Source organism: Nocardioides sp. Z13_37, from assembly GCF_058355585.1.
In genome coordinates this window covers 167,496-223,250 of record NZ_JBZGDV010000002.1, presented here as the reverse complement: position 1 = coordinate 223,250, position 55,755 = coordinate 167,496, and the positions used below count along the sequence as shown (strand labels likewise).

The window sequence follows — 55,755 nt, the reverse complement described above, 5'->3', positions numbered from 1 at the left end:
GCAGCGCCTCGTTCTCAGCGAGAAGAACGCCATGGGACAGCATCCCCGAGGACAGCCCCAGCTGGACCTGCTCGAACATCTGCCAGTCCTCGGACATGATCTGATGAATCTCCCCGATCGCATCCTCGACCTGCTGGTCGTCCCAGGTCTCAGGGAAGAAGAAGTCGTTGCGCTGGAGCGTTGTGCCGGCGTCCACCGGGATGTAGCTGTATGTGTAGAAGTAGTCATTGCCGCGGGCCGAGAGCATGAAGTTCGGCCACGCGTAGCTGAGATGGAAGTCGTCCCATCGGTTCTCGTCTGCGCCGGACTCAGCAGCCTTTGAAGGTGAGATGTGAGAGAACGCCTTGGGGAACGTGGTGATCTCGTAGTTCTCCGCGTCGACGTGGTACTTGCTCGCGAAGGTGGGGTGAACCGTGCTGCAGTGGTAGCACTCGGTGTTGTTGTCGAGGGTGACCTTCCAGTTCGTGGCGATCGTGTACTCCCGGCTGGCCCGGAGTGGGTGCCTGTCGATGTCGAAGCCACGCACCTCGGCGAGGTCCACCAGACCACCGATCGTCTCGCCCAGGGGCGCGGCATCCGGATCGAGGTTGACGAACATGAGCGGACCCCAAGTCTCCAGCCGTAGTGGGCGGAGACCGAGCCCGGTCTTGTCGAATCCGCACTCGCTCTCCGATCGCGGCGCGTGCCGCAGCGACCCGTCGAGGTCGAAGGTCCAGCCGTGGTAGTGGCACTGGAGCACCCGACGTGGTCCCTCGCCGTGCGCGACGATGTTCCCGCGGTGGGGGCAGACGTTGAGGTGGGCGCGCAGCTCCCCGCTCTTGGTCCGCGTGACCACCACCGGCACCCTGCCGATCTGGGTCGCGAAGTAGCTCCCAGGGCGCTGGACCTTCGCGGTCGGGCCGACGTACTGCCAGCTTCGCTCGAAGATACGCCGCTGTTCCAGCTCGAACACTTCAGCGTCCGTGTACCAGTCCGCGGGCAGGGTCCAGGCCTTGTCAAGCGCTTCGCCCGGCTCGACTCGGATGTACTGCGGATGCAACGTCGTCTCGGTCATGGGGAGCTCCAACTTCTTCGAGTGGGGTTTGGGGGCGATGCTTGAGCAGGCGGTGCGCCGAGGGCGTCCCGGCACGGGACAGGGAGTACGAGGTCAGAGATCGAGCACGACGTGGTCGCCACGCGCCCGGGAGACGCACGCCATCATGCAGCTGTTCTCAGCTCGCTCCTGCTCGTCGAGGACGCTGTCGCGGTGGTCTACCTCGCCTTCGAGCACACCGACCTCGCACGTGGCACAGGTGCCTTCCCGGCAGGAGAACTCGACAGGCACGTCGTTCTCGAGGAGAACCTCCAGCAACGACCTGCCGACCGGGACGTGCAGCACTTTCTGGCTCTGGGCCAGGGTGACGTCGAAGGGGCTGTCGGCACCCTCGCTCGACGCTGCCGCCGATGGCGCGAAACGCTCACAATGGAACGTCCATGGTTGACCCACGGCGAACTCCGTCAGGGCGTCGAGGAGCCCAGCCGGACCGCACGCCATGACGGCCGCGCCGACAGGGACGGGGCCGAGCAGCTCAGGGAGCGGGACCGGCTCGGCCGAGACGACACGCTCGACATCGGCACCGCGGAGTGCCGGCCAGAGCCCCAGGTCGACGATGCGGTCCTCCGACCGTGCCAGCTGGACCAGCCGGACCGGCCTCCCCACCCGAAGGGCTGCCGCGGCCAACGAGACGATCGGGGTGACCCCGATGCCCGCCGCCGCGAAGACGTATGCCGGAGCGTCAACGAGTGGGAAGTGATTCGCTACCCGGCGAACCTCGATCGTCTGACCCTCGTGCAGCTGCTCGTGAATGGCACGGGAGCCGCCGCGGCCAGCGTGCTCGAGCTGCACTGCGATCTTCCACGTCGGTGCGGCCGCCTCATCCACCAGCGAGTAGTGCCGCAGCAAGGTCTCACCCTCGGACTCGATCGCGACCTCGACGTGCGCACCAGGCTCCCAGGTCGGTAGCCGGCTACCGACTGGCGCGCCGAGCTCGAACAGTGCGATGTCCATCGCCAACTCCGTGCGCCGTAACACACGAGCGTGCAACGGGAGCTGGGCTTCGGCCTCAACGACCACCTCCTGACCGAGACGGCACAGGCCACGTCCCGGCCGGTCGACCAAGGTAGACATCGGCACGCTGGCCGGGTTCGACTGCCTAGTCACGGCGCCTCCTTGTGTGCGTTGACAACGCACGAAGTGTGCACTCTCACAGCACGTTAGTCAATGGACCCTCGCGCACGGAGTACAAGTTGGGTCACACCTGTGCAGCGTGGCTTGGCGTACTATCGCGCCGTGACTCCCTCAGAAGGTCTCGGAGCAGCCGAGACACCAGGCATCGGCCCACGGATGCGTGCAGCGAGACAGTCGCGCGGCATCAGCGTCCGGGAGCTGGCGAAGCGCGTGGGTTGCTCCCCCAGCAACATCTCAGCCATAGAACGCGGCATCACGCAGCCATCGATCAGCACCCTGACTGCTGTGGTGACCCAACTCGAGATTCCGATGGAGTCACTGTTCGGCGAAGGGCCGCTCACGACGCGAAGCGAGGCCGAGAGCGGCGGCGCTCCGACAGGTGCGCCCCGTGGCGCTGAAGTGACGCCTCGACGGTCTGAGCCGCCGCGCCGGCACGGTGTCATGCGGCGCGAACGCCGACCCCAGATCCGGATCGAGTCGGGAGTGGTCTCGGAGTCCCTGGTCCCGACGCACGAGGACGACGTGGACTTCTGCATCTACTCGTATGACCCCGGCGGGGCCTCCGTCGCCGATGCACAAGCCATCCGCCACCCCGGCCGGGAGTACGGCCTGGTCCTCGAAGGCACCTTGCGAGTGCAGATCGGCTTCGACGAGCTCACGCTCGAGGAGGGCGACTCGATCGCGTTCGCCTCCACCACGCCGCATCGATTCTGGAACGACACGGACCGGGTCACTCGGGTCGTCTGGTTCTCGGGCGCCTCTCTCTGAATGGCGCGGCGGTCGAGGGTCCTTTGACCATGGCGTGTCTTCGTACGACGACGAAGCGGTCGTCGTGCTGCTTGGTGTGCATCACGACGACCGCTCCTGCGGGAGCGTGCCGCTGACCGTGATCCGTCCGGGCTCAGCCCAGCGGCGGCGTTTCCACGTAGAAGAGCTCGGCCGGCTCCGTGCCGTCGTTTCGGATTCGGAAGCGACCCCCTGGGGGGAAGAAGATCGAGTCGCCGGCGCGGAATGAGAACCGCTCAGACTCGGTCTCTACCACGCACTCGCCGCGGGTGAGGTAGAAGATCTCATGGACTGGCCCGAGGTGGTGGTAGTCCCCCGACGGCGGAGGGGTGGTCTCGGTCGACCACCATGCGCTGATATCGCCAGGGTTCATCCAGCTGACCCCGGCCATCAGCTGCGAACCATGCTCGGCGTGAGTGATCGTTCGAGCCAAGGACATCCGCACTCGATTGGTCTCTCGGGTGGAGACCTGACAGTCGGCGATGGACACCACAGTGGGCTGGGCCAAGGCCGTGCGCTCAGCAGTCATCGTCTGGGCCGGCTCTCTTCAAGCGGGCTTGATGGCCTCGATCACGGCCTTCATCCAGGGACCCATGTCGGCCGGCACCCGCGAGGTGATGAGGTTTCCGTCGACAACAACGGGCTCGTCGACGAACGCGACGCCCGCGTTGACCATGTCGTCCTTGATGGCGGACACGGCAGTCGCCTTGCGGCCACTGACGATTCCCGCGGAGATCGCAACCCACCCCCCGTGGCAGACCGTCGCCACCGGCTTGCCGGCCTCGTTCATCACGCGGACGACATCGAGGGCTCGGGGGAATCGCCGGACCAGGTCGGGGGCGAACCCACCCGGGATGACGACGGCGTCGAACGCTGCTGCGTCGAGGTCGTCGTACGAAGCATCCACGGGGAACGGGCTCATGTGGTTCTTCCCGGTCATCGCTGCACCATCCGGCGAAGCAACGGTCACATGGGCGTCCTCCTCCTTCAGTCGGTAGACCGCGTAGATGAGCTCGGACTCCTCGAAGTAGTTCGCCGTGAGGATCAGGACCTTCTTACCAGTCAACGACATCGTCGACTCCCTTCGTGCAGTGATCGGAAGTTGTGCAGTGTCACCGTACACACGAGGTACGCCGTGTGCAATCGACGCGCACTGCACGCGGTTGGTTGCTCAAACAAGTGCATCAACGCTTGACACGGGTGTCACGTGGCGCTGAACATTGGCCGCCGACGGTGATCGCCGTCACACCGTGCTAGATCCAGCACGGCCGTACACCGAGGAGGTGCTCGTGTCCTTTGCTATCAAGGATCCCGTCCAGCCGGACAGCGCGGAGCTCGACATTGCGCCAGGCTTTCAACCGAGGGTCTTCATTCCGTCGGCTGCAATCATCGTCGCCGTCGTTGTCGCCACTGCCCTGGCTCCCGACCGCATGTCGGCGTTCTTCGGGCAAGCGCTGGAGGAGGTCGTCCACCTCTTCGGCTGGTGGTACATCCTGTTGGCCGCCGGGTGCATCGTGTTCACCGTCGCGTTCGGGGCATCCCGGTACGGCAAGCTCACCCTCGGTCCCGACGGGTCGAAGCCTGAGTTCTCGCGGCTTTCCTGGTACACCATGCTTTTCAGCGCCGGTATCGGCATCGGTGTGCTCTTCTACGGCACTGCGGAGGCCGTCACCCACTTCACCTCTCCTCCGCCGCGAGGCATCGAGGCCGGCTCGATGGACGCCGCTCGTTACGGCGTCCACATCAGCTGGATGGAGTGGGGCATCGGCGCGTTCGCGATCTATGTCGTGGCCGGCCTCGCGATCGCCATGGCCGTTCACCGCAGGGGCCGACCCCTGTCCATCCGATGGGCTCTGGAACCACTGCTGGGCGACCGCGTCCGGGGCTGGCTTGGCGACGTCGTTGACGTCATCGCGATCCTCGCCACGGTGTTCGGCCTCTCGACGTCCTTGGGGCTCGGCTCCCTCCAGCTCAACACCGGCCTCGACTTCCTTGGGTGGGCGAGCGTTTCAACGACCACCCAGCTGATCCTCATCGTCGTGATCGGCGCGGTCGCCGCCGCATCGGTGCTCTCAGGCGTCGACCGCGGGATCAAGTGGCTGTCCAACGTCAACGTCGGGTTGGCAATGGTGCTGCTGCTGTTCGTGCTGATCGCAGGACCCACCCTCTTCGTCCTCGAGGCCGCGGTGTCCCAGGTCGGGTACTACGCACAGAACATCGTCCAGACGACCTTCGAGACCGACTTCTCCGAGGGTGACGCGTGGCAGAGCTACTGGACCACGTTCTTCTGGGCTTGGTGGGTTTCGTGGGGTCCCTTTGTCGGCACCTTCCTTGCCCGCATCTCGCGCGGCCGTTCGGTCAAGGAGTTCTGCCTCGGCGTCATGCTGATCCCGGCTGGAGGAATCTTCCTTTGGTTCGGCATCATGGGCTGGTCAGCGCTCGAGCGAGAGATGTCCGACCCTGGCAGCCTCAGCTCGCTGGCGACCGAGCACATCCTCTTCGAGTTCCTTTCGGGCCTGCCCTTCGGCACGATCAGCTCGGTGCTGGCGATCGTCCTCATCGTGACGTTCTTCGTGACCTCGGCCGACTCTGGCGCTCTGGTCATGGCGACCCTCTCCTCGGGTGGCTCGATCACGCCGTCGCTGCTGACTCGCGCCGTGTGGATCGTCCTGCTGGTCGGCATGGCGAGCGTGCTCGTCATGGCCGGGGGCCTGAGCGCCCTGCAGACCGCGGCAGTCGTTGGTGGACTCCCATTCACCATTGTCATGGTCCTGATGGCCGCGTCCGCGGTCCGCGATGCTCGAGCAGCAAGCAACGACAGAGCATTGCCCTAACAGGCGGGCACTCGAGCGATTGCCGCTGGTCCCCCGTTCGGCCGCGCAGGCCCGACGGGGGACCAGCGTCGTTCTGGGCGGTGCCACTTCTTGCTGGCTCGGGTCTGTTGGGCCACGCCGGCGAGTCGATCGCGGCCGCTGTGTCGTGCCACGTGCCGCCCGTGCATGCGCACGAACGCGGGTCCCGCGCCTGCAGAGATCCGAGGTGCCCGAGTCAGCCGTCGTGGTGATTCGTGGCGGGCGGGGTATCCAACCCGGAGACTGGTCGCCAGCACGCCCGAGCGGTGCTTGGACCGCCAGGTCGACGCAGTGCGCTGGCGGCGTAAGCAGCTCGACGCCCTGGACCACGGGCGGTGGGTCGATCGCCGTCGACCCGACCGCTCCTCGGCGAGGACGCGGCCGTGATCGGCATGACCCGGCGCGTCGGACAGACGAAGTCGCGCCGGGGTCCGGTGCTCAGGCTCGGCTGGCGCCGCCGACCGGGCTTCCACCTGTCCGACGCCCCCGGTGAAGACCCCAGCCTGAGTCTGCGGGGCACATCAGCCGACCGACGACCCCGGCACAACGGCACTTCCTTCACCGCACGGGAGGCTTGAACACTGTGGGTGCCCCGACCCGGAGGAGGCCCCTTGTCCGCCATCACCGCCACACCGGCGCCCGCGCCGGTCACCACACGGGCGCTCACCGGCTGGCACCGGATCGCGGCGTTCGCGACCATCGGCATGGGCATGCTGCTGGCCGCGCTCGACGGGACGATCGTCTCCACGGCGCTGCCGACCATCGTCGGGGACCTCGGCGGCGGCACGCACGTGTCCTGGGTGGTCACGTCCTACCTGCTCGCCCAGACCACGGTCACCGTGCTGGCCGGAAAGCTCGGCGACCAGTTCGGCCGCAAGCTCGTCTTCCAGCTCAGCGTCATCGTCTTCATCCTGGGCTCGGCGCTGTGCGGCCTGGCCGACGACATGGTCTGGTTGATCGGCTCCCGGGCGCTGCAGGGGATCGGCGCCGGCGGCCTCACCGTCACGGCCACCGCCCTCATCGCCGACATCATCCCGCTGCGCGAGCGCGGGAAGTTCCAGGGCGCGCTCGGCGCCGTCTTCGGCCTCGCCACCGTGATCGGACCGCTGGTCGGCGGCCTGCTGACCGACAACGCCAGCTGGCGTTGGTGCTTCTACGTCAACGTCCCGCTCGCCGCCATCGTGGTCGTCGCCGCACGCTGGACCATCCCCCACGTGGCTCGCGGGGCCAAGCCGCGCATCGACTACCTCGGCATGGTCGCGGTCGCCGTGGGCGCCTCGATGCTGATCCTGGCGACCAGCTTCGGTGGCACGACGTACGCGTGGAGCTCGTGGCAGATCATCGGCCTCCTCGTCGGCGGCGTCGCGGTCCTCGGCGTCTTCGTGCTCATCGAGCGACGGGCGGCGGATCCGATCCTGCCGCCGCGCCTGTTCGCTGCCAAGGTCTTCACCGTCTGCTGCGCCCTGAGCTTCGTCGTCGGTTTCACGATGCTCGGCGCGATGACGTTCCTGCCCACGTTCTTCCAGTACGTCGAGGGCGTCTCGGCAACCGAGTCCGGGTTCCGCCTGCTGCCGTTGGTGGTGGGGCTGCTGATCACCTCGGTCACCGCTGGCAACATCGTCAGCAAGTCCGGTCGCTACAAGATCTTCCCGGTCGTGGGCAGCCTGGTGATGGCTCTCGGTCTCTTCCTGCTCTCCCGGATGGATCCGTCGACCCCTCTCGGGGTCTCCTCGCTGTACCTGTTCGTCCTGGGCCTCGGCATCGGCATGAGCATGCAGGTCCTCACGATCGTCGTGCAGGGCTCGGTCCAGTACAGCGACCTCGGAGTCGCCACCTCCGGCGTCACCTTCTTCCGCACCATGGGCAGCGCCTTCGGTGCGGCCATCTTCGGGACCCTCTATGCCAACTTCCTCCAGGACCGGCTGCCCGAGGCCATCGCCACGTCACCCACCGTCACAGCCGCGGACCGTGCGACGCCGGAAGCGCTGCACTCACTCCCCGAACGGGTGATCGCGCCGATCGTCGACGCCTACTCGGGGGCGCTGACCCAGGTGTTCCTCTGGGCGGTCCCGGTCGCCATGCTCGCCTTCGTCCTGGCGCTCGTGCTGCCGCAGGTCAAGCTCGCCGACAACGTGGCCGACGCCGCCCAGGACCTCGGCGCCGGGTTCGGTGCCCCACACTCGCCGGACAACGAGGACGTGCTGTCTCGCCGCATCACGAACCTGCTCTACGGTCGGCACCGCGACAAGGTGCTCGACCTCCTGCAGTCCTCCGAGGAGGATCTCGACGCGGCCGGTCTCTGGGCGGTCGTCCAGGTCTACGGGCTCACCGCCGCCGGTCATCGCGCCGACGTCGGTCAGATGGCGCGGGCCCGCGATCTGCCCACCGCGGTGCTCGAGCCGCCCTTCCGCCAGGTCCTCGCCGCCGGGTACGTCGAGGGCGACCTCGACAACCTGACCGTGACCGCCCGGGGCAGGGGCGCGGTCGACCGGCTGCGCGACGACCTCACGGCGTGGATCAAGGCCCATCTCGAGGGGACGAGCGACCAATCACCCGAGGTGATCAGCACCGCGATCTCCTCCGTCGTCCGGCGCGTCGTGGTCGAGCGGGCGGAGGCGGACGGCTCGCCGGCTGAGGAGCCTCTGGTCGCCGCGGGACGGTGACGCGGCCCCGAGAAGCCCCTGCCGCCTCTGACCCGCTCGAACATCGGTCTCGATCCTCGACTTCGTGATGCCTCGGTCAGACGCCTTCGCGGCAGGGCGCGATCGGGGTGGGCGGGGACGCGGCCGGAAGGTCGACCCGAAGCAGCGCGCCTCCGCGTGCGGAGCGGGCGACGGTGGTCCGGCCGCCGTGGGCGGCGACGACCCGCTGCACGATCGACAGCCCGAGGCCGGATCCGGGCAACGCCCGGGCGCTGTCGGCCCGGTAGAACCGGTCGAACACCCGTGGTACGTCCGCCGCGTCGATGCCGGGGCCGGCGTCGTCGACCTCGAGCACCGCCCACGCGCCCTCCGCACGGAGCCGGACCTGGACGGGCTGGTCCGCAGGGGACCACTTGCCGGCGTTGTCGATGAGGTTGAGCACCGCCCGCTGGAGCGCGGCGGGACGCCCGCTCACCCACACGGAGGTCACGTCGAGCGCGATCTCGATGTCGGGCACGCGGGAACGCGCCCGGGTCGCGGCGGCCACCACCACGTCGGCGAGGTCGAGCAGCTCGGCGCTCTCGTCGCTGACGTCACCACGCGCCAGGTCGGTGAGCTCCGCGGCAAGCGTGCTCAGCTCGGCCACCTGGGCGCCGACGTCGTTGAGCAGCCGGGTCCGGCTCTCCGGCGGCAGTGCGCTGTCCAGGGTCCCGCGCCGATCGAGCCGGATCAGCAGCTCGACGTTGAGGCGCAGGCTGGTCAGCGGGGTCTTGAGCTCGTGGGCGGCGTCCTCGGCGAGCAGCCGCTGGGCCCGACGGGAGTCGCGGAGCGCGGCGAGCATGTCGTTGATCGACCGGATCAGCCGCCGGATCTCCCCACCGCCCTCGTCCGGGATGTCTGCGTCGAGGTCGCGGGTGTCCGCGACACGGACGGCGGCGGCGGTCAGCCGGTCGATCGGTGCCAGACCTGCCCGCGCCACGGTCCGCCCGACCAGGGCGCCGCCGACCACGCAGAGCAGCCCGATCAGCAGCATGCCGAACCCGAAGCGGTTGATCGGGCTGTCGTCGGCGGCGCGGGCCACCTGGACCGCGCCGTCGCCCGCCCTCCGCGTGTGGACGAAGTGACCCTCCTCGCTGTCGTCCGACTCCATCAGGTCGGCCGACGCGCCCTGCGCCACGCGCTTGGCGCGCTCGCTGACCGGGGGCAGCGGGGGCTGGCCGGCCGGCGTCCGGGTCGAGCCGTCGGGCAGGATGACCCGCACCAGCCGACCGCCTCCGGGATACGGCGGCAGCTCCACCTCGGTCAGACCGGCGCGCTCCGCGTGCGTCGCCAGGACGCGGGCGTCAGCGCGGAGCTGGTCCTCGGCGCTGTCCTGCAGCTCCCGGTCCAGCAGCTCGCTGGCCAGCTGGAAGGCCACGAACACGCTGACCGCGATGGCCGTCGCCGCGATCACCGTCAGCCTGGTTCGCAGGGACCGCCCGCGCCACCACCGAGTCAGCGGACGCGGCTCCCGGCCCGTGGGCCCGCTCACGGAGGAGTCTCGCGCAACGCGTAGCCCAGGCCGCGCAGGGTGTAGATCAACCGCGGCTCGCCCTCGGCCTCCATCTTGCGGCGCAGGTAGCTCACGTAGACCTGGAGGTTGTTGGCGGTGGCGCTCATGTCGAAGCCCCAGATCGCCTCGAACAGCATGTCGCGGGTCACCACCCGGGTCGCGTTGTCCATGAGCACCTGCAAGAGGGAGAACTCGGTCCGGGTCAGGCGCAGCGGCCGCTCGCCGCGCCACGCCTCGAACCTGTCGGGATCGAGGCGGACGTCGGCGAACGACAACACCTGCGACTCCCCGTCGGACGCCGTGCGTCGGCGCAGCAGGGCCCGCACCCGGGCGAGCAGCTCCTCGGTGGCGAACGGCTTGGGCAGGTAGTCGTCGGCGCCCGCGTCCAGCCCCGCGACCCGGTCAGAGACCTGGTCACGAGCGGTCAGCATCAGCACCGGCAGGTCCCGATCCGCGGCCCGCAACCGCCGGCAGGTCTCCAACCCACCGAGGCGGGGCATCATCACGTCGAGGATCAGGAGATCCAGCGAGTCACCGCCGGCCCCACCGACCCCGTCGAGGACGGCGAGACCGTCGGCGACGGTGCTGGTGTCGTAGCCCTCGACCTGGAGCACCCGCTCCAGCGACTCGCGGATGGCCGGGTCATCGTCCGCGATCATGATGCGCATGCCGGCCCACCCCTTCTCGTCGGTGCTCTCGCCGCTCATCGTCCCCGATCGACCTGAGGCCAGGATCACGAGCGTCGCATGGGACCCGACCCATCAGGACGTGCGCGGGGAGACCGTCATGATGCCGATGCACATCTCGTCGCCGGTGCCGTCGCCCCAGACCACGTAGCGCGGCGGCAGCTTGCTCAGCTGCTGCACCTGTTGGCGCAGCCCCGCGTCGTGCGTGCACGTCACCCGCAGCGTGTCCCCCGCATCGACCTCCACAGGCGACGGCAGCTTCACCATGTGCTGGTTGTCGAAGTCGAACTGCGGCACGTCCAGCAGCACCTGGGCCTCCGGCGTGCCCGGGTTGAGCTCGACCTTCACGGACCGACCGAGCATGTGCATGTGACCGAAACCGGCGAACACCGTCACCGGCTCCTCCACCACGTGGTCGCAGACCTGGGTGTCACCGGGCAACGGCTCGCCGCCCTCGTTGCACTCCTCCACCTGCTCGTCCGCGAACTCGCCGACCTCCGGCCCGAACCGCTTCGTCACGTCCGCGATCGAGGCCGCCCGGTCACAGAGCGGACCCGACTCGCCTGGGGCACAGGGCAGGTCGGTCGGCGCGTCGAGCGACCACGTCTGGAGCTCCCGTGTCTGCGGCGTGCCGTCCGTCAGTCGCAGCCGCACCGCCGAGCGGTCCGACCCGGCCGGCTCGCCGTCGGTCGCGAGCAGGTTGTAGTGCATCTGGAAGACGATCAGGCTGCCCGGCTCCAGCTTGAAGCCGGCGTCCTGGTCGAGCAGCGTCTCCGCGGCGCCCGGCGCCCAGGTGTCCACCCACGCCGCGCCCGGGTCGGCGCCCTCGTCGTCGTCCTCCACGTCGGCGCCCTCGACGCCGGTCCCGCCGAAGCACTGCCAGCCGAGGCCGGGAGTCTTCGCATCCTGCTCGCGCACCGCGTCAGCGTCGCCCGGCGGCACGGCGTACACGATGCCGTGGTGCGCGATGGCGACGTTCTCCGGCATGACCTGGGTCCCGGTCAGGAACGCCTCCTCGGTCAGGCCCGGATCCAGCACCTGGCACCGGTACTCGTCCACGGCGCCCTCCGGCGGCGCGGGCGTGTAGGCCTCGGCCATCCTCAGCTCCACGAACCGCTCGCCGGCGCGCAGCGGCTGCGGTGGAGCCGACGACCCGTCCCCGTGCATGCTGTGCGCGCCGTCTTCGGCGGGCGCCGTGTCGTCGACGGCGTCCGAGCTGCAAGCCGTGACGGCGAACGCCGTCGCCAGCGTCGCTGCCGCGAGCTTCCACCATGAACCGGACGGTGCTGCCTTGACTGCCATGACTGGCCTCCTGATACGGGTTGCATCGCTTGTCTGAGGCCTCCGTCCTACCGAGCGAGACTTAGACCCCCGTTAGAGCGACGCTCGGGCCGGGTGGCCGAACCAGGTGCCCAGCCCACGCACGGCGAGGTGGCCAGCGGCGAGTCACATCGCTCGCCGAGCTCCGTGGGTCCACAACTGGTGTGCGACCCACGCCTCGACGTACGTCTCCCCACGGGTGGCTCGACGCCGGCCTCGAGGACGTTCCACCGCGCCAGAACACCGTCGGCTACCGCTGGCGCACCACGCTCCAGCGGGCTCTGGGGCACGCGAAGTCGACCACGACGGCCACCACGTACGCCCACCTGTGGCCAACAGCCGAAGACCGCGCGAGAGACGCCGCGGCGCGTCGGACAGGACGAAGTCGCGCTGGGGTCGGGTGCGTGCGCCCAGCGGGTGCCGACCACGGGACATCCACCTGTACGACGCGCCGGGCCGGCCGGGTCGGACGTTGAGGCGGAACGAAGGCGCGGGTTTCGGTCGCTCGTTGCAACTGCCTGGAAATGCGCTCTGACCTGCGGAAACGCTGTCTGACCACTTCGGGCGTTCGTCCTCACTTCGGATCGATTTGCGTTGTGGTGAGGGCAGATTGAGGGCAGAAGAACCGCTGAACCCTGCGTACGGATTCCGTACAGCCATCTGCGACTCGGCGCACAGCAGGGCCGCCCCTGCCCGGGACATCACTCTCGCGGGTCTCATCAGAGCAACCGCTGTCTCGCTGTGCGACCGGGGCGATCGGGTCAGACGACGCGACGCTGGGCGACGGTACGCATGGCCTCCACGCAGTCGACGCAGACCTTCGATCGTCCTTGGGCGAGGCGCAGGTGCCAGAAGATCGGCCAGCAGGCAGCTGATAGTCCGCACGCCGTGGACGGATCACCGGGCCTGCGGGCATGCCAGCTCCCGAACGGCTGCGCCGGCGTGATCGCGATCGACGAGCGGTGGCTGGCTGACACCATCCAACCGCTCGGTGCGCTCGACACCGGTTGCATACGAGTAGTGGTGTTGTTCATGGGTACTCCCGAGGAGGGCTGGGCGGTCAGCGGGCGCGCGTCAGCCCATGCGGTGCGGGAGCAATGTGCTCACCGCGACTGCGGACGCGCCTCCCGTGACGATGTCGGCGGTGTCAGTAGGCGGCATGCCTGTCTCGGACGCCGGGCAACTTGCGCTCACTGTTCAACGAACCGGCGAATCAGGGCCTGTGCCTCGTCGCCCCGCACCATCTCGCTGATGGTCCGGGCCTCCTCGGCACCAGTGGCGGCGCGGTCGGCCTCCCAGCCGGTGCGCAGCAACCGACGTGCCTGACCGTGTGCTCGTGCGGCTCCGGCGGCGAGCGAGCCGGCCAGCTCCGTGGCCCGCGCCCGGACGGGGTCGGCCAGCTCGGTGACCAAACCCCACGCCAGCGCCTCGTCCGACGGCACAGCTCGCCCGCCCAGGGCGAACGAGAGCGCGCGCTGCTGGCCGATGGCGCGCGGGAGCAGCCAAGACACGCCGCAGTCGGGTGTCAGCCCGACGCCGGGATAGGCGAACACGAACTTCGTGGCCGGGTCTGCGACCACCATGTCGCAGCTGAGCATGAGGGCGAGCCCGGCCCCCGCCACGGCTCCGTGCACCGCGGCGACAACTGGCATGTTGAGGTCCGCCAGTGCCCGGACGGCGGCGTCGGCCTCGGTCGCCAGCTCGTGGAGGTACGACGCGGGGTCGGGCGCCGCGACGAAGGAGCTCACGTCCCCGCCCGCGCAGAACCGCGCGCCGGCGCCGGTCACGAGCACGGCGCGCACGCCGTCCTGCGCCCCGGCGCGGTCGACCGCAGCATGCAACGCCCGGGCGAGAGGGAGGTCGAGGGCGTTGGCCGCATCCGGCCGGTGCAGCTGCAGGTGCGCGACGCCGTCGCTGACGTCGTACGTCACGAGGTCGGACATCAGATCCGCCTGAACAGCGCCGCCAGGGCCTGCCCGCCCCCGATGCACATGGTGACGATGCCGAGCTCGAGGTCGCGGCGCACCATGTCCGTGGCGACCCGCAGGGTGAGGTTGGCGCCGGTGGCCCCGACCGGGTGGCCGAGGGCGATCGCGCCGCCGTAGGGGTTGACCCGGGCCGGGTCGAGCCCGGCGTCGCGGATGACGGCGACCGCCTGCGAGGCGAAGGCCTCGTTGAGCTCGATAATGCCGATGTCGCTCGGCCTGGTGCCGGTCTTGTCGAAGAGGGCGTCGAGCGCCAGCGTCGGGGCATAGCCCATCAGCTCCGGCTCCATCGCGGCCGTGGTGACCGCCTCCAGGGAGACCAGGCCGGTCAGGCCCCGCTCCGCCGCGGCCGCCTCCCTCGCCAGCACGAGCGCCGCCGCTCCGTCGTTGATGCCTGATGCGTTGCCGGCCGTCACCGTGCCGCCCTGCTGGAACGCCTGCCGCAGAGCAGCGAGGGTCTCCACCGTGGTCTCCGGCTTCGGGTGCTCGTCCTCGGTCGCAGTGAACGGCCTGCGGCCTCCCACCTCCACTGCCACGACCTCCTCGGCGAACGCCGCTCGTGCCTCGGGGGTCGCCGCCCGGCGCTGGGACTCGGCGGCGAACTCGTCCTGCTCCTCGCGGGAGACGCCGTACTTCTCGGCCACGTTCTCGGCGGTCACACCCATGTGGATGCCGTGGAACGGGTCGGTCAGCATCATCACGGTCCCGTCGACCAGCTCACGGTTGCCGAGCTTGTAGCCGCTGCGGGCGCCGAAGTCGTAGAACGGCATCCGTGTCATCGACTCGTCGCCCCCGGCGAGGGTGAAGTCGAGGTCGTTCCAGCGCATCTCCATCGCGGCCGACCAGACCGCCTGCAGGCCCGAGCCGCACAGCCGGTTCACGGTGTACGCCGGCACGTTGGCCGGCAGGCCGGCGGCGATCGCCACCCGGCGGGCGTTGTAGGCGTCGGGGCCGACCTGGCCGATGCAGCCCATCACCACCTCGGCGACGTCGGTCGCCTCGACCCCGGCCCGGGACAGCGCCTCGCCCGCGGCCGTGGCCCCGAGCTCGTAGCCGGGAACGTCCTTGAACATGCCGCCGAAGCTGCCGATCGGCGTGCGCGCACCGTCCAGGACGACGATCCTGTCGTTGTTCATCTCGAGCCTCTCCAGATCGACCGGTGCGCCGGCACCAAGTCCTGACTTGAATTCACTTCATGTGAAGGCTAGCCTGCTGCTGCCCCTCAGGCAATGCGCTCCCGGCCGACCGTCGCCGCGACAGCTGCCCGCGGGCGCCCGGTGCACCTGGACCGCCGAACCGAGGAGAGCGATGTCGACCCCGAGCCTCAACGAGCTGGTCCACCCGGATCGGCTCGGACCCGCGCTGGCCGCGGCGACCGACGACGACGCGTGGCTCCGCCTCGAGGCCGAGCTCATCGGCGGGGGGAAGTCGAACCTGACGTTTGCGCTGCGCAGCGACGCCGGCGAGCTGATCCTCCGTCGGCCACCGACCGGCGAGCTGCTGCCCAGCGCGCACGACATGGCGCGGGAGGCACGCGTCCAGTCCGCGCTGGCGGGCACCGACGTCCCCGTCGCCCGGATCGTGCTGTCGGACCCCGGCGACCTCATCGGCATCCAGTGCTACGTGATGGAGAAGGTGCCGGGCCACGTCGTCCGTGGCGAGCTGCCCACCGGGTACGCCACCGCCGAGGACGAGCGGCGCGCCGTCTCCTTCGCCTTCGCCGACACCCTGGCCGCCCTGCACGCAGTGGACCAGGACGCCGTCGGCCTCGGTGACTACGGCCGGCCCGAGGGGTTCATGGCCCGCCAGGTCCGGCGCTGGACCGGCCAGTGGGAGGCGAGCGCCACCCATGAGGTCCCCGAGATCGACGGGCTCGCCCGGCGCCTCGCCGACACCGTGCCCGACCAGCAGCGGGCCACCCTCGTGCACGGCGACTACCGCTTGGACAACGTCGTGCTCGACGCGGACGTGGCCGGTCGGATCAACGCCGTGCTCGACTGGGAGCTCTCCACCCTCGGCGACCCGCTCACCGACCTGGCGCTGCTGTCGCTCTTCTGGATCGGTCCCGGCGAGCGGCAGCTGACCCTGATCCCGGGCGTCACGCACCTGCCCGGCTTTCCGACCCGTGACGAGATGCTCGAGCGCTACGCCGGCACGTCGGGCGCGGACCTCGCCGACATGGGGTGGTACGAGGGGTTCGCCCACTTGAAGTTCGCCGTGATCGCCCAGGGCGTGCAGGTGCGCGCCAAGGCCGGCGCCATGGGTGGGCAGGACTTCGGCGACCTCGACGACGAGATCCTCCACCTCGGCCGCTCCGGCCTCGCGCTCCTCTGACCCCGACCCGCCCTGCGAAAGGCACATCGATGGACTTCTCCCTCTCCCCCCGGGCCGCCGAGATCTCCGAGAGCATGTGGGACTTCATGCGTTCTCACGTCTTCCCCGCCGAGCCGGTGTGGGCGGCGTACCTCCGTGAGCACGGCGACCACGCCCACCCGCCGGTGATGGAGGAGCTCAAGGCCGAGGCGAGGCGACGCGGCCTGTGGAACCTCTTCCTCCCCCGGCTTTCGGGCCTCTCCAACGTGGAGTACGCCGCGGTCGCCGAGATCTCCGGGTGGTCCCCCGTGATCGCCCCCGAGGCGATCAACTGCCAGGCACCGGACACGGGCAACATGGAGACCCTCGAGCTCTTCGCCACACAGGAGCAGCGCGAGCGGTGGCTGGAGCCGCTGCTGGCCGGGGAGATCCGGTCCGCCTTCGCGATGACCGAGCCCGACGTCGCCTCGTCGGACGCCACGAACATCACCACCGTCATCACCCGTGACGGCGACGACTACGTCATCAACGGACGCAAGTGGTGGATCACGGGCGTCGCCGACGAGCGTTGTGAGGTCTTCATCGTCATGGGCAAGACCGACCTCGAGGCCGAGACCCACCGCCAGCAGTCGATGATCCTGGTCCCCCGCCACACCCCCGGGGTCACGATCGAGCGCAACCTGCCGATCTTCGGCTACCAGGACCAGCACGGCCACTGCGAGATCCTCTTCGAGGACGTCCGGGTGCCGGCGAGCAACCTGCTGGGCAATGAGGGCGACGGCTTCCTCATCTCCCAGGCGCGACTCGGCCCCGGCCGCATCCACCACGCGATGCGGGCCATCGGGATGGCCGAGCGGGCCCTGGCGCTGATGGTGGACCGTGCGAAGTCACGGAAGGCGTTCGGCCGCCACCTGTCGGACTACGCCAACGTGCAGGACCTCATCGCGCAGTCCCGCATCGACATCGACATGGTCCGGCTGCACGTGTACGACGTCGCGTGGAAGATCGACCAGCACGGCGCGAAGGGTGCGCGCTCGGAGATCTCGGCGATCAAGGTGTCGGCGCCGGCGATGGCCACGAAGGTCATCGACCGCGCGATCGAGGTATTCGGCGGCATGGGGGTCTCCGACGACACGGTGCTGGCGTACTTCTACGCCTGGGCCCGGGTGCTGCGCATCGTGGACGGACCCGACGCCGTGCACCGCCGTACCGTCGCCCGCGTGGAGATGAAGAAGACCCCACCGTACGTCGGCTGAGACCTCGCCAGCCTGGTCAGCCATTGGCGACGATCAGGCTCGCCAGCTCCTCGGGCCGTGAGTACATCGCGAGGTGGCCCGCATGGATGTCGACGACCGTGCAGTCCCCCACCGCGGCGATCGCGGCGTCCTGCTGCTCGACCGGCAGCGTCTGGTCGAGGGTGGTGCGGACGTAGGTGACGCGTCCCAGCCCCCTCAGGCCGGTGAGGTCCGCGACCTCCGCGAGCAGCGCCGTGGTGTCGGCCTGCATCTCGGCCAGGGCCGCAGCGGTCTTCTCCTCGTCGAGGTCGTTGCAGAGAGCAGCGCGCGCGGTCTCCTCGTCGAGCTGGTAGGTCCCGTCGCCTGATCCCGCCAGTACGGCGTCGCGGATGCCGGGGTCGATGTTGTCGACGATCGCCTGACCGTGGGGTGGGATGGTGCAGGCCACCAGCACGCACGAGCGGAACCGCTCGGGCATGCGGTTAAGGAGGTGGGCCGCGGTCAGGCCGCCGGCGGAGTGGGCCACCAGTACGGCGTCCGTCACGTCGGCCGCCTCGACGTCCTCGGCGGCGGCGTCGACGAACTGCTCGAAGGTCACCGTGCTCAGCTCCGCCGGGCGCGAGCCGCGGCCGGGGAGGTCCACGACGATGGCCCGGCCGTCGAGATGCGGGGTGACGAAGCGCCAGCTGGACCCGCCGTAGTTGGCACCGTGGATGAGGACGTACGTCGGCATGTCGATCTCCTGCGTCAGGGGGACTGGAAACCCGAGATCCCTCACCATAGCCCTACTGAAACGAATTCGTTTAGGGTAGTTTCGACGGGCTTACCACTCACTAACCCGAGGAGCTGCCCTGATGGTGTCCGACCCGCTGGCCGTCGTGAACGACTACTTCCATGACCTCGAGGAGGGCGACTTCGAGAGCGCCGCCTCCCGCTTCACCCACGACGCCTTCTACTCGCACCCGCCCTTTCCGGAGGAGGGGCAGGACGCCGCTCGGCACGAGACCCGCGGACGTGACGCCCTCCTTGCGGTCTTCAACCGTCGCGGCGTCCGCACACTGCGCCACACCATCGAGAACGCCGCCACGAGCGACGGCGAGTTCTTCGTGCGCGGCGTCGTCCGCGACGGCGACGAGGTCATCATGAGCTTCGTGTCGGTCGGGAAGGTCGACCCCGAGTCGGGGCTCATCAGCGACTACGCGGCCTACGCCAGCGCACCGGCCGTGGGCCACGCGCTCGCACACGCAGCACGGTGACGACCGGAGCCATCCGCGCCGGAGGCGTCGCCGTCGTCACCGGCGCGGGGTCCGGAATCGGCCGGGCCCTCGCCGTACAGCTCTCGGGGCGCGGCATGAAGGTCGCCGTCCTCGACCGGGACGGCGACGCGGCGAGGGCAACCGTCGACCTCCTGCCGGACTCGGACGCCGCGATGGCGCTCGCGGTCGACGTGGCCGACGCGAAGGCGATGCGCGATGCCGCGTCCCGCGTGGCCGACGCGTGGGGCGCCGCAACAGTCCTGTGCAACAACGCCGGCGTGCTGCGCGGCGGGTCGGCGTGGACGACGTCGACCGAGGACTGGGAGCTCAGTCTCGGCGTCAACGTGATGGGCGTCGCCAACGGCCTGTCCGCCTTCCTCCCGCCGATGATCGCGGAGGGACGTCAGGCCCATGTCGTCAACATCGCCTCGATCGGGGGCATCGTGGCGGCGCCGGGTGTGGCGAGCTACGTCGCCTCCAAGCACGCGGTGGTCGGGCTCTCCGACAACCTGCGCATGGAGCTGGCGGCAGCCGGGCACGACCACCTGTCCGTCAGCGTCGTCTGTCCCGGGGGCGTCTCGACCGGCATCTGGGCGGCGGCCAACAACGCTCCGGCGCCGGCCGACGAGCTCGCCAAGAGCGTCCTGCGAGCGATGAGCGAGCCCAGGCCTGAGCAGGCGTCGCCCGAGCAGGTCGCGGCCCTCGTGGTGCGCGCCATCGACGAACGACGGTTCTGGACCGTCGCCGCCCAGCCCTCGCTGCACGAGCGGGTCGCCGAGCGGCACCGCGACGTCGCGTCGGCGCTGAGCCAAGACAGCGCGGGCCTCTACACGTCGAAGCTCAGAGCCTGACCAGGGTCTTGCCCGTCGTCCGGCCGGCCAGCATGTCGGCCAGGGCGACGGGCGCTTGGGCCAGGCCGTCGTACACGGTCTCGGGGTAGCTGATCGATCCGTCCAGGAGCCACGGGCCGATGCGCTCCTGCATCTCGCCGAGCAGCTCGTGGTGCATGGCGGCCCGGAAACCCGTGAGCGTCAGGCACTTGGACGTGGCCATGAACAGGTTGCTCGGACCCAACGGCGTCGACTCGTAGTCGGAGACGGACCCGCAGAGCATGATCCGCCCGAACGGGCGCATGGAGTCGAGCGCGGCCTCGAGGTGGTCGCCGCCCACGTTGTCGAAGTACACGTCGAGCCCGTCCGACGCGAGGAGCGGCAGCGCCTCGCTCGGAGGCTGGCGCTTGTAGTTGAACGCGCGGGCACCGAGGCTCGTCAGCCACTCGACCTTGTCATCGGATCCGGCGCTGGCGACGACCTCGTGGCCGAGCCGCACCGCCATCTGGGTGGCCAGCGCGCCGACGGCACCGGCCGCGGCCGAGATCCAGACGCGCTCGCCGCCGTCCAACGCCCCAGCGAGCGACAACCCGGCGTAGGCAGTCAGCCCCATCGCGCCTAGGGGGCCGAGGTGCCACTGCGCCGGGAAGCGATGTGCGTCGACGATGCGCAACCTGCCCACACCGCCCATCGCTTCGGCGTCCGCATCCACCAGCGAGTGGCTGCGCCAGCCCAACGAGTGCACAACGGTGTCCCCCACCGCGAAAGTGTCGGAACCCGACGCCTCGACCACGCCGACGGTGAGGATCCCGTCCATCGGAGCCCCCAGCGGGAAGGAGGGGAAGTAGCCCTTCGGCGCTTCTACGCGCAGGCGCAGCCGGAGGCTCGGGTCCACCGAGAGCCAGGTGTTGCGGACCAGCACCTGACCGCGTCGCGGATCGGGCAGGTCCACATCGACCAAGGCGAAGTGCTTGGGCCCCACCGGACCAGTCGGGTAGTTGCGTACCTGAAGCTGGGTGCTCAGCACGAGGTCTCCTCGGGACGTGCAGTCAGCGGCGCGGGCGCCGGGATGCGGGTGGTGCTGGCGATGGCCCGCACACGTGGATCGTCAGAGGTTGTCAAGCACGTTGCGACCGCCGACGATCATGGCCAAGACGACGCCGATCCCGGTCACAGCCGTCATGACGAGTGCCATGGCTGCGACCAGGGGGTAGGAGCCGTTCGCCCACAGGTCGAACAGCTTGGTTCCCATGACCTGGGTCGTCGCCGATCGGACGAGCAGGGACGCTGCGAACTCGTGTGTCAGCAGGATGAACATCAACGCCACTGCGCTCAGGACGGCCGGGCGCATCAGAGGCAGCATGATCCTTACGTTCGTCACGAACGTGTTGGCCCCGCTCGTCGCCGACGCCTCCGAATATGCCTCGCCCAGCGCCAGGAGCGCCGTCATCTGCAGGCGCGTTGCGAACGGCACCATCAGCACGATGTAGACGAGCACGATGACGGTCTTGGTGCCGTAGAGGACGAATGGCGGCTGGGTGTAGGTCAGCAGGAATCCGACACCAAAGATCACTGCTGGGATGCCGAGCGGCAGCGCGGACACCAGGTCGCCGAGGAGGCGGATCAAAGGGTATCGGCGGCCCCGGACGATCAGGTTGGCCAGCACGAATCCGATCGGCACGCAGAAGGCCACTGCGACCGACGCTGCCAGCAAGCTCGTGGTGATCGAGTCCACCAGGTTGCGGGTCGCGAACAACGTCCGGAAGTTGTCCAGCGTCAGCAGGTCCCAGCTGAGGGTCGACGACCAGTATGGCGACAGCGCGACAAAGACCAGCCCCACCAACGGGAGTAGCAGTGCGACGATGCCGTAGCAAACGACAGTCGAGACGGCCCACCATGACCTCGCCGGCGGGGACCTGAATGCCTTGCCGCCGTGCGTGACGAACCGCGACTGGTCGCCGAGCAGGATCTTCTGGGTCATGACGACCACCAGACCCAGCACCACGAGCGGTGCCCCCGCCGCCGCAGCAGCCCCGAAGTCCGCAGGCGACTCCGAGACCCTGCGGTACATCTCGGTCGTCAGGACCTTGACCCCCGTGTTCGACCCCAGCAGCAGGGGGGCGGTGAACTGCCCCAGGCCGAGCAGGAGCACGACGCCACCGCCGTAGATCAAGGACGGTCGCAGCAGCGGGAGCACGACACGGAAGAACAGCCCGAGCTGGGTGGAGCCGCTGATCTGGGCGGCCTCCAAGTGCTCACCGTTGATCGAGGACATGCCCGCACTGACGAAGAGGTAAACGAACGAGGTGAGCCCGAAGCCCGTGAGGATGATGATCCACAGCGGCGTGTAGATGTCGATGGGCCCCGACTCCAAGTGGTCCCACCAGGGAAGGTTTCGCATCGCTGCGTTGAGGTAACCGGGACCCGGGGAGAGCAGGAACGCCCACCCGACGACATTGGCGACCGCCGGCATCACGATGGGCAACACCGGGATGACTCGCAGGAACGCCCACCGAGCTGGAAGCCTGCTCGTCGCGAAGGCGAGGACCGTGCCCAGCACCAGCGCGAGGACGAGTGACCCCGCTGCTAGCTGGATCGTTGTCCAGACCACCGACGCCGTGTCGGAGCGTGAGTACTGGACCTGGTATCCCCGTCCACCGTCCTCGAAGGCCTTCGCCTGAAGCCGATACAGGGGGACCACGATCATGTAGACCAGCGCGGCCACGACGACGGCATAGCCGATCCGGGCACCCCAGCCGCGTGGCATGACGCGAGCCACCGGCCCTTGGGCGACGACGCTCATCCCGCCACCGACCTACGGATGTCGATGGGCGCCCGGGAGTCGGCGACGGCGGTGCCATCGGCAGCGAAGACACGCACATCGGACGGCGCGAAGCTCACCACCACCGGCGTTCCGACCGGCGCGTCCGGCAACCAGGACCCGTGCTCCCTCGTGTCCGCTTGGAGTGTGAGGCGCTCACCGTCGACGTTGACCAGGACGTCGTAGTGGCGACCACCGAACTCCGACGTCACGAGCGTAGCGTGGAGCACAACCGAGCCGACGGGCGCCTCCGTCTCCGAGTGGTGCAACCGGAGGTCCATGGAGCGCAGGCGCAGCGTGACGCCGTCAACACCTCCTCGCTCGGGGGCCCGCGAGCCCAGGTCGATGATGTCGCCGTTGGAAGTGCGCCATCCGTCATGGTGCCGGACCAGCTCGAGCTTGTTGCCCATACCGATGAACGCCGCCACGTAGTCCGTCGCCGGTTCGTCGAAGACTCGCTGGGGGGTCGCGAACTGCTCGAGCTTCCCTCCGTGCATGATCGCGAGGCGATCACCGAGCGCGAAGGCCTCGGATTGGTCGTGGGTCACGAAGACAGCACTGAACCGCAAACGCTCGTGGAGTTGGTGGATCTGGGTGCGCACTTGGTCCCGCAGGCGGGCGTCGAGATTGCTCAGCGGCTCGTCGAACAGCACGAGGTCGGGCTCAGACACCAGTCCCCGCGCGACGGCGACCCGCTGCTGCTGCCCGCCACTGAGCTGTGACGGGTAGCGGTCGAGCAGCGCACCGCAGTCCACCATCTCCGCAGCCCTCTCGACCGCGCCGCCCCGAAGGGCGTCCTTCTGGCGACGCACCTTCAGGGGGTATGCGATGTTGTCGCGCACCTTCATGTGGGGCCACAGCGCATAGGACTGGAAGACCATCCCGATATTGCGCTTGTGCGGCGGCACGTTGGCGTTCCTGGCCCCTCCGTACATGTCGCGACCACCGAAGGAGATGGTCCCGGACTCCGGGGTCTCCAAACCGGCGACGCATCGCAGGGTCGTGGTCTTGCCGCAGCCGCTGGGTCCCAGCAGCACGACGAACTCGCCTTCCTCGATAGTGAGGTCAAGGTCGTCCACGACCGTGTTCGATCCGAACTTCTTGGTCAGCTGTCGGACGTTGATCTGCGACATGCAAGTCACCTCGTGCAAGTGGGGGATGGGTCAGACGGCCGGTGCGGTGGGGACGAGACGCCCGGCCGCGGTCCCGCCGTCAATGAGGAAGTCGGTGCCGGTCACGTACGCGGCGTCGTCGCTGAGGAGGAATGCGATCGCTCCGGCGACCTCGCGCGGTCCCCCGCGACGCTGCATGGGGATCGAGCGCACGTAGGCATCCATGTCCACGCGATCGAAACCGGGTCCGTTGGTGATGGGGGTCTCGATGCTGCCCGGACAGATGGAGTTCAGCCGGATCCCACGGGAGGCCAGCTCGAGCGCCGCCACCTTGGTGAGGGCCCGGACGCCGAACTTCGCCGCCCCGTAGGCGCCGAGGTTCTGGGTGGCCACGACACCGCGCAAGGACGACAGCGTCGCGACAGAGCCCCCATCGGCGAGGCAACGTGCAGCCGTCCGCACAGCGAGGAAGGTCGACGTGAGGTTCACTTCGATCATCCGACGGAAGTCGTCGAGCGAGGTGTCGGCGAGGGGCGCCGAGAGCGCGGCCCCCGCCGAGTGCACCAGGTGGTGCAACGACCCGGCAGGCCCTAGGTCGGAAGCGACCCGGTCCCAGTCCGACTCGGCCGTGACGTCGAGGTGGAGCGCGGAAGCCCCCGCACCCAACTCGGCGGCGACGCGGCCCGCGGCATCATCGTCGATGTCCGCCACGAGAACCTCCGCCCCCCGCTCGTGGAGGATGCGGGCGGTAGCGGCCCCGATGCCGCTTCCGCCACCAGTGATCAGCGCGCGGCGCGCCTCGAACTGCCGGGGCCGCGCGGCCCCGGCCGGTCCTCCGGCGCGCGACACCGTCTCGTCGGTCACTTGACGAACTCCTTCTCCCACTCAGTCGTGTACTTCGCGACGTCGTCCGGGGTCAGGTCGGACGCATCGGCGAGGTAGACGTCCTGAGCGGTGGCAACTGCGTTCTCGATACCGGGCAACGTGGAGGCGTAGCCGCCGCTGAGCGCAGTCTGACCCTCCTCGGTAGCCATGAAGTTGGCCAGGACCTGCCCGGCGTTCGGGTGCGGGGCAGCGGACAGCACGTGGGTGTACCACGGCGCGCCCCAGGCCTCCGGCGCGAGCTTCCAGTCGACAGGTGCCCCAGCGGCGACCTCGTTGACAAGCGGGTTGACGATTGGCGCCGCCCAGATCTCCCCAGACGAGAGCGCTTGGCCGATGGCGAGTGCGCTCGAGTACACGCGCGGCTCGAGGTCAGCCAAGCTGGTGAGGAAGTCCGCGCCATACGTCTTCTCGAGGAAGCGGTACATGTCGACGTAAACGGCGATGCCGGCGGGGCTGGGGATACCGATCTTGCCCTTGAGCTTCGGGTCGAGCAAGTCCGGTACATCGTTCAGGCCGTTGGGGTACTCCTCGGTGTTCCACCCCATACTGAACGCGGCGACGCTCATGAGCGCGAACTTGTCACCCTTGACCATGTCCTCCGACGAGTAGTTGTCGGTCGCGAACTCTGGGCCCATCAGGTCGGCCGAGTACGTGCCCGAGTCGATCGCGCTGTTGATCCACTGCGTGTCGGTGACCATGTGCACATCGGCGGCCCCCTGCCCGGTCTGGTTCTCGACCTCGACCTTCGGGTTGAGCTCCGCATCGGTACCTCGCACGAACTCCATCGTGATGTCCGGATACTCGGCTTCGAAAGCCTTCTTCAGCTCTTCCAGGTTCACCGGGTTGTGACTCGCGTAGAGAAGGACACTCCCCTCCTCCTTGGCCGCTGCGACCACCTCGTCCCAGTCGCCAGACACTGCCTTGGCGCCCGAGCTCCCGCTGCTCCCACCGCACGCGGTCAGCGCCAAGGTCGCCGCGGTCAGCACCGCGCCGAGTTTCAAGCCGTGATTACGCATGTCGCTCCTATAGAGAAGTCCGCTACCTAAACTGAGATCAGTTCAATCTAGACCGGAGAGTCATATGGCGTCAATCACTGTTTTCAATACCGAGCGATACGTCCGAGACCGCTGGCGGCCGGACACGAAGCTCGCTCTCGCCTCCGCCCAAGGGACGGCGAGGAGCGCGTTGGCTCCGGAAGGGCGCCAACAACCGTCGCCAATGCGGGCGATGCGCAACGGTCGAGAAGGCGCTCGTGGTGTTCGGGGCTACTAGAGCGGCGCACTCCAGGTTCCGGGCGTCACGGCTGTGCGCCCTGCATCCACAGGGACGACTGCTCCGGACATTGCCGAGGCTTGCTCGGAGGCGAGGAACGCGGCCACGTGAGCGATCTCTTCCGGCGTGGGAAAGCGACCCAGCGGAGTGAGCCGCAGGGCGAGGTCCGGGTCGCCGACACGCCGCCGGGGTGGCCCTTCACGCCGCGGCGTCTGCAGGACTCCGGCGCCTGCGACGCAGTTCACCCGGATGCCCAATGGCCCGAGACGTGCCGCCATCGTCCGGGTGAGGGACGCGACAGCCGCTTTACCGGCCGAGTAGGCAGGGACGTGCGGGTTTCCCAGCGAGCCATCGACCGAGCCCAAGTAGACCACCGCGGGCGCATTCCCAGCACAGAGGTGTCGCTCGAGCGCCTCGGTGTGCTGCCAAGGCTCGAGGATGTTCGCCGCGACCACGGCTGCGGCGCGCTCGGGCGAGTCGTCCGTCGCGGGCCCCAGCTCCATCGCAGCGCTGCAGTCGAGCAGGACATCGGCGGCACCCCAGTGCTCGGAGATCCACTGCGGCGCGGCGACGCCGTCGTCGACGACTCCGTCCGCCCCCAGTTCTGCGGACAGGGCCGCGAGAGCGTGCTCGTCGCGATCGACGATCAGGACCGCTGAGCAGGTCTCCGCCGCCAGGCGTGCCACCGCCTCGCCCACCACCGATGAGATCCCCCAGACCACAGTCCTCCGTGCTCTCGTCCCGTCCATAGGAATACCTTTCAGTTCCCGTGGCGGGCCGGCGACGCCTCCGCCCGGCAAGAGCAGCATCTCGGCCGCGAGCGGTCAGTCGTCCACCAGCCCCACCCCGGATGTGTGGTCAGACAAGCTTCGACTCAGCGTTGGACGCCTTCGACCAGCCACGGCGCGACGTCCGCGTCGGCGCGCAGGTCGTCCGGCAGGTCCTCGACGAGGTCCCACGTCGCGGCGAGTCGGCCGAATCCCACGCAGATGCCGATGTGAATGCCGAGCTCCACGATCTCGTCCTCCGTGAACTGCGCACGGAGGTCATCGAACGTCGCGTCGTCGGCGGACAGGTGATCGTTGGCCATCAGGTCCGCGTACTTCAGGGCGACCTTCTCGGCATCGCTGAGGTCCGGCGCCTCGTACGGACGCTGCAGGCTGCACACGGCGTCCGCGTCCATCCCGTCGTCGACGGCACGCGAGGAGCGCACCGCCATACAGCTGCGGCACTGGTTGTGGAACGCCACCCGCAGGCGGACGAGCTCGAGCAGCCGTGGCGACAGCGTCGTCACGGCGTCCAGCGACCGCTGGAACTCAACGAACTTGATCGCTACGTCAGGTCGCCGCGCCCATCCCACCATCGAGCCGACTGCCACGCGTTGCTCGTCCGTCGGTCGTCCCACCAGCTCGGCCAGGTCCGAGCGGAACTCCTCAGGCCTCACTGTGCTGATTCGCGCCATCTCATCTCTCCTCGTGTCGTAGTTGCTTGCTCTGAGATCGGAGTCAGACCGTGAAGCGTCCGCCGTTGCTCAGGACGACGGCGCCGATCACGTTCACCGCTCCCGGCGAGGCGAGGTAGACGAGGGTGTCGGCCAGCTCGTCGGCCGTGGCATATCCCCGAGGCCCGGATGCCGCCAGAGCCTCGCGGACGTGCGACGGTGTCCGCTCGGCCATGCCGGTGTCCACGGGCCCGGGCGCAACGGTGTTGACTCGGATTCCGAAGGGCGCCAACTCCTTCGCCACTGACTGGCTCAACGCCTGCGCCCCGGCCTTGGACGCGACGTAGGCGCCGTAACCCGCGATGGAGTCGAACGCAGCGGACGAGCCGACCGTCACGATCGTCCCCGACCCTCGCGGCACCATCGCCCGTGCGGCCGCCCGGAGCAGGTGGAAGGTCCCACCGAGGTTGACCGCCAGGATCTTGTGCCAAGTGTCGTCCGAGAGTGCGTCGATCACCAATGGCGGCCGACGCTCCTCAGCGGCACGCTGGAGCTTGTTCTTTGACTCAGGGTCGTCGATGCCAGCAGCGTGGATGACCACGTCGATGCACCCGAGTCGCGAGATCAGCGCCTCGAAGAGCGTGTCCACCTGCACCGGGTCTGCCACGTCGACCACCGCCGCCTCCACCCCGGGAAGGGCCGCGTGCTGAGCCAGCCCCTCGTGACGGAGGTCCAGCGCGACGACGGAGCGGCACCCCTCCTGCACCAACCGGCGTACAACGGCAGCACCGATGCCCGAACCCGCTCCGGTGACGACCGCCACCTGGTCGACGAACCAACCGCGTCCCATCAACTTCTCCTCGCTCGTGGGGGGCCTTGCCTGAGTGCGGCGATCCTCAACGGATCGCACGCCCGATCTTCACGGTCCCATCGGTGTTGATGACGAGCTCGCTCAGCGCGTCCCGCCTGATGGGCGGCTCGATCTTGAGTGAGACCGTCACCTTCTGGTGGTTCCAGGCGGTCATGTCGAGCGTGAGCTCCATCAGCTCCTCCATGGTGAACACAGTCGTCAGCTCGTCGCACAGAGCGTCGGTGAGAAGCGTGCGAGGATCGATGACGTGCGCGTCGGCGAACCTGACCGCGCTCCTGAGCCGCTGCGGCAGCGCGTCGAGCTCGCCGCGGCGCACCAGGCCGGCGGTCTCAGGGTCCATGACCACCTGTCCGCCGTCGACGATGCGCACGGATGCGCAGAGTCGACACGTGTGGTACCAGGCGCCCCGCAGGCGCGCAGCCTCCGTGGTCAACAGGTCGAGCTCCTTCAGTTCGAGGACCCGGTCGTGCCAGAGCAGCGCCAGATGGATCAGCGACTCCCCCTCGTCCACGAGCGCTGGAAGAGCCCGGGGCGACGAACCACCGAAGAGCTTGGAGTGCGTCACGAAGAGTCGGGACAGCTGATCCACCACGTAGAGGGTCTCCAGCAGGTCACGCAGACCGGCCTCGCCGAGGAACTCGCGTGGTCCCGCGAGGTGCTCCTCGGTCACCTCCGCGACGCAGTCCACGAACTGGTCGGTTAGGCCCAGGATCGACCTCTCCTCCGGCGAACACGTCTCTTCCGGGTCGAGCGCGTCGTCGGACTCGAGCAGCGACTCGACACGGTTCTTCACGATGCCGAGCAGCCGGGGCGCCATGGTCGCCTCTACTGCAAGCCAGGAATCGGTCATCGCCGACAGAACCGCAGGGGCTCGCCGGGCGAGATGACCAGGATCCTGCACCAGGACCTTGGGTGGCGCGACGACGTCGCGGGCGATGTCCATGACCTCGGTCGCGCTCACTCGCGGAACTTCGATTCCCAGTCCGCCTGGAACTCGTCCACGCGTTCCTGGGTCAAGGAACGGACGTCGGGCATGTCGATGTCCTGGGCGCGGAAGACGGCGTCCTCGATGTCGGGAAGCACGCTCGCGTAGCCGTAGGAAAGAGGCGTCTGTCCGGCCTCGGTCACCATGAAGTTCGCCAGAACCTGCGCTGCGTTCGGGTGCGGCGAGGACTGGAGGACGTGCGAGTACCACGGGGTGCCCCAGGCGGGGTCAGGGAGCAGCCAGTCGACCGGTGCGCCCGTCTTCACCTCGCGCATCAACGGATAGACCATAGGCGTCGCCCAGATCTCCCCGGACGACAGCGCTTGGGCGAGGGGAAGTGATCCTGGGTAGACCCGGGGTCGGAGCTCGGCGAGGTCATCGTTGAAGCCACCGTCTGTCCAGTTCTCCTCGAAGAAGAGGTACTGGTCCACCGACGCTCGGAAGCCTGCGGGGTCGATGACCCCGATCTTGCCCTCGAACCGCTTGTCGAGGAGGTCCTCGGGTCCGGTCAGCTTCTCCGGAACGGCGTCCGTGTTCCAGCCCAGGCCGAAGACCGCACCGCTGGTCAGGAAGAGCCGGTCCTCCAGGACGCTCGTGTCACGGTCGTAGTCCGGCTCGTCGAAGGCCGGACCCACGGGCGAGACAGAGAACTCGCCGGAGTCGGCCGCGTCCAGCACCCACAAGGCGTCGGAGGACATGTGGACGTCCGCAGCGCCATTGCCGGTCTGCAATTCGGTCTCGATCCGCGGATTGATCTCCACGTCGGTTCCCCGCACAAACTCGAGATCGATCTTCGGGTACTCCTTTTCGAAGGCGACCTCCAACGCAGCGAGGTTGTCGGGGTGCTGGGTGGAGTAGAGGAGGACCTCTCCCTCGTCGTTGGCCGCCTCGACGATCTCGTCCCAGGTGCCAGCAAGCTCCTTCGGCGGTTCGGAATCGCTGCCGCAGCCTGCAAACGCGAGGGCCGAGCAGATTCCCGCGAGCGCAACCGCGGCGCGTCGCTTCGATGTCATGCGTTCTCCTTGGTGAAGTCCCCGAAGTACCGAATTGAACTCGATTCAGGCGCACGATACGATGCGACTAGCGCCTGCGCAAGGGGTGGTCCGGCGAACGGACGTCCTGACACATTCGAGAGCTTGGAGGTCGAGATGCGGAGATTCGACGAGAAGCAGGTGCTGGTCACCGGTGCGACCGGCGGCTTGGGCGCAGTGATCTGCCGACGGCTCGCCGAGGAGGGTGCGCGGCTCGTGGTGGCGGACCTCGCCGGCACCGACCTCGACGCAGCGATGGCGCAACTTCCGGACGGCCGGCACGAAGCCCTCGTGCTCGACGTCAGCTCCGAGGACGCGTGGGCCGCCGCTGCCCGGGTGACCGCCAGGCGCGGGGGCCTCGACGTCCTGGTCAACAACGCCGCCATCGGCAGCCTCGCCACCGTCGAGGAAGAGGAGCGCGAGCGCTGGGACCAAGTGATGTCCGTGGACGCGACCGGCGTCTGGCTCGGCATGAAGCACCTCGGCCCGATCATCGAGCACTCCGGCGGCGGCGCCATCGTCAACGTCGCCTCCATCCTCGGGAGCACCGGCGGACTCGGCAACAGCATCGCCTACCACGCCGCCAAGGGCGCGGTCCGCACGATGACCAAGAACGCCGCCCTGCACTGGGCGACCCGCGGGGTGCGGGTGAACTCGCTACACCCAGGCTTCATCGAGACCCGGCAGCTGCTGGAGCGCTACGAGGGCTCCGAGCGGCACCGGGCGATGCTGGACAACACGCCGATGGGGCGGCTGGGCCGCCCGGAGGAGATCGCCGGCGCCGTCGCCTTCCTGGGGAGCGCCGATGCCGGCTACATGACCGGCGCAGAGCTGTACGTGGATGGCGGCTGGACCGCTCGCTGACCCGGCTGCGCCTCACACGGTGGCGAAGTGCGCGACCGCGTCGTCGTAGGAGGCGGACAACCCACCCCGCTCGACCAGCAGGTCGAGGTGCGCCATGGTCTCGCAGACCGCGATCATCCGGTTGAACGGATCGAGGGTCTCGAAGGGACGCTCCCGTCGCGTCCACGGAAGGCCGGCGGCGACGTCCAGGCCGGTGCGGTCCCCGACCGCCACCCGCTCGCGCGTCGCTGCCAGTCGGACGTCGTGGTGCGCCAGCAGCTCCAACACCCGGGCGTGCACCTTGCCGCCCGGGTGGCCGTGCGCCGGCAGCATGAGCGCGTCCGGGCGCTCCAGGAGAAGGGAGAGGGAGTCGAGATAGTGCCCCAACGGCAGGTCCCAGTCCCCCAGCTCGAAACCGATGGACGGCGAGATGGTTGGCAGCACGTGGTCGCCCGTGAACAGAAACCCGTCGGCGAGGTCGTGGAGCACTAGGTGGCCCTTGGTGTGGCCCGGGACGGCGACCGCCTCCATCGGACGGCCCGCGACGCTCAGGGGCCCGGCCGGGAGCCATGCGTCGGGGGACTCCCAGTCGCCCGCGTCCCACGGCTCGTCCACGAGCATACGCTCGATCGACTGGGCCAGCTCCGAGGCGCCGGCACGGCGCAGCTCGCGCAGCGACGACACCGGCTGATTGTCCCCCTGCAGCTGGATCAGCTCGACCCCCGGCCGTTCGGCGGCGCCGAGGTGGAGGCGCGCACCCGTGGCGCGGCGCAGTTCGGGCCCGAGCGTGTAGTGATCGCGGTGGACGTGGGTGACGTACACGTCGCGCACGTCGTCGAGGGCCACGCCGACGGTGCGCAGCGCGTGGGCGAGGAGCTCGAGGTTGCCTGGAACGCGCCATCCGGCGTCAACGAGGGCCACCCCCTCCGGACCCTCGACGAGGTAGACGTTGACGGCCCGTAGCCCGTCCTGGGGCATGGGCAGCGGCACGCGGTGGACGCCGGGCGCGACCGGGAAGCACCCGGCCGCGGTCCAGTCGTCGACCGTCGTCACTCGCTCCGCTCCGGGACCATGACACGCTCATCGCCCATGACGGCGATCCGGCGGCCCCGCATGTCGCCCACGTGCTCGACGGCCTTGCGCCACACGTCACTGTCCAGCGCCGCCTCCAGGTCCTCCTTGGAATCGAAGCTGAGCACGGACACACCATCCCAGCCGGCGGAGTGCTTCTCGTCCATCGCCTCGAGCACCTCCGTGTGGTGCCAGCGGCGCAGGCCGGGGAGGTCGTAGGTCATGTCCGCGTGCTCGCCGCGCCACCAGTCGATGAACTGCTCATGGGTCCAGTCGTCGGGCTTGGAGGCCATCAGGATCAGGTTGTAGTACATCTCGTCGCTCCATTGAATTGAATTTGGTTCAGCATAACCGGGCAAGAAGCCGCGACCCCGACCTGCGTCGGGAGAGAGACTCAGCTCACCGAGCTGATCTCCGGAGGCTCAGCTGACCAACCGGAGCGCGGCGTCGGCGACGGCCTCGGAGATCTCTTCCAGCGTCCGCGGGCCCTGCGGGCGGTACCAGCGCCAGATGCTATTGACCAGGCCGAGCACCAGGCGCACCATCACGGTCTCGTCCCGGTCCGGAAAAAACCCCTCGTCCATGCCGCGTCGCAGCAGCTCGGCCCACTCGTGCTCGATCTCGCGCACCAGCTCGCGCGCACGCTGGCGCTCGGCCTCCTCGCGCGCACTCGGCCGCGGGGAGACGAGCAGATCCTGGTGGCTCAACAGGATCCGGGCCTGGAGCGCCTCGCGGGGACTCAGCAGGATGGCCGACGCGACTGCGGCCCGCAGCTTGGCGTCCGGCGTGTCGTGGTCTGCCTCCGCCTTCCGGGTCCGCTCGAGCGATCGCTCCAGCTCGGTGCTCATGATGGTGAGCAGGCAGTGCGCCTTGGACTCGAAGTAGTGGTAGAGCGCGGTCTGGCCGATCCCCACCTGGTCGGCGATGGTGGCCCACTTCGTGTGCTCGAAGCCGACCTCGCCGAAGTTGTCGATGGCGGCCTGGAGGATCATTCCTCGCTTCGAGCGAGGGCCATCCTTGACCTTGGCTGCCTTGTCCCCCACGGTCGGACTCCTTTGTCGAGATGAGTTCGGGTCAAGTTAAGCGCATCGAGAGGTCAGCGGGAAACGTCCGCAGGGATGTCCGCCTCGCTCAGGTCGGTGGCGAGGCTCACGGCCTGCGCCCGGTCGAGCTTGCCCACGCGGTTCTGCGGCATGTGCGAGAGCGGGTAGACGAACTCGGGCCACTTGAACTTCGGCACGTCGGCCTCCTCGAGGTGGCGCCGTACGGCGTCGAGGTCCAGGCTCTCGCCGGTGAACACCATGAGCGCGGCGGCCCGCTCCCCCAGCAGGGGGTCGGGGACCGGTACGACGCACACCTGGGCGACGCCGGGGATGGCGGCGAGCGCCGACTCCACCTCGTTGATGTCGATGTTGCGCCCGCCGCGGATGATGACCTGCTTCTCCCGGCCCAGGATGTTGATCGTGCCGTCGTCGTTGACCCGCGCGCGGTCACCGGTGGGGAAGAAGCCGTCCGCGGTGACGTCGGGCGGGGTCGGACGGCCGTTGCGCGCGTAGCCGATGAAGAGGGACGGCCCGCACACCTGCGCGTTGCCGACCTCGCCGGCAGGCAACGGTCGACCCTCGGCGTCGACCACCCGCACCTCGGTCCCCGGAAAGGGGCGGCCGTCCCGGCCCAGCCGCACGTCTGCGTCCTCGTCGGGGAGTGGCGTCGTGTGACCGAGGCACTCCGACATCCCGAACACCCGGAGGAACCGCGTGCCTAGGTGCTCCTCGGCGTTCCGGAGCGCGTTGAAGTTCATCGGGCCACCGCCCACCGTCATCGCCTTGAGCGACGAGAGCCGCCCCTCCGACTCCGGCACCAAGGAGAGCTGCAGCGCCATCGTTGGCACCAACATGGTCCAGGAGACACGCTGCTCGGCCAAGAGGTCGACCGCGGTGGCCGGGTCCCACTTGGCCAAGCAGACCATCGGGGAGCCGAGCATGGCGGGGAGGTGCATGCCGAAGCAGAAGGCGGCCACCGACGACAGGGGCACCAAGGCGCCGACGGGGTCACCGGGTTGCAGGCCGACGGTCTCGATGGTGGAGCGGCCCGCGTAGCGCAGAGCCTCCTCGGACTGGACCACGCACTTGGGGCGGCCGGTCGAGCCGGACGTCAGGGCGATGACCACGCCGCCGTCCCACCGCTCGACGCCGGTGGTCCGGCCGGTGGCCGAGGTGCGCATCGTCCAGCCATCCAGCACCGCGCCGGCCACCGGCAGCGAGGCGTCCTCGGGCTGCCACGACGCGAGCGTGGCGTCGGGGGCGACGATCGCGTCGGGGGCGATATCCTCCAGCGCAAGCTCGTACTCCGAGCGGGTGGCGTGGCCGCTGATAACGGCGATGAGCCCGCCGCGCATCCCGACCGCCACGGCGGCGGCCAGGGTGCGCCAGGAGTTGTCGGCCTGCACCAGGACCGTCGGCGCACCGTCGAGCGCGGAGGCGAGGCGGTCGGCCAGTCCCCGCGCGTGCGCCACGACGGCACCGACGGTGTGTGCTCCGGCGTCGTCCACGACGGCCACGTCGTCCGGCGTACGGTCCGCCCGCTCGACCAGTTCCCGGGCCAGCTGCTGCATGGGTGTTGTCTCCTCGAGTATCAGGATGTGTGGTCAGAGGCGCCGTGGGCGTTCGGCATGACGACGGCACGGCCGCGGACCTCGCCGGCCCGCAGCTTGTCGTACGCGTCAACGGCGGCAGAGAGGTCGAAGGTCTCGGTCTTCGAGTGCAGTGCGCCGTCCCGGGCCAGCGCCACCACGTCTAGCAGGTCGGCACGGGTGCCCCAGAAGGGCGCCTGGATCCCCCACCCCCGGGGCAGGTCACGGCCCTTCGCCACCTCCAGGATGCCGCCCGCCGAGCCGACCCAGGCCACCTGGCCGCCGGGCGCCAGCACGGCCGGCAGGGCGGAGACGGTCTCCTCGGAGCCGACGAAGTCCAGCACGAGGTCGGATCCCCCAGCACACGCGTGGGCGTCGAGCGCGTGGGCCACCTCGCCCACCGAGGCGACGGCGGCGTGCGCCCCCAGCTGTTCCGCGAGCTGCCGCGCCTCCGGGCGCGGGTCGACCGCGACCAGCACGCTGGGGCCGAGGTCGGCCACCACCTGGAGCGCCAGGTGTCCCAATCCCCCCACCCCGACGACGACCACCACCCCGCCGCGGACCAGGTCGGTGTGCGGACGGACGGCCTGGAAGGCGGTGAGACCGGCGTCGGTGAGGGGCGCCAGGGCGACCGGGTCGAGGTCGCCGGCGGGCACCAGGTGCCGGACCGACGGCACCAGGACGAACTCGGCGAGCCCACCGTCGTGGCCGAGGCCGGCGCCGATGGGGCCGGTCAGCTCCGGACAGTGGTTCTCCCGCCCGCGCAAGCACTGGCGGCAGCGACCGCAGGCCCAGATCCCGTGGACGGCGTGGAGCCCGCCCTGCAGCGCGCGCTTCTGCCCCGGATTGACCTCGGGCCCGCAGGCGACCACAGTCCCGACCACCTCGTGGCCGAGGGTGAACGGGAGCGTGTAGGGCAGCTGTCCCCTCGGGGCGTCCATGACGTGCAGGTCGGAGTGGCACAGGCCCGCGGCTTCGACGCGCAGCAGCACCTGCTCCTCCCGTGGTCGGGGGACGGGCACCTCCGTCAGCACCGGCCGGCTGCCCCACGCGGTCAGCCTCACGGCTCGCATGGTCTCCGGCACGACGGTCCCGAGCTGGGTCATCGCGCGGTCCATCCTCCGTCGACGGTGAGCACGTGACCGGTCACATAGGACGAGGCGCCCGACGCGAGGAACAGGAGTGCCCCGTCCACCTCCCCCACCTGGCCGCCGCGTCCAAGCATGGTGTTACGCCGGACCCAACCCGCGGACTTCTCGTTGCTGAACAGGCCGTCGGTCATCTCGGTGTCGAACCAGCCCGGGACGATGGCGTTGACCCGGACCCCGCGACGGCCCCACTGGCCGGCGAGCTCGCGGGTGGTGCCGATGACGGCAGCTTTGGACGCGGCGTACCCGGCTCCCCCGATCGGCGCGGTGGAGACCAGGCCGACCACCGACGAGATGTTGATGATCGAGGCTCCGCGCCCTTCGGGCAGCGCCTTGACCGCAGCGACCGAGAGGTGGAAACCGGAGCTGAGGTTAACCTCTAGGATGGAGTCGAACTCCTCCGCGGTCTCGCTCAGCGCGTCGGGCGGACCGGGCTTCCCGGCATTGTTGACGAGTACGTCGATGCCGCCGTTGACGGCCGACGCGACGGCGATCAGGCGCTCCCGGTCCTCGGCTTTCGTGATGTCGCAGGTGACGGGGGTGAGTCCGGGCACCTCGTCGGCCAGGGCCTCCAACCGCTCTGCCCGTCGAGCAGCGACGACGACGTTCGCGCCGGCGGCGGCGAGGGTCCGGGCGAAGCCCTCCCCCAGTCCGGAGGACGCGCCGGTGACCACAGCGGTCTTCCTGGTGAGGTCGAAGAGCTCGGGCAGGGAGGACATCAGTAGACCGCCGTCCTGCCGCCGTCCACCGGGATCAGCGCACCGGTGGTGTAACCGGACCGGTCGGAGGCCAAGTGCACGACCATGCCGGCGAGCTCGCGCGGGTCGCCGAGCCGCTCGGCGGGCAGCCGGTGCGTGACCACGCCAATGAACTCCTCGTCCCAGCCGGCGGCCATGTCGGTGGCGAAGGCACCGGGCATCACGCAGTTCACGCGCACGGCCGGACCGTACTCCTGCGCGAATGCGCGGGTGAGCGCATTGAGCCCGTTCTTCGACGCGGCGTACGTCGCCTCCGGCGGGCTGGGGCGCTCGGCCCCGATGCTCGAGATGTTGATAATCGAGCCCTTGCCGGCGCGGCGCATGTGGCGACCGGAGACGGCCATGAGCCGGAACGGCCCCTTGAGGTTGACGTCGATCGTCTTGTCGAAGAGGCCCTCAGTGACGTCGTACGCCGACGGGGCCAGCGGGGCGATCCCCGCGTTGTTGACCAGCACGTCGATGCGGCCGTGCTCGGCCACCACCGCGTTGATGGCGGGCTCGATGGCGTCCCAGTCCCCCACGTGGAGGGCGAGCGGGTACGCCGTCACGCCGGTGGCCCCGGTGATCTCGGCAGCAACCTGCTCGCACGCCTCGGCCTTGCGGCTCGAGACGATCACGGTGGCTCCGGCCTCGGCCAGGGCGTCGGCGATGGCCCGACCCAGGCCGCGGGTGGCCCCGGTGACCATCGCGACCTTGCCGGCCAGCTCAGGGGAAGGGGTCCGGGCGCTCATCGGGCAACCTCCGGACGCAGCTGGCGGTACTTGCGCAGCTCGCCACGGCCGATGGAGCGCAGGTGCACCTCGGTCGGGCCGTCGGCGATCTGCAGCGCGCGGGTCAGGGAGTGCAGGCGGGCGAGCGGGGTGTCCTCGGTGGTGCCGGCGGCACCCCAGGTCTGGACGGCGCGGTTGACGACCTTGTGCGCGACCTCCATCGCGGCGACCTTGATCGCGGCGACCTCGGTGCGGGCGGCGGCGTTGCCCTGGGTGTCCATCAGCCAGGCGGCCTTGAACGTGTAGAGGCGGATCTGGTCGATCTCCATGCGGCTGCGCGCGACCCACTCGCGCACCACGCCCTGGTCGGCCAGCGGCCCACCGAAGGCGGTGCGCTGCTGGGCGCGCTGGCACATCAGCTCGAGCCCACGCTCGGCGATGCCGATGGCGCGCATGGCGTAGTGCATGCGCCCGGGACCGAGGCGGCCCTGGGCGATCGCGAAGCCGTCGCCCTCCTGGCCGAGCATGTTCTCCACCGGTACCCGGACGTCGGTGAACTCCAGCTCTCCGTGACCGAGGCGGTCGCGGTAGCCGAACGACGAGAGGTCACGGACGATCTCGATCCCGGGCGTCTCCATCGGAACGAGGATCATCGACTGCTGGCGGTACGGCTCGGCGTCGGGGTCGGACTTGCCCATGAAGATGAGCAGCTTGCAGTCGGGGTCCATGGCGCCGGAGGTGAACCACTTGCTTCCGTTGATCACGTACTTGTCACCGTCACGGGTGATCGAGGAGGTGATGTTCATGGCGTCGGAGGAGGCGACGGCCGGCTCGGTCATCGCGAAGCCGGAGCGGATCTCGCAGTCCAGCAGCGGGCGCAGCCACTCCTTCTTCTGCTGCTCGGTGGCGTACATTGCCAGGATCTCCATGTTGCCGGTGTCGGGAGCCGAGCAGTTGAAGACCTCGTTGCCGATGATCGAGCGGCCCATGATCTCGGCGAGCGGCGCGTACTCGAGGTTGGTCAGGCCCGCGCCGAGGTCGTCGTGGGTCATGAAGAGGTTCCACAGGCCCTGCTCGCGGGCGAGCTTTTGCAGGTCCCGCATGACCTGCGGCTGCTCGTGGACGTTGTCGTTCGTCGCGATCTGCGCGTCGTACACCTTCTCGGCCGGGTAGACGTGCTCGTCCATGAAGGCGTGCAGCTTCTCCGCCAGCTCGGCGGTGCGGGGTGAGAACGCGAAGTCCACGGTGCTACCTCTCAGAAGGGCTGTGCTGTGACGCGGGGTTCGTGGGACGAGGTCAGGTGAGGCGCTCCAGGCCGGTGACGATCAAGCGCTCGATCGTGGCGGGCAACTTCTCCTGGTCCGGGTCGTGGTGGCGGCCCTCGCGGTGGCGACGCAGGTTGTGGCCCATGATCGCCGCCATCTTGAAGCGGCCCAGCGCGTCGAACCACGCGAGGTCCGGCAGCTCGCGGCCGCCGGCGCCTGCGGCGTACAGGTCGACCAGCTCGGTCGCGCTCGGCAGGCCGGGCACCCCGCGGCCGACCCCGGGGAAGTTCGAGCCGTCGGCGAAGACCAGGAACCAGCCGAGCTCGACGCGGGGGTCACCCGGACTCCAGATCTCCCAGTCGATGAGGGCGGCGGGCTCCTCGCCCTGGGCGAGGATGTTGCCCAGGCGGTAGTCGCCGTGGACCAGGACCGGGTCGATGGCGGGCGGCACGTCGGAGGAGAGCCGTTCGCGCAGCTCGGCTCCGAGCGGCACGAGCTCGGCCGGCACTGCGTTCATGGTGCGGATCCACCGGGCCAGCTCGTCGAAGGGCGAGAGCGGCTCGGAGTCGACGGGCAGGTCCTCGAGCGGTACGGCGTGCAGCCGCGGCAGCACCTCGGCGGCCCGGCGCATCCGGGCCGCGGCCAGGACCGGCTCCACCGCCGGGTCGTCGAGCACCGGCTCGAGGGACTCCCCTGCGACGAGGTCCATCGCGAACCATCCCTGGCCCTCGCCGTCGCCGGGATCCTCGCTGGCGCGGACCACCGGCACGGGCACGTCGGTCGGCGCGAGCGCCTGCAGGATGCGGGCCTGGCGGAGCATGTCGTGGCGACCGATGGGTCGCTGTCCCTTCGGCACGGCCTTCACCACGAAGGAGTGCTCACCCACGGTCGTGCGATAGGTCAGGCCGGAGTGGCCGCCGAGCATCGGCTCGAGGTCGGTCGCGGGTCCGTCGTACCCGGCCGCGCGCAGGCCCTCGTGGACCCGGGCGGCGAGGGCCGCGGTGTCGGAGGTGGTGGCAGTGCTCATGCGCGCGACTCCCGAGGAAGGCCGAGCACCCGCTCGGCGAGGATGTTGTGCTGGATCTCGTCGGTGCCGCCGGCGATCCGGTAGCCCGGCGCGCCGAGCACGTGCTCGGTCCAGGCCCACGTGCCCCAGCGGCCGCTGTCGACGGTGAGGTCGGTGCCCAGCAGCATGCGCGCGACCTCGGAGGTCCGGGCCATGGTGTCGGTGGCGAGGAGCTTGCCGACCGACGCCTCCGGGCCGGGGTCGCGGCCGGCCACCAAGGAGGCGGCGACCCGCATCCCCGTCAGGCGCTGGACGTAGCTGCGGGTGACGAGGTCGGCGACGGCGTCACGCTCGAGCTCGGTGAGCGGACGGCCGAGGTGGCGGGCGAGCTCGACGGCCTGGTCGGCGTTCTCCAGGCCGAGGTTGCCGGAGTCGAGGCGCTCGTTGCCGAGCACCGTGAGCGCGACCTTCCAGCCGGCACCGACGGGGCCGAGCCGGTAGCGGTCGCCGAGCACGACGTCGTCGAGGTAGACCTCGTTGAACGACGAGCCGCCGGTCATCTGCCGGATCGGGCGGACGGTGACGCCCGGTGCGTCCATCGGGACGAGGAAGACGGTGAGGCCCGCGTGCTTGGCGACGTCAGGGTCGGTGCGAGTGACGGCGATGCCGAGGTCGGCGACCCGGGCGCCGGAGGTCCAGACCTTGTGGCCGTTGAGCCGCCACTGGTCGCCGTCCTGCGCCGCGCGGGTGCGGACGGCAGCGAGGTCGGAGCCCGCCTCGGTCTCGGAGAAGAGCTGGCACGCGATCAGGTCGGTGCGGAGCATCGCGCGGACGTAGGTCTCGCGCTGCTCCTCGGTGCCCCACCGGGCGACCGTGGGGGCGACGAGCTGCTGGGTCACCGGGAACATCTCGGTCCGGCGAGGCACGTCGAACTCCGCCTCGACCCGACGGAAGGCCAGCAGGTACGACGTCGAGAGGTCGCGGCCGCCGTACTCCGCGGGCCAGGTGATCGCGCCGAAGCCGGCGTCGTACTTGGCCTGCTCGTAGGCGCGGATGCGGTCGGTCTCGGCCCGCTCCTCTTCGGCGGTCCAGTTCTCGAAGACGGCGACGGCGTCGCTGCCCTCGCCCCAGGCGCGCGCGGTGCGCGGCTCGGCCACGCCGGCCAGCCAGGCCCGGGCCTCGGCGACGAAGGTCTCGAGGTAGGAGCTCATCGGACTGCCTCCAGGACCGTGCAGGCGCTGATGCCGGGGGCGCCGTAGACGTGGGTGAAGCCTAGGCGCGGGTCGCCGGGCACCTGGCGCTCGCCGGCCTCGCCACGCAGCTGGGTGACGATCTCGTGGACCTGGCGCAGGCCGGACGCGCCGATCGGCTCGCCGTTGGCGATGCAGCCACCGTCGGTGTTGACCGGGAGGCGGCCGCCGATCTCGGTCTCGCCGTTGGCGATCCACTTCTCCTGATCGCCGTGCTCACAGAAGCCGCACTCGGCCAGGTGCATGATCTCGGCACCGGCCTCGGTGTCCTGCAGCTGCGCGACGTCGATGTCCTGGGGGCTGACGCCAGCCGCCTCGAAGGCAGCGCGGGCGGCGTCGGTGCTGACGCTGGACGGCACGCCGGACCCTTGGATCGCGGGGGCGAAGACCTCGAAGGAGCCGAAGCCGCGGGTGCGGGTGGCCACCGACAGCAGGCGCACCTGGCGGGCGCCGAGCCGCTCGGCAGCGGCCTCCGAGGCGACGATGATCGCCGCCCCGCCCTCGCCCGGCGAGCAGAACATGTACTGGGTGAGGGGGTCGTTGACCATGGCCGCGTTCGCGACCTGCTCCTCGGTGAGTGCCTCGCGGCGCCACGCGTTGGGGCTGATCGCCCCGTTGCGGAACGCCTTGGCGGCGACCTTGGCGAGCGTCGGCTCGGTGATGCCGTGTTCGCGCATGTAACGGGCGATCTTGATCGCGAAGAACTGGGTGGTGACCATCAGGCCGGCCTCGCCGTACCCGGACGGCAGGCCCCAGTCCTCGGGCCGCGGGTCGAAGGCGCCACGGGGGTGCTTGTCGAAGCCGACCGCCAGCGTCACCTCGGCGGCGCCGGAACGGATCGCGTTGACGGCGGAGACCAGGGCGCTTCCGCCGGTGGCGCAGCCGTTCTTGACGTTGGTGAAGGGGATGCCGGTCAGCCCCAGGTCGGCGACCAGGGTGTCGGCGAGGCCGGAGCCGTCACTGCCGCCGAAGGCGACCTGGACGTCCGGCCAGGTGAGCCCTGCGTCGTCGAGTGCGGCGTTGATCGCCTGGACGGCCATCTGCCGCCCGGTCACGCCCGGCTGACGACCGAACTTGGAGAGTCCGGCGCCGATGATCGAGACCATGCTCATGCCTGGCTCCTCTCGGCGTCGCCGTGCTGCTCCAGGCACTCGGCGGTGGCGAACCGGGGCGCCGGCTCAGTGGCGACGAGGTGGACTTCGGCGCCGGTGAGTGCGTCGTACACGGGGTGGTCCACCGACTCGAGGACGGCTTCGACCTTGACCCCGTCGGGGAGCTCGACATACCCCACGGCGAAGGGCTTGAAGCCCTCCGCCGGCGGCACGTACGGAGGGGACTTGGGAGCGAAGCGCTGGACCGTGTGGGCCCAGACGACGCCGCGCCGCGCGAGCTCGAGGGGCTCGATCTCGGTGCTCCCGCAGCGCTGGCACCCGACCGCGGCCGGGAATGCCACGTTGCCGCAGCCGGCGCACCGGCTGCCCTGCAGGGCAGGGGTCGTCTCGACGCTCACGTCATCTCCTCGGTGGTGCTCCAGTGGTCCGTACGACGCGGCCGTTGGGGCCAGGTGTCAGCGACCGACCCACTTGGGCTCGCGCTTCTGCAGGAAGGCCTGGACGCCCTCTTTGCCGTCCTCGGACTGCAGCGCGTTGCCGACGGCTAGGTGCTCCATGACCATGAGGGAGCGGACGTCGGCGTCGAGGCCCTGGTTGATGGCCATCTTGGTGAGACGCATCATGTAAGGGCTCTTGTCGGTCAGGGTGCCGATGAACTCCTCGACGCGCTGGTCGAGCTCCTCCGCCGGGGCGGAGTCGTTGATTAGGTCGAAGTCCTTGGCCTCCTGGCCGGAGAGCAGCTTGCCGGTGAGCATCAGCTCCTTGGTCTTGCGCAGGCCGATCATCCGCGGAAGGCGGTAGATCGGGCCAGCGCCGCCGAAGAGCGCGCGACGGATGTGGAAGTCGCCGATCTTGGCGTCGTCGGAAGCGATTGCGAAGTCGCACGAGATCATCAGCTCGAAGCCGCCGGCGGTCACGTAGCCCTCGAGCACCGCCACGGACGGGGTGTTCATCTGGTAGAGCCGGTCACAGACCTGGGCGGAGAGCACGGCGACGTCCATCGCGGTGGTGGTGCCGATGAAGTCCGACAGGAGCTCGTCGAGGTCGAAGCCGGAGCAGAACTGGTTCTGCACGCCGCGCAGGACCAGGACCTTGAGGTCGGGGTCGGCGTCGACCTCCTTGATGATCTCGTCGAGGCGGTGCAGCAGCTCGACGGTGACCGCGTTCTTCTTGTGCGGGCGGTTGAGCCAGACCCGGGCGACTTCGCCGTCCTTCTCAAGGAGGACGTGGTCGGTGTCGATAGCCATGGGAGTTGCGTCCTTTCAGAACCGAACTGGATTCAGTTTAGTTTGAACCGGATTCAAGTGGGTGTCAAGGCTCCTGGCCCGGTTTGTTGAACTTGGTTCAAATTTCTGCGCCGACGCCGTACCCCTCGGCGATCGCGTGGCCGATCCGTCGCGGGGTCACGCAGTCCCCGATGACGCTCAACGCTGCCTTGTCCACGTCGCCCGGAAGGGCCCAGACGAGCGCGTCCACGGGGGTTCGGGGCTGGTGCCACACGGCGAGCGCCCCCGGCGCTTCCTTCTCCGCTCCGCCGAAGAGGGGGCGCAGTAGCAGTGGTGCGTTGGGGTCGGGATCCACCACCAGCTCGTGGCCCACGCGCAGGTCGACGCCGGCAGCACCGAGGCGGCCGAGCAACGGCCCGGCGCTCTCGGCCGGCACCCGCGAGGCCAGCGCGGTCAGCGGGGTGGCGAAGGTGACCTGCCAGCCCTGCTGGGCCAGCCACTCCGCCGCGCTGTACGCCGGCCAGAAGCCGTCGCCCTCGTCGTACACGATTGCGGCACGCTCCTGCACCTGCGGCAGGTCGCCGAGCAGGACCTGGTCGACCGTGGCGGCGGGACGCCCGTCGAGCATCGGCGGGAGGTCCGCCGCCCGGGAGCCGGTGGCGAGCACGACGTGGTCGGCCATCCCCAGGATCTCCGCGAGGTCGTCGTCGTCGATCCCGGCGGACAGGTTGACGTCGACCTTCAGGCGCTTCATCTCGTTGCCCAGGTAGTCGACGACGTCGATGAGCGTCGCACGGTGGGGCGAGGCGGCGGCGACCCTTACGGCGCCGCCGAGGGTGGACTCGCGCTCGAAGACGGTGACCTTGTGGCCGCGACCAGCGGCGACCCGGGCCGCCTCGAGGCCGGCGGGACCGCCACCGACGACGTACACCTCCTTGGCCCGGGGGGCGGGTACGCCGACGTTGGCGTGCCGGCCGCGGCCCACCTCGGCGTTGACCGCGCAGTGCAGGTGCGGGTCGAAGGCACGGCAGTCCTGGTTGATGCCCAGGCAGCCGCGTACCTCGAGCAGCCGACCGGTCTGCGACTTCACCGGGAGGTCGGGGTCGGCGATCAGTGCCCGGGCCATGCCGACTAGGTCCGCGTGGCCCGCCTTGACGACGTGCTCCGCAGTGCCGACGTCGCGGATCCGCTGGCCGACCAGGACCGGGAGCCCGGTCGCGGCCCGCACGCGGGAGGCGGACGGCACTGCGACCGCGTCCGGGTTCGTGGAGTCCTTGACGTACTTGCCGCGGGTGCCGTGGGTGATGCTGAGGTAGTCGACGCCCAGCCCGGTCAGGTGCTCGGCGATCCGGACGCAGTCGTCGATGCCCATGCCGCCGGGAATCTCCTCCTCCCCGCTCAGCCGGACGCCGAGCAGGAAGCCATCGGGGATGACCGATCGCATCGCTTCCATGACGAGCTCGAGGAACCGCATCCGGTTCTCGAACGAGCCGCCGAAGTCGTCGGTGCGCCGGTTGGTCAGCGGAGACATGAACTGGGCCGGCAGGTAGCCGTGCGCCGAGTGGATCTCGACGCCGTCGGCGCCAGCCTTCACCAGGCTGGCGGTGGAGACGCGCCACCCCTCGACGATGCTCTCGATCTCGGCGACCGTCAGCTCGTGCGGCGGGTAGGCGTCGCGGACGGTCTTGATCGACGACGGCGCCACCGGCGGCGAGTCGGACTCCCCGCCGATGAACTCCCGGCCGAGGTGGCACAGCTGGCCGATGAACCGGGCGCCGTGGCGGTGGATCACGTCGGCCTTGGCCGCGGCGGCGGGGACGAACTCGTCGATGTAGGCCTCGACGAGCTTGCGGGAGCGCAGGGTCGTCGTGGGGTGGACGACCGTGGCGCCGCCGATGATCAGCCCAACCCCGCCGGCGGCGAGCCGCCCGAAGTGCTCGGTGTCGCCGTGGGTGGGGACACCCTCGTGCGCCATGCTCGTGCCAGCGGGCAGGGCGACGAGCCGGTTCTTGAGGGAGACGCCCCCCAGCTGGAACGGCGAGAAGACGTGCGGGAAGTCGCTCATGAGACGGTGCACCTCCGGCCGTTGCGCAGCACGGCGCTTACCAGGTTGGCCGCGCCGTCAGCGCCGTTGTCAGTCGTGGCCATGTCGGTTCCCTTCTTCGGCTGTGGGTGGGAGGTCCCACCCCTGGTCGTCACTCCGCCCGTCGACGGGGTGGGCGATGGGTCCGCGCACCCGGTCGGCGGCCGCACGGGCCGCGGTTCGCAGACGTTGCTCGGGCACGGTGAGCCGTAGCGACTCCTGCTCCAGCAGTGCCTCGTGGCTGGCCACGAGGTAGGTCTCGACGAAGATCCGGGGGGTCTGGGGATGGTGCTCGAGCCGCCACGAGCGCGCTCCGAGGCGGAGTCGTGAGAGCCGCAGGTGAGTCATGGTCTCCGCGAACTCGGCCTGCCGGTCTGGCTCGACCTCGTACTCGTAGCGCACCACGAGGGCTCCGTCGTGGTCGCTGATGCCGAGCTGCTTGCGTAGGGCCGGGTCGAGGTCGACCAGCTCGGGCTCGATCCCGGCACTCGAGCCGAGCCCGCCGCGGAGCAGCACCAGCACCGAGACGACCATCAGCGCGGCCGCGACGGCGAGTGCGCCGGGCAGCGTGAGGAGGTCGGCCACGACGCCCCACAGGAGCGACCCGACGGCCTGGGTGCCCTGGAACATGAAGAGCAGCAGCGCGATGATCCGCGGGCGCACCCAGTCGGGCAATGCCTGGTGGGCCAGCATCATCCAGGTGCTCTGCACCCCCACCCAGGCGACACCGCCGAGCAGCATGACGACACCCACCAGCACGACGTTCGTGCTCAGGCCCAGCGTCAGCAGGGTCGCGGCGTACGCCGTCGAGCCGCACGCCGCGAAGACGGCGACGTTCAGGCGGGTGCGCAGCGGCGGCAGGACGAAGGTCGCCACGACGGCTCCCGATCCGACGAGCGCCATCATCACGCCGAAGCCACGCGAGCCGAGGCCGAGGCGATCGTGCACGACCAGGGAGACCAAGGCCCACAGGGCGCTGGCGGGGAGGCCGAACGACACCATCCGCAGGATCAGCCGGCGGGTCCACGGCGAGTAGCGCGCGAACCGCAGCCCCTCCACGATCTGGCCCACGACCGGGCGGCGAGGCCCACGCCGGCCCGGACGACGAACCTCGACGGCGGCACACACGATGGCACATGCGGCGAAGACGACGCCGGTGGCCAGGAAGGTGGGCGGCGGCCCGACCAGGCCCAGGCCGAGCCCGGCGAGTAGCGGCCCGACGGCCCGCGCCACGTTGTAGACAGCACCGTCCAGCGCGGTCGCCGACGAGAGGCTGCCGCGGTGGATGATCTCGGGGAGGAGCGACTGCCAGGCGACACCCACGACAACCAGCGCCGCACCGGCGACGACCACCGTCGCGACGAGCAGGCCTGCGTGGTCGATCCCACCGACGGTGAGCAGCGACCCGGTCAGCGCGCTGAGCGCCGAGGCGAGCATCGCCGCCGCCATCAGGCGCTCCCGCGAGGCGAAGCCCACGATCGCGCCCACCGGCAGGGCCAGCAGCAGGAACGGCAGGGCCATCGCGGCCGGCGCAAGGGACACGACGGTCGCCGACTCGCCCCGGGCGGTGAGCGTCCACTGGACGGTGACGACGTGCGCCCACACGGCCGTGGCGTTGACCAGCTGGACCGCGAGGAGCACGGCGAACATGCGCGCGCGCAGGGCTTCGAACGTGCCGACGGCGTCGTGCCGCGTCGGTGCGCCCATGTGCTCCACGCTCCCGATCGTCTAGAAACTTGAAGTGAGTTTGGTTTAGTGTAACCGCAGTCACAGCATGAAGGGACCCCCAGATGTTGCAGCACGACCTCCTCGTCATCGGCGCCGGCATGGCCGGCCTGACCGCCGCCGCCCGAGCCACCCGCGAGGGCCGCCGGGTCCTCGTCGTGGAGGTCTCCAACGACGTCGGGGGCTCTGCCCGCTTTGCCGGCTACGCCTGGACTGCCCCGAGCCGCGAGGTGATGGACGAGGTCAACCCCCACGGCGACGCCGTCCTCAAGCACGCACTGGTCGACCGCTTCGCCGACGGCGTGGAGTGGATCCGGTCCGTCGGCGTTGACGTGGCCGACGCCGTCCCGATCCTCGGGTTCGGGCGCGGTCACCAGTTCGACACGAACCGGTACGTCGACACGTGCCGGCGCATCGTCACCGACGGCGGCGGCGAGGTCCGACTCCGTACGACGACCCGCCGGCTGCTGACCGACGGCGGCCGGGTCACCGGCGCGGAGATCGAGGGACCCGACGGCACCGTCGAGCAGGTCACCGCGACCTGGACACTTCTCGCCACCGGCGGCTTCCAGGCCGACCAGGAGCTCATCACCCAGAAGGTCCACCCCGAGGCCGGCCGCATGCAGCTGCGGTCCAATCCCCACAGCAGCGGCACCGGCTACCGGCTCGCCACGGCCGTGGGCGCCGCCACCGGCGCCGAGGACGCCGGGTTCTACGGCCACCTCGTGCCGACGCAGGTGCCGTTCGCCGACTCGGGTGACTTCGTGGGCCTCTCGCTCTACTACAGCGAGCATGCCCTGCTCTTCAACCTCCACAACGAGCGCTTCACCGACGAGACGCTGGGCGACCACCTCACGACGATGGCGCTGCTCGACCAGCCAGAGGCCCGCGGCCTCCTCGTCGCGGACGCGCGCGTCCACCGGGACTGGATCGTCGGGTCGTACGTCCAGGGTGCGATCGCGGTGGACAAGTTCGCCGTGGCCAGCCGCCGTGGGGGTCGCGTCGGGCTCGCCGAGCAGCTGGAGGAGCTGGAGTATCTGCCTGAGGAGTGGGGCTACGACGGCGTCGCCATCCGCGCCGCCCTCGAGCGCTACAACGCCGACACTGCGGCGGGGTCCGTCGAGCCGGGGCGCGCCAAGGACCCTGCCCCCCTGGACGAAGGCCCGTGGTACGTCATCGAGTGCGAGCCTGCGATCACCTTCCCCTTCCACGGGGTCCGGATCGACGCCCGGGCCCAGGTCCTCGACACCTCCGACGCCCCGATACCCGGGCTGCTCGCGGCCGGTTCGGACACGGGCGGCCTCTGGCACCGCGCCTACGCCGGGGGGCTCGCCAGCGCGCTGGTCTTCGGCCTGACCGCCGCCTCGACGGCAGCGGCCACGGCACCAGTCCCTGCCTGCCGGCGGCCCCGGACGTGACGTCCGGGGCCGCCGGGTGGGTGACGAGAAGCGGTCAGACGCCGACCAGGTCGGCGATCCGCGCGCGGCGCTCCCGCGAGGTGCCGAGGAGGCCTTCGTCGCCCAGCACGCGGCGCAGGTAGTAGTGGGCACGGTGCTCCCAGGTGAAGCCGATCCCGCCGTGCAGCTGCACCGCCTCGTGCGCCGTGCGCATCGCGGCGTCGGCGCAGACCACGGACGCCACGGCCACCGCCAGCTCGGCGCTCGCCGGGTCCTCGTCAAGGGCGGCGGCCGCGTAGCGCGAGGCCGAACGTGCCCGCTCCAGGTCGACCAGAACGTCTGCCAGCCGATGCTTGATCGCCTGGAACGACCCGATGGGCCGGCCGAACTGCTGCCGGTCGACGACGTACTCCTGGGTGCGCGCGAGCAGCTCGGCGACGATCCCGGTGTGCTCGGCCGCGACCGCCACCAGGGCGAGGAGGCGCAGCTGCTGCAGCACCTCCTCGCACCGCTCCGCGCCGACAAGCTCCTGTGCGGCCGCGCCCGAGAGGCGGAGGTCCGCCCGGCGTCGCGTGAGGTCCACCACCGTGCGCTCCACTGTCACGCCGGAAGCCACCTCGACGACCAGCAGCAGGGGGCCGTCCGGGCCGGTGGCCGTCACGACCACCGCGTCGGCGGCGGCGCCCTGCAGGAGGGCCGGAACGAGGCCGTTCACCTGCCAGCCGTCCCCGCTCGGGGTCGCCGTCAACTCCGGCCCGTCGGGCGTCGACGACGTCGGGGTCCCGAGCGAGACGGTGGCGATCCGGTCGCCCGCCATCACCGACGCCAGCAGGTCGGCGACGTCGTCGGGCCGGTCGGCGGCCGCGAGCGCGTGGGCGCCCAGGACGGCGGACGCGAGCACCGGCTCGGGCAGCAGCGCGCCACCAGTCTCCTCCAGTAGCACGCCGAGCTCGCGGACGCCGAAGCCATGACCTCCGCGCTCCTCCGGCATCGCCAAGTGGCCGACCTCCAACTCTTGGTTGAGGCGGCGCCAGAGATCGGCTGAGAAGCCGAGCTCGCCCTCGGCGGAGGCGCGCACCTGCTCGTGGTCGGCGTACTTGTGGAGCACGGCGCGCACCACGTCGCGCAGCTCCTCGTGCTCCTCCACCGGCGCCATGACGGCCGGGTCGGACTCAGGCCATGGGTTCCGCACGACCGTCTCCCCTCGATTTGGATTGAGTTCAGTTCAGGTTACGTCCGCCCGCCTGCCGAGGACAAGGGCGACACCTCTGGACACTCGAATCGAAGTGAACTAACTTCAACCGCATGAGCGCTGCGGACGTGACCTTGACCCGCTACTACGCCCACGTCGACACCGGCGAGATCGAGAAGGCCATGACTCTCGTCGATCCCGGCGTCCGGTTCGCGATCCTGCTCCCGGGTGGCGCCGTGCGCGGCCAGGACCGTCAGAGCCTGGTCGACTACTTGGCGGGCCGCGGCGAGGTGGTGCGCCGCCACGTGCCGCTGCGCACCGCCGTCTCCGACGACCTCGAGTTCGTGTACGGCGCCGTGGTGGAGGACGACGCGACCACCACCGGCCACTTCTTGGCCTCGGTGCAGGTCGGCAACGACGGCCTCATCACGGCCTACCAGGTGGCGTTCGACCCCGAGCTCGCCCTCCTTCCGGCCTGATTACGCACCCGCCACCCGTCAACCGACCCGTCCCCGAGGAGCACCAGATGACCGACACGCACGCCGCCACCGAGACCATGCCCGGGACCGACGGGTCGACGACGACGCCGCTGCTGCGCGATTGGTTCGGCATCCTCGACGGCGACGAGCCCGACCGCGTCCTCGACCTGATCACCGACGACTTCGCGATCTCCATCCTCTTCGCCACCGCCGACGGCTCCGCGGAGTTCCATGGCGACCGAGAGGCGCTGGTGGGCTACCTCGCGCAGCGGGAGAAGAGCACCCTCGTGCACCACATCTCCCGCGGCAGCCGCGTGGACGACACGGAGCTGGTGCTGGGACAGACGACCCGCCAGGGCGACTTCGAGGCCTCCTTCAACGCCAGCGCCCAACTCACACCGGACGGGCGCGTCCGTCGGTTGCTTATCTGCCGTACGCCCCGCGTGGAGTTCGACCGGTGACCACCCGCCGGATCGGCGTGGCGGCGAGCCTGACGTAGCTGGAGGTGGGCTCGACAGCCCTGCCCCCTCGGTTCGCCTCGTTCACCCTGGGGGCATGGATCTTCATCGAGAGCCACGGTCACTACTCGCTACGTGCCGGCACCCGACCCCGGCGGCAGCGGGTCGGTGGCGGCTGCGCCCCCCGGCACTCGCGACGGCAGTCGTCCCGTTTGTGAGCACCGAGCTGGCGGCGATGTCGATCAGCAGCGCAGGATGGCGCCTGCCGGGGCTGACCACCCAGCGAAGCCGCCCTGCACGGCCCGTGACGACACCGGACAGGACGACTCTTACGGCCTAGGCGACGCTAGCCCCGCCGTCGACGTACAGGGTCTGACCGGTCACGAACGAAGCCTCGTCGCTCGCCAGATAGGTCACGGCGGACGCGATGTCATCGGGGGCCCCAACGCGCTTCACCGGGACGGCGTCAGCGTTGAGCCTCTGCAGCTCCTCGACACTCATGCGGAGGCGGGCGGCGGTGGCGTCGGTCATGTCGGTCGCGACGAAGCCCGGCGCGACCGCGTTGACGTTGACGCCGAACGGCCCGAGCTCGATTGCGAGGGTGCGGGTGAAGCCCTGGATCCCCATCTTCGCGGCGGAGTAGTTGGCCTGGCCCCTGTTGCCCAGCGCCGAGACGCTCGACAGGTTCACCACCTTGCCGTACTGCTGCGCCACGAAGTGCCCCTGGACCGCCTGCGTCATGAGGAACGCGCCCTTGAGGTGCACGTCCATGACGAGGTCCCAGTCGTCGTCGGTCATCTTGAACAGGAGGTTGTCGCGCGTGATCCCGGCGTTGTTCACCAGCACGTGTACACCGCCGGCGCTCGCGACCACCTGCTGGACCGCTGCGGTGACCGCACCCCTGTCGGCGACGCTCGCGCCGACTCCGAGCGCGACGGCGCTCCCTGTGACCGGGAGCTTGGCAGCAGCCTCCCGCGCCGCCTCCTCGTCGAGGTCGACGATCGCGACCGACGCGCCCTCGGCCGCGAACCTCGTAGCGGTGGCGAAGCCGATGCCACGACCCCCACCGGTTACGACCACCACTCGTCCATCGAAACGACCCACTGCCTGCTCCTCTCGTAGCGGTCAGTTGCACCTTCGGACCCCGTCGGGCATGCTGACCTGAATTCAATTTGGGAGGTTACATGACTACGGTCTTCGCGACCATCGCGGACTTCAAGGACGCATCCGGCACCGAGCTCGGCGCGGGACCGTGGCTCGAGGTCGACCAGCAGCGAATCAGCGCCTTCGCCGACGTGACGGAGGACTGGCAGTGGATCCACGTGGACGTGGAGCGGGCGGCCAGGAGCCCGTGGGGCAGCACGGTCGCGCACGGCTATTTAACGCTGTCGCTCCTCCCCCGCCTGAGCTCCGGGATCTTCGACTTCACAGGCCTGGGCAAGGTGCTGAACTACGGGCTCGACCGCGTGCGGTTCCTCACCCCGGTCGTCCCCGGCGACCGCCTCCGGGCACGGGCCGAGCTCGTCGAGGTGACCGACAGTGGTGACGGCGCGCTCGGTCGCGTTCGGTACACGGTCGAGGTCGACGGGAAGGACCGGCCCGCCTGTGTCGTGGATGCCCTCATGCTGGCCCTCCCCGACGACCCCGGCGACGACGCGCGATGACCGACGACCCGGTGGAGGCCGGGCGGCGCGTCGCTCTCGGCCTCTTCGAGGAGACAGGGCCGGCTCTCGACGCCTACCTACAGGTCGTGCTGTCCATTGCTGGCATCGACACGCGGTGACGTCTCGGGCCCCACTTCGCGTGGGCTCGGGTCGGGGTGACCAAGCCGCCCTGGCGAAGTCGAACGACCACCTCATCGCTACGACTGACTAGTTGGTCGAGTCCATGGTTTCGGAACGCAACGCATCGTCAGCACCCCGGCTGGGCACGCCTCGATTGATCGAGATGGACCAACTGCCCCCCGAACTGTTCTTGCCCGCCCCGTCGCATCCTCACCAAGTACCTCGCACCCCATGCACTGTCGGCCGGGGTTTCGGCGGACGAAACCCGGTGAGGGCTCGAGCGTGGTCCTGATGGCCCAGCGCCTGCGCATGTCCGAGGCGACGGACTTGACCGATCGGCTCTCGGTCGGCGTGCTTCTCCCCCACCCGTCGGCAAACGACGACGGCTAGCGCCGAGACACAGCGAAGGAGCACCCGCCATGAAGCACGACACCGACATGTCAGCTCAACCTGCTCTCTGGGGAGAGACGCCCGAACCCCGGGCCACTGGAGTCCGCCAACGAGGCCCGCACGTCCGCAACTCGCGGCTGCGGAAGCCAGTGAGCTCTGGACGATCGACGAAGTCGCCGACTACCTCGGCGTCCCGAAGCAGACCGTCTACTGCTGGCGCACCAGCGGTTACGGCCCGGCTGGCTTCCGCGTCGGCAAGCACCTGCGCTGGCGGGCGTCCACGGTGATTGCGTGGACGCTCGAGCTCGAGCGCCAGCGGTGACCGACCCGGCCGAGCCTCACGAGCAAAAGCGGTCGTGCCCGCGATGCGGTGAGTTCATCGTCGCCGTCGTTCCGCGATCGCCGGGGCGACCGCGGCGGTGGTGCTCGGCGAAGTGCCGCCGGTCAGCATCGGAGGAGCGACGTGCCGCGGCGGCCGGGGCGATCGCCACGCAGTACGTCAAGGTCGAGGTCTCCCTCGACGACCACGTACGGGCGGTGCTGGAGTCGCCTGCTGCGTGCCGGCGGATCGTTCGAAACCTGCGCGAGAGGTACGACGCCGGGGAGTTCGGCGACGCCCGGTGGAGCCCTGTGGCCGAAGAGCTCCAGCGCACCCGTCCACAAGCCCGATCGACTCTTCGATGGGGTTCGCGATGATGGAAAGCGGATGCCCGGTGATCCTGCTGCGCAAGGGGGCATCCGGTGGGTGTTGGCATACGCAACCGACGCGATCCTCAATAGTGCCAGCGTCGCCTACGGAGCAGCCCGCTCATGCCGAGCGATCACTCTGTCCGTCAACTCGATCGTTCCCAGGTACCACCAGAAGACCCAGTCGAGGAAGATTGGGTCGTAATCACCCTTCTGCGCCTCGGTGCGATGCCGAATGTCGAACTCATTAGCGATCTGGAACAGCGCGCCTTCGTCCCGCCGGAGGAGCTCTCGCTTCAGCAGAGCTCGTCGGAGCTCCAACACCCCGGCCAAAGTTGTGCAGGCTGATCGCTTGTCTTCCAAGGAAGCGCCACGCCGGCGGAACAGCGCAACGGCATGCTCGACGGGGCTGCGAGTGTCGTCGCCCGCGCCCTCCGTTGTAGCGGCGACCAAGTCGTCACGCGCGTCGCCGTAGCTCTCGACGAGTCGGCCCCGGTCTTCGCCGGAGGTCGCGAGGCGAAGGTCGAACGCGCTGCGCTCGAGCAACCTGTTCACCAGCCAGGAGTAGATGTCACGGCCCATCGAAATGTCGAAGTCACGGTGGTGCCAACCGCACCCCCCGTACGAGTGCATAGTCCTGTTTTGAGGAGCCGCAGAAAACTCTCCAAGGACCTCGATCAGGTCCAGGAACAGGTCAGGCTCATCGACTAGCCGGTCCGTTGAGGGGGCCACAAGTCAACGACCCCAATCTCTTCCTCGATAAGCACCGAAGGATCGACGGTGCGCTCGTCGTCCACGCAATCCTTCCGGAACGCACGCTCGAAATAACCGCGCTCGTCAAGGTCATTGACTAGGCCAACGAATCTCGCGACCGTCGCCTGGGACGAGACCTGCGCCTCTGGGCCGCCGGTCATTCCGCGTTGCGAGCGGTACGGTCGGCGACGCACCTCGTGAGGGAAGGTGTCCGCCGCCTGCAAGAGGTCGATCAGGTAGCGACGTCGCGGAGGTACCTGAGTTGGGGTCGTCGTTCCCGCGGTCCCCCAGGGATCGTCGAACGACACATTGAGGATGGATCGAAAAGTCTCTACCGGGTGGCTGCCCTCGAATACATCATCGAGAAAAAGCTCGACCTCGTCGCCCCATCCGGCGTTGAGGTTCTTCTGCGCGTTGATCAGCTCCGCCAAGCGGCGACGAAACACCTCGCGCGGCCACCTCAGGACGTGGTCCTCGGATTGGTACAAGACTTCCCTCTTCCTCGGCGACGTGCACGACAGGTTGTTGACCTTCTTACAGCCTCAGCACTGTGAACGGGTTCAATGCCGCCAGCGCGACAGCGCGCTTGTGTCGCCGTTCCGGCCACCATGCCCGTGTGCTCCTCGCGGGCGACGCGCAACGACCACCAAGCACGCGAGACAACCACGTCTCAGCCTCGACGCCTGTGCGCGACGGAGTTAACGTCGTGTATTCGAGAGGAGTGACATGACCTCCGTCGCTCGGCCTTTGCGGCGCACTGATGGCTGAGGGTGTTAGCCGTCGCGGCGACTCGTGGCGGGCTCGGTATCGAAACCCGGAGACGGGTCGCCAGCACGAGCGGTCCTTTGACCGCCAGGTCGACGCGGTGCGGTGGCGGCGCCAGCAGCTCGACGCACTGGACCGCGGACGCTGGGTCGACCCCGAGGCCGGCAAGGTGTCGTTCCTGGCCTACTTCGAGGCGTGGGGCGCGGATCAACTGTGGACCGACAACACCCGGCAGGCGATGGCACTGGCCACCCGGTCCGCGACGTTCGCGGAGTTGGACCTGCGCCTGATCCGCCCCAGCCACGTCGAGGCGTGGGTGAAGTCGATGACCCTGCCCACCGCCACCCGGAGGCGTCCGCTCGCGCCGGGCACGATCAAGACCCGCTTCGTCAACGTGCGCTCGGTGTTCCGGGCGGCCGTGCGGGACGGGATGATCGCCGTCGACCCGACGACCCAGGTCCGGCTCCCCCGGCTGCGCCGGCGCGAGGCGGCGATGGAGATCCCGACACCGGAGGTGGTGCGCAGCATCCTCGAGGCCTCCGAGCCCCGGTTCCGCGCCTTCGTCGGGCTGTGCGCATTCGCCGGGCTGCGACTCGGAGAGACCGCCGCCCTGCAGATCGGCGACATCGACTTCCTACGCCGCCAGGTGCACGTGCGCCGTCAGGTCCAGCGACTCAATGGCTCGTTCGAGATCCGGCTGCCGAAGTACAACTCCGAACGCACCGTGCACGTCCCCGACGCCCTGCTGCAGATGCTGTCCGAGCACGTCGCGCTGGGCCTCCCCTACGACTGGCTCTTCGCCGAGGTCGAGGACGTGCCGCCGCACCAGAACACGATCGGCTACCGCTGGCGTACCACCCTGCAGCGGGCCGAGGTGACCGACGTCCGGATGCACGACTTGCGCCACTTCTACGCCTCG

Annotated in this window: 54 protein-coding genes (2 of these 54 running past the window's edge); 15 read left to right on the top strand and 39 right to left on the bottom strand. The window is 69.6% G+C overall.

Features of this window, described 5'->3' with window-relative positions; genetic code table 11:
• Positions 1–1,054: the 5' portion of an aromatic ring-hydroxylating oxygenase subunit alpha gene (locus AC4H2S_RS06000; protein ID WP_491496062.1), read on the bottom strand. The gene continues 62 nt to the left of window position 1, outside the view; the window shows 1,054 of its 1,116 coding nt (coding positions 1–1,054); its start codon is at positions 1,052–1,054; the stop codon falls past the left edge of the window.
• 93 nt (positions 1,055–1,147) lie between these two features.
• Positions 1,148–2,047: a PDR/VanB family oxidoreductase gene (locus AC4H2S_RS05995; protein WP_491496061.1), complete on the bottom strand. Its 900-nt coding sequence runs from the start codon at positions 2,045–2,047 to the stop codon at positions 1,148–1,150.
• 282 nt (positions 2,048–2,329) lie between these two features.
• Between AC4H2S_RS05995 and AC4H2S_RS05990 the strand changes: the two genes are divergently transcribed.
• Positions 2,330–2,995 carry a cupin domain-containing protein gene (locus AC4H2S_RS05990; RefSeq protein WP_491496060.1) on the top strand — a complete coding sequence of 222 codons (666 nt, stop codon included), beginning with the start codon at positions 2,330–2,332 and terminating at the stop codon, positions 2,993–2,995.
• A gap of 133 nt (positions 2,996–3,128) precedes the next feature.
• Here the strand turns inward: AC4H2S_RS05990 and AC4H2S_RS05985 are convergent, their stop codons facing one another.
• Positions 3,129–3,503: a cupin domain-containing protein gene (locus AC4H2S_RS05985; protein ID WP_491496059.1), complete on the bottom strand. Its 375-nt coding sequence runs from the start codon at positions 3,501–3,503 to the stop codon at positions 3,129–3,131.
• 57 nt (positions 3,504–3,560) lie between these two features.
• Positions 3,561–4,136, bottom strand: a complete 576-nt coding sequence (locus AC4H2S_RS05980; protein WP_491496058.1) for a type 1 glutamine amidotransferase domain-containing protein — start codon at positions 4,134–4,136, stop codon at positions 3,561–3,563.
• A 166-nt stretch (positions 4,137–4,302) separates the two neighbouring features.
• Here AC4H2S_RS05980 and AC4H2S_RS05975 point away from each other — a divergent pair, with 166 nt between their 5' ends.
• Positions 4,303–5,847, top strand: coding sequence for a BCCT family transporter (locus AC4H2S_RS05975; protein WP_491496057.1), 1,545 nt, complete (start codon positions 4,303–4,305; stop codon positions 5,845–5,847).
• Between the two features lie 629 nt (positions 5,848–6,476).
• Positions 6,477–8,528, top strand: coding sequence for an MDR family MFS transporter (locus AC4H2S_RS05970; RefSeq protein ID WP_491496056.1), 2,052 nt, complete (start codon positions 6,477–6,479; stop codon positions 8,526–8,528).
• 76 nt (positions 8,529–8,604) lie between these two features.
• Here AC4H2S_RS05970 and AC4H2S_RS05965 read toward each other — a convergent pair whose 3' ends face one another.
• The 5 genes from AC4H2S_RS05965 to AC4H2S_RS05945 form a co-directional block, all read right to left on the bottom strand.
• On the bottom strand, positions 8,605–9,960 hold the full coding sequence (locus AC4H2S_RS05965; RefSeq protein WP_491496055.1) for a HAMP domain-containing sensor histidine kinase: 1,356 nt from the start codon (positions 9,958–9,960) through the stop codon (positions 8,605–8,607).
• 74 nt (positions 9,961–10,034) lie between these two features.
• The gene (locus AC4H2S_RS05960; RefSeq protein ID WP_491496054.1) at positions 10,035–10,766 is read right to left on the bottom strand and encodes a response regulator transcription factor; all 732 of its coding nucleotides are present in this window, start codon (positions 10,764–10,766) and stop codon (positions 10,035–10,037) included.
• Positions 10,767–10,820: 54 nt separating this feature from the next.
• On the bottom strand, positions 10,821–12,047 hold the full coding sequence (locus AC4H2S_RS05955) for a monooxygenase (protein WP_491496053.1): 1,227 nt from the start codon (positions 12,045–12,047) through the stop codon (positions 10,821–10,823).
• A gap of 1,208 nt (positions 12,048–13,255) precedes the next feature.
• Positions 13,256–14,008 (bottom strand): enoyl-CoA hydratase/isomerase family protein, encoded by a 753-nt coding sequence (locus AC4H2S_RS05950; protein WP_491496052.1) that lies wholly within the window; start codon positions 14,006–14,008, stop codon positions 13,256–13,258.
• Positions 14,008–15,186 carry a thiolase family protein gene (locus tag AC4H2S_RS05945; protein WP_491496051.1) on the bottom strand — a complete coding sequence of 393 codons (1,179 nt, stop codon included), beginning with the start codon at positions 15,184–15,186 and terminating at the stop codon, positions 14,008–14,010. The genes AC4H2S_RS05950 and AC4H2S_RS05945 overlap by 1 nt, the downstream gene beginning before the upstream one ends.
• A gap of 172 nt (positions 15,187–15,358) precedes the next feature.
• Between AC4H2S_RS05945 and AC4H2S_RS05940 the strand changes: the two genes are divergently transcribed.
• Positions 15,359–16,384: a phosphotransferase family protein gene (locus tag AC4H2S_RS05940; protein ID WP_491496050.1), complete on the top strand. Its 1,026-nt coding sequence runs from the start codon at positions 15,359–15,361 to the stop codon at positions 16,382–16,384.
• Positions 16,385–16,413: 29 nt separating this feature from the next.
• Positions 16,414–17,619: an acyl-CoA dehydrogenase family protein gene (locus AC4H2S_RS05935; protein WP_491496049.1), complete on the top strand. Its 1,206-nt coding sequence runs from the start codon at positions 16,414–16,416 to the stop codon at positions 17,617–17,619.
• Positions 17,620–17,635: 16 nt separating this feature from the next.
• Here AC4H2S_RS05935 and AC4H2S_RS05930 read toward each other — a convergent pair whose 3' ends face one another.
• Positions 17,636–18,331, bottom strand: coding sequence for an alpha/beta fold hydrolase (locus AC4H2S_RS05930; protein ID WP_491496048.1), 696 nt, complete (start codon positions 18,329–18,331; stop codon positions 17,636–17,638).
• 121 nt (positions 18,332–18,452) lie between these two features.
• Between AC4H2S_RS05930 and AC4H2S_RS05925 the strand changes: the two genes are divergently transcribed.
• The gene (locus tag AC4H2S_RS05925; RefSeq protein ID WP_491496047.1) at positions 18,453–18,854 is read left to right on the top strand and encodes a nuclear transport factor 2 family protein; all 402 of its coding nucleotides are present in this window, start codon (positions 18,453–18,455) and stop codon (positions 18,852–18,854) included.
• Positions 18,851–19,705, top strand: coding sequence for an SDR family oxidoreductase (locus AC4H2S_RS05920; protein ID WP_491496046.1), 855 nt, complete (start codon positions 18,851–18,853; stop codon positions 19,703–19,705). Before AC4H2S_RS05925 ends, AC4H2S_RS05920 begins: the two co-directional genes overlap by 4 nt.
• Here the strand turns inward: AC4H2S_RS05920 and AC4H2S_RS05915 are convergent.
• The 10 genes from AC4H2S_RS05915 to AC4H2S_RS05870 form a co-directional block, all read right to left on the bottom strand.
• Positions 19,695–20,711 carry a zinc-binding dehydrogenase gene (locus tag AC4H2S_RS05915; RefSeq protein ID WP_491496045.1) on the bottom strand — a complete coding sequence of 339 codons (1,017 nt, stop codon included), beginning with the start codon at positions 20,709–20,711 and terminating at the stop codon, positions 19,695–19,697. The genes AC4H2S_RS05920 and AC4H2S_RS05915 overlap by 11 nt on opposite strands.
• 81 nt (positions 20,712–20,792) lie before the next feature.
• Positions 20,793–22,487: an ABC transporter permease gene (locus AC4H2S_RS05910; RefSeq protein ID WP_491496044.1), complete on the bottom strand. Its 1,695-nt coding sequence runs from the start codon at positions 22,485–22,487 to the stop codon at positions 20,793–20,795.
• Positions 22,484–23,638, bottom strand: coding sequence for an ABC transporter ATP-binding protein (locus AC4H2S_RS05905; protein ID WP_491496043.1), 1,155 nt, complete (start codon positions 23,636–23,638; stop codon positions 22,484–22,486). Before AC4H2S_RS05905 ends, AC4H2S_RS05910 begins: the two co-directional genes overlap by 4 nt.
• A gap of 30 nt (positions 23,639–23,668) precedes the next feature.
• On the bottom strand, positions 23,669–24,481 hold the full coding sequence (locus tag AC4H2S_RS05900) for an SDR family oxidoreductase (RefSeq protein ID WP_491496042.1): 813 nt from the start codon (positions 24,479–24,481) through the stop codon (positions 23,669–23,671).
• Positions 24,478–25,518 carry an ABC transporter substrate-binding protein gene (locus AC4H2S_RS05895; RefSeq protein WP_491496041.1) on the bottom strand — a complete coding sequence of 347 codons (1,041 nt, stop codon included), beginning with the start codon at positions 25,516–25,518 and terminating at the stop codon, positions 24,478–24,480. The genes AC4H2S_RS05900 and AC4H2S_RS05895 overlap by 4 nt, the downstream gene beginning before the upstream one ends.
• Before the next feature lie 252 nt (positions 25,519–25,770).
• Positions 25,771–26,523 (bottom strand): SDR family NAD(P)-dependent oxidoreductase, encoded by a 753-nt coding sequence (locus tag AC4H2S_RS05890; RefSeq protein WP_491496040.1) that lies wholly within the window; start codon positions 26,521–26,523, stop codon positions 25,771–25,773.
• Between the two features lie 125 nt (positions 26,524–26,648).
• Positions 26,649–27,236 carry a carboxymuconolactone decarboxylase family protein gene (locus tag AC4H2S_RS05885; RefSeq protein WP_491496039.1) on the bottom strand — a complete coding sequence of 196 codons (588 nt, stop codon included), beginning with the start codon at positions 27,234–27,236 and terminating at the stop codon, positions 26,649–26,651.
• Between the two features lie 43 nt (positions 27,237–27,279).
• On the bottom strand, positions 27,280–28,125 hold the full coding sequence (locus AC4H2S_RS05880; protein ID WP_491496038.1) for an SDR family NAD(P)-dependent oxidoreductase: 846 nt from the start codon (positions 28,123–28,125) through the stop codon (positions 27,280–27,282).
• Positions 28,112–29,047: a carboxymuconolactone decarboxylase family protein gene (locus AC4H2S_RS05875; protein WP_491496037.1), complete on the bottom strand. Its 936-nt coding sequence runs from the start codon at positions 29,045–29,047 to the stop codon at positions 28,112–28,114. The genes AC4H2S_RS05880 and AC4H2S_RS05875 overlap by 14 nt, the downstream gene beginning before the upstream one ends.
• Complete coding sequence (locus AC4H2S_RS05870; protein ID WP_491496036.1) at positions 29,044–30,084, bottom strand: ABC transporter substrate-binding protein; 1,041 nt, start codon at positions 30,082–30,084, stop codon at positions 29,044–29,046. The genes AC4H2S_RS05875 and AC4H2S_RS05870 overlap by 4 nt, the downstream gene beginning before the upstream one ends.
• A 135-nt stretch (positions 30,085–30,219) precedes the next feature.
• Between AC4H2S_RS05870 and AC4H2S_RS05865 the strand changes: the two genes are divergently transcribed.
• Positions 30,220–30,966: an SDR family NAD(P)-dependent oxidoreductase gene (locus AC4H2S_RS05865; protein WP_491496035.1), complete on the top strand. Its 747-nt coding sequence runs from the start codon at positions 30,220–30,222 to the stop codon at positions 30,964–30,966.
• A 12-nt stretch (positions 30,967–30,978) separates the two neighbouring features.
• On the opposite strand, the gene AC4H2S_RS05860 is transcribed toward AC4H2S_RS05865, so the two are convergent.
• From AC4H2S_RS05860 to AC4H2S_RS05790, 15 genes are all read right to left on the bottom strand, one after another.
• Positions 30,979–31,998: an MBL fold metallo-hydrolase gene (locus AC4H2S_RS05860; protein ID WP_491496034.1), complete on the bottom strand. Its 1,020-nt coding sequence runs from the start codon at positions 31,996–31,998 to the stop codon at positions 30,979–30,981.
• Entirely contained in the window at positions 31,995–32,330 is a 336-nt protein-coding gene (locus tag AC4H2S_RS05855; protein ID WP_491496033.1) for an EthD family reductase, read from the bottom strand. The genes AC4H2S_RS05860 and AC4H2S_RS05855 overlap by 4 nt, the downstream gene beginning before the upstream one ends.
• Before the next feature lie 108 nt (positions 32,331–32,438).
• Positions 32,439–33,008: a TetR/AcrR family transcriptional regulator gene (locus AC4H2S_RS05850; RefSeq protein ID WP_491496032.1), complete on the bottom strand. Its 570-nt coding sequence runs from the start codon at positions 33,006–33,008 to the stop codon at positions 32,439–32,441.
• A 104-nt stretch (positions 33,009–33,112) separates the two neighbouring features.
• Complete coding sequence (locus tag AC4H2S_RS05845; protein WP_491496031.1) at positions 33,113–34,630, bottom strand: class I adenylate-forming enzyme family protein; 1,518 nt, start codon at positions 34,628–34,630, stop codon at positions 33,113–33,115.
• 20 nt (positions 34,631–34,650) lie between these two features.
• The gene (locus AC4H2S_RS05840; RefSeq protein WP_491496030.1) at positions 34,651–35,754 is read right to left on the bottom strand and encodes an alcohol dehydrogenase catalytic domain-containing protein; all 1,104 of its coding nucleotides are present in this window, start codon (positions 35,752–35,754) and stop codon (positions 34,651–34,653) included.
• Entirely contained in the window at positions 35,751–36,515 is a 765-nt protein-coding gene (locus AC4H2S_RS05835; protein WP_491496029.1) for an SDR family NAD(P)-dependent oxidoreductase, read from the bottom strand. The genes AC4H2S_RS05840 and AC4H2S_RS05835 overlap by 4 nt, the downstream gene beginning before the upstream one ends.
• A complete protein-coding gene (locus tag AC4H2S_RS05830) occupies positions 36,515–37,285 on the bottom strand; it encodes an SDR family NAD(P)-dependent oxidoreductase (RefSeq protein ID WP_491496028.1) in 771 nt (256 codons plus the stop codon). Before AC4H2S_RS05830 ends, AC4H2S_RS05835 begins: the two co-directional genes overlap by 1 nt.
• The gene (locus AC4H2S_RS05825; RefSeq protein ID WP_491496027.1) at positions 37,282–38,508 is read right to left on the bottom strand and encodes an acyl-CoA dehydrogenase family protein; all 1,227 of its coding nucleotides are present in this window, start codon (positions 38,506–38,508) and stop codon (positions 37,282–37,284) included. Before AC4H2S_RS05825 ends, AC4H2S_RS05830 begins: the two co-directional genes overlap by 4 nt.
• A 52-nt stretch (positions 38,509–38,560) precedes the next feature.
• Positions 38,561–39,556, bottom strand: coding sequence for a phosphotransferase family protein (locus AC4H2S_RS05820; RefSeq protein ID WP_491496026.1), 996 nt, complete (start codon positions 39,554–39,556; stop codon positions 38,561–38,563).
• The gene (locus AC4H2S_RS05815; protein WP_491496025.1) at positions 39,553–40,746 is read right to left on the bottom strand and encodes an acyl-CoA dehydrogenase family protein; all 1,194 of its coding nucleotides are present in this window, start codon (positions 40,744–40,746) and stop codon (positions 39,553–39,555) included. Before AC4H2S_RS05815 ends, AC4H2S_RS05820 begins: the two co-directional genes overlap by 4 nt.
• On the bottom strand, positions 40,743–41,897 hold the full coding sequence (locus AC4H2S_RS05810; protein WP_491496024.1) for a thiolase family protein: 1,155 nt from the start codon (positions 41,895–41,897) through the stop codon (positions 40,743–40,745). The genes AC4H2S_RS05815 and AC4H2S_RS05810 overlap by 4 nt, the downstream gene beginning before the upstream one ends.
• Positions 41,894–42,295, bottom strand: coding sequence for a Zn-ribbon domain-containing OB-fold protein (locus AC4H2S_RS05805; RefSeq protein WP_491496023.1), 402 nt, complete (start codon positions 42,293–42,295; stop codon positions 41,894–41,896). The genes AC4H2S_RS05810 and AC4H2S_RS05805 overlap by 4 nt, the downstream gene beginning before the upstream one ends.
• A gap of 57 nt (positions 42,296–42,352) precedes the next feature.
• The gene (locus AC4H2S_RS05800; protein ID WP_491496022.1) at positions 42,353–43,144 is read right to left on the bottom strand and encodes an enoyl-CoA hydratase/isomerase family protein; all 792 of its coding nucleotides are present in this window, start codon (positions 43,142–43,144) and stop codon (positions 42,353–42,355) included.
• 97 nt (positions 43,145–43,241) lie between these two features.
• Positions 43,242–45,188: an oxidoreductase gene (locus AC4H2S_RS05795; protein WP_491496021.1), complete on the bottom strand. Its 1,947-nt coding sequence runs from the start codon at positions 45,186–45,188 to the stop codon at positions 43,242–43,244.
• Positions 45,189–45,257: 69 nt separating this feature from the next.
• Positions 45,258–46,913 (bottom strand): MFS transporter, encoded by a 1,656-nt coding sequence (locus tag AC4H2S_RS05790; RefSeq protein WP_491496020.1) that lies wholly within the window; start codon positions 46,911–46,913, stop codon positions 45,258–45,260.
• Positions 46,914–46,996: 83 nt separating this feature from the next.
• Here AC4H2S_RS05790 and AC4H2S_RS05785 point away from each other — a divergent pair, with 83 nt between their 5' ends.
• On the top strand, positions 46,997–48,349 hold the full coding sequence (locus tag AC4H2S_RS05785) for an FAD-binding protein (RefSeq protein WP_491496019.1): 1,353 nt from the start codon (positions 46,997–46,999) through the stop codon (positions 48,347–48,349).
• Positions 48,350–48,383: 34 nt separating this feature from the next.
• Here the strand turns inward: AC4H2S_RS05785 and AC4H2S_RS05780 are convergent, their stop codons facing one another.
• Positions 48,384–49,520 carry an acyl-CoA dehydrogenase family protein gene (locus AC4H2S_RS05780; RefSeq protein WP_491496018.1) on the bottom strand — a complete coding sequence of 379 codons (1,137 nt, stop codon included), beginning with the start codon at positions 49,518–49,520 and terminating at the stop codon, positions 48,384–48,386.
• A gap of 113 nt (positions 49,521–49,633) precedes the next feature.
• On the opposite strand from AC4H2S_RS05780, the gene AC4H2S_RS05775 reads away from it, so the two are divergent.
• Entirely contained in the window at positions 49,634–49,999 is a 366-nt protein-coding gene (locus AC4H2S_RS05775; RefSeq protein WP_491496017.1) for a nuclear transport factor 2-like protein, read from the top strand.
• A gap of 47 nt (positions 50,000–50,046) precedes the next feature.
• Positions 50,047–50,460: a hypothetical protein gene (locus AC4H2S_RS05770; RefSeq protein WP_491496016.1), complete on the top strand. Its 414-nt coding sequence runs from the start codon at positions 50,047–50,049 to the stop codon at positions 50,458–50,460.
• A gap of 333 nt (positions 50,461–50,793) precedes the next feature.
• Here AC4H2S_RS05770 and fabG read toward each other — a convergent pair whose 3' ends face one another.
• Entirely contained in the window at positions 50,794–51,561 is a 768-nt protein-coding gene (fabG, locus tag AC4H2S_RS05765) for a 3-oxoacyl-ACP reductase FabG (RefSeq protein WP_491496015.1), read from the bottom strand.
• A gap of 80 nt (positions 51,562–51,641) precedes the next feature.
• On the opposite strand from fabG, the gene AC4H2S_RS05760 reads away from it, so the two are divergent.
• From AC4H2S_RS05760 to AC4H2S_RS05750, 3 genes are all read left to right on the top strand, one after another.
• Positions 51,642–52,121: a MaoC family dehydratase gene (locus tag AC4H2S_RS05760; RefSeq protein ID WP_491496014.1), complete on the top strand. Its 480-nt coding sequence runs from the start codon at positions 51,642–51,644 to the stop codon at positions 52,119–52,121.
• Positions 52,118–52,240 (top strand): hypothetical protein, encoded by a 123-nt coding sequence (locus AC4H2S_RS05755; RefSeq protein ID WP_491496013.1) that lies wholly within the window; start codon positions 52,118–52,120, stop codon positions 52,238–52,240. The genes AC4H2S_RS05760 and AC4H2S_RS05755 overlap by 4 nt, the downstream gene beginning before the upstream one ends.
• Positions 52,241–52,575: 335 nt before the next feature.
• Positions 52,576–52,953 carry a helix-turn-helix domain-containing protein gene (locus AC4H2S_RS05750; protein WP_491496742.1) on the top strand — a complete coding sequence of 126 codons (378 nt, stop codon included), beginning with the start codon at positions 52,576–52,578 and terminating at the stop codon, positions 52,951–52,953.
• A 470-nt stretch (positions 52,954–53,423) separates the two neighbouring features.
• On the opposite strand, the gene AC4H2S_RS05745 is transcribed toward AC4H2S_RS05750, so the two are convergent.
• Positions 53,424–53,900: a hypothetical protein gene (locus AC4H2S_RS05745; protein ID WP_491496012.1), complete on the bottom strand. Its 477-nt coding sequence runs from the start codon at positions 53,898–53,900 to the stop codon at positions 53,424–53,426.
• Between the two features lie 125 nt (positions 53,901–54,025).
• Positions 54,026–54,502, bottom strand: coding sequence for a hypothetical protein (locus AC4H2S_RS05740; RefSeq protein WP_491496011.1), 477 nt, complete (start codon positions 54,500–54,502; stop codon positions 54,026–54,028).
• Between the two features lie 329 nt (positions 54,503–54,831).
• Between AC4H2S_RS05740 and AC4H2S_RS05735 the strand changes: the two genes are divergently transcribed.
• A protein-coding gene (locus AC4H2S_RS05735) for a tyrosine-type recombinase/integrase (RefSeq protein ID WP_491496010.1) crosses the window boundary here: on the top strand, positions 54,832–55,755 show its 5' portion. It continues 192 nt past the right edge of the window; only the first 924 of its 1,116 coding nucleotides appear in the window; its start codon is at positions 54,832–54,834; its stop codon lies beyond the right edge, outside the window.

What these genes read in the sequence shown, in the direction of transcription:
- AC4H2S_RS05745 (WP_491496012.1), bottom strand. Translation starts at nt 53,900, where the DNA reads ATGGGCCGTGACATCTACTCCTGGCTGGTGAACAGGTTGCTCGAGCGC.
- AC4H2S_RS05775 (WP_491496017.1), top strand. Translation starts at nt 49,634, where the DNA reads ATGAGCGCTGCGGACGTGACCTTGACCCGCTACTACGCCCACGTCGAC.
- AC4H2S_RS05760 (WP_491496014.1), top strand. Translation starts at nt 51,642, where the DNA reads ATGACTACGGTCTTCGCGACCATCGCGGACTTCAAGGACGCATCCGGC.
- AC4H2S_RS05960 (WP_491496054.1), bottom strand. Translation starts at nt 10,766, where the DNA reads ATGAGCGGCGAGAGCACCGACGAGAAGGGGTGGGCCGGCATGCGCATC.
- AC4H2S_RS05845 (WP_491496031.1), bottom strand. Translation starts at nt 34,630, where the DNA reads ATGCAGCAGCTGGCCCGGGAACTGGTCGAGCGGGCGGACCGTACGCCG.
- AC4H2S_RS05930 (WP_491496048.1), bottom strand. Translation starts at nt 18,331, where the DNA reads ATGCCGACGTACGTCCTCATCCACGGTGCCAACTACGGCGGGTCCAGC.
- AC4H2S_RS05945 (WP_491496051.1), bottom strand. Translation starts at nt 15,186, where the DNA reads ATGAACAACGACAGGATCGTCGTCCTGGACGGTGCGCGCACGCCGATC.
- AC4H2S_RS05815 (WP_491496025.1), bottom strand. Translation starts at nt 40,746, where the DNA reads ATGAGCTCCTACCTCGAGACCTTCGTCGCCGAGGCCCGGGCCTGGCTG.
- AC4H2S_RS05995 (WP_491496061.1), bottom strand. Translation starts at nt 2,047, where the DNA reads ATGGACATCGCACTGTTCGAGCTCGGCGCGCCAGTCGGTAGCCGGCTA.
- AC4H2S_RS05795 (WP_491496021.1), bottom strand. Translation starts at nt 45,188, where the DNA reads ATGAGCGACTTCCCGCACGTCTTCTCGCCGTTCCAGCTGGGGGGCGTC.
- AC4H2S_RS05885 (WP_491496039.1), bottom strand. Translation starts at nt 27,236, where the DNA reads ATGGCGCGAATCAGCACAGTGAGGCCTGAGGAGTTCCGCTCGGACCTG.
- AC4H2S_RS05905 (WP_491496043.1), bottom strand. Translation starts at nt 23,638, where the DNA reads ATGTCGCAGATCAACGTCCGACAGCTGACCAAGAAGTTCGGATCGAAC.
- AC4H2S_RS05835 (WP_491496029.1), bottom strand. Translation starts at nt 36,515, where the DNA reads ATGTCCTCCCTGCCCGAGCTCTTCGACCTCACCAGGAAGACCGCTGTG.
- AC4H2S_RS05870 (WP_491496036.1), bottom strand. Translation starts at nt 30,084, where the DNA reads ATGACATCGAAGCGACGCGCCGCGGTTGCGCTCGCGGGAATCTGCTCG.
- AC4H2S_RS05925 (WP_491496047.1), top strand. Translation starts at nt 18,453, where the DNA reads ATGGTGTCCGACCCGCTGGCCGTCGTGAACGACTACTTCCATGACCTC.
- AC4H2S_RS05790 (WP_491496020.1), bottom strand. Translation starts at nt 46,913, where the DNA reads ATGGGCGCACCGACGCGGCACGACGCCGTCGGCACGTTCGAAGCCCTG.
- AC4H2S_RS05820 (WP_491496026.1), bottom strand. Translation starts at nt 39,556, where the DNA reads ATGAGCACTGCCACCACCTCCGACACCGCGGCCCTCGCCGCCCGGGTC.
- AC4H2S_RS05950 (WP_491496052.1), bottom strand. Translation starts at nt 14,008, where the DNA reads ATGTCCGACCTCGTGACGTACGACGTCAGCGACGGCGTCGCGCACCTG.
- AC4H2S_RS05755 (WP_491496013.1), top strand. Translation starts at nt 52,118, where the DNA reads ATGACCGACGACCCGGTGGAGGCCGGGCGGCGCGTCGCTCTCGGCCTC.
- AC4H2S_RS05770 (WP_491496016.1), top strand. Translation starts at nt 50,047, where the DNA reads ATGACCGACACGCACGCCGCCACCGAGACCATGCCCGGGACCGACGGG.
- AC4H2S_RS05800 (WP_491496022.1), bottom strand. Translation starts at nt 43,144, where the DNA reads ATGGCTATCGACACCGACCACGTCCTCCTTGAGAAGGACGGCGAAGTC.
- AC4H2S_RS05940 (WP_491496050.1), top strand. Translation starts at nt 15,359, where the DNA reads ATGTCGACCCCGAGCCTCAACGAGCTGGTCCACCCGGATCGGCTCGGA.
- AC4H2S_RS05890 (WP_491496040.1), bottom strand. Translation starts at nt 26,523, where the DNA reads ATGGACGGGACGAGAGCACGGAGGACTGTGGTCTGGGGGATCTCATCG.
- AC4H2S_RS05910 (WP_491496044.1), bottom strand. Translation starts at nt 22,487, where the DNA reads ATGAGCGTCGTCGCCCAAGGGCCGGTGGCTCGCGTCATGCCACGCGGC.
- AC4H2S_RS05840 (WP_491496030.1), bottom strand. Translation starts at nt 35,754, where the DNA reads ATGACCCAGCTCGGGACCGTCGTGCCGGAGACCATGCGAGCCGTGAGG.
- AC4H2S_RS05810 (WP_491496024.1), bottom strand. Translation starts at nt 41,897, where the DNA reads ATGAGCATGGTCTCGATCATCGGCGCCGGACTCTCCAAGTTCGGTCGT.
- AC4H2S_RS05865 (WP_491496035.1), top strand. Translation starts at nt 30,220, where the DNA reads ATGCGGAGATTCGACGAGAAGCAGGTGCTGGTCACCGGTGCGACCGGC.
- AC4H2S_RS05955 (WP_491496053.1), bottom strand. Translation starts at nt 12,047, where the DNA reads ATGGCAGTCAAGGCAGCACCGTCCGGTTCATGGTGGAAGCTCGCGGCA.
- AC4H2S_RS05895 (WP_491496041.1), bottom strand. Translation starts at nt 25,518, where the DNA reads ATGCGTAATCACGGCTTGAAACTCGGCGCGGTGCTGACCGCGGCGACC.
- AC4H2S_RS05935 (WP_491496049.1), top strand. Translation starts at nt 16,414, where the DNA reads ATGGACTTCTCCCTCTCCCCCCGGGCCGCCGAGATCTCCGAGAGCATG.
- AC4H2S_RS05855 (WP_491496033.1), bottom strand. Translation starts at nt 32,330, where the DNA reads ATGTACTACAACCTGATCCTGATGGCCTCCAAGCCCGACGACTGGACC.
- AC4H2S_RS05830 (WP_491496028.1), bottom strand. Translation starts at nt 37,285, where the DNA reads ATGAGCGCCCGGACCCCTTCCCCTGAGCTGGCCGGCAAGGTCGCGATG.
- AC4H2S_RS05785 (WP_491496019.1), top strand. Translation starts at nt 46,997, where the DNA reads ATGTTGCAGCACGACCTCCTCGTCATCGGCGCCGGCATGGCCGGCCTG.
- AC4H2S_RS05850 (WP_491496032.1), bottom strand. Translation starts at nt 33,008, where the DNA reads ATGATCCTCCAGGCCGCCATCGACAACTTCGGCGAGGTCGGCTTCGAG.